The 57,671-nt window shown below is 74.9% G+C and carries 50 protein-coding genes and 4 tRNA genes; 23 read left to right on the top strand and 31 right to left on the bottom strand.

Annotated elements, in window-relative coordinates:
* Positions 1–194 precede the first annotated feature (194 nt).
* A complete protein-coding gene (locus tag HOY81_RS11130) occupies positions 195–701 on the top strand; it encodes a DinB family protein (protein WP_237320112.1) in 507 nt (168 codons plus the stop codon).
* A 65-nt stretch (positions 702–766) separates the two neighbouring features.
* Here the strand turns inward: HOY81_RS11130 and HOY81_RS11125 are convergent, their stop codons facing one another.
* The 13 genes from HOY81_RS11125 to HOY81_RS11065 form a co-directional block, all read right to left on the bottom strand.
* Positions 767–1,369: a hypothetical protein gene (locus tag HOY81_RS11125; protein ID WP_237320111.1), complete on the bottom strand. Its 603-nt coding sequence runs from the start codon at positions 1,367–1,369 to the stop codon at positions 767–769.
* A 125-nt stretch (positions 1,370–1,494) separates the two neighbouring features.
* A complete protein-coding gene (locus HOY81_RS11120; RefSeq protein ID WP_237320110.1) occupies positions 1,495–1,884 on the bottom strand; it encodes a gas vesicle protein K in 390 nt (129 codons plus the stop codon).
* Positions 1,885–1,907: 23 nt separating this feature from the next.
* Entirely contained in the window at positions 1,908–2,129 is a 222-nt protein-coding gene (locus HOY81_RS11115; RefSeq protein WP_308340974.1) for a gas vesicle protein, read from the bottom strand.
* Positions 2,119–3,039, bottom strand: coding sequence for a GvpL/GvpF family gas vesicle protein (locus HOY81_RS11110; protein ID WP_237320109.1), 921 nt, complete (start codon positions 3,037–3,039; stop codon positions 2,119–2,121). The genes HOY81_RS11115 and HOY81_RS11110 overlap by 11 nt, the downstream gene beginning before the upstream one ends.
* A gap of 5 nt (positions 3,040–3,044) precedes the next feature.
* Positions 3,045–3,524 (bottom strand): gas vesicle protein, encoded by a 480-nt coding sequence (locus tag HOY81_RS11105; RefSeq protein WP_237320138.1) that lies wholly within the window; start codon positions 3,522–3,524, stop codon positions 3,045–3,047.
* Positions 3,525–3,556: 32 nt separating this feature from the next.
* Positions 3,557–4,657 (bottom strand): SRPBCC family protein, encoded by a 1,101-nt coding sequence (locus tag HOY81_RS11100; RefSeq protein ID WP_237320108.1) that lies wholly within the window; start codon positions 4,655–4,657, stop codon positions 3,557–3,559.
* The gene (locus HOY81_RS11095; protein WP_237320107.1) at positions 4,650–5,348 is read right to left on the bottom strand and encodes a hypothetical protein; all 699 of its coding nucleotides are present in this window, start codon (positions 5,346–5,348) and stop codon (positions 4,650–4,652) included. Before HOY81_RS11095 ends, HOY81_RS11100 begins: the two co-directional genes overlap by 8 nt.
* A gap of 87 nt (positions 5,349–5,435) precedes the next feature.
* Entirely contained in the window at positions 5,436–5,696 is a 261-nt protein-coding gene (locus HOY81_RS11090) for a gas vesicle protein GvpG (protein ID WP_237320106.1), read from the bottom strand.
* 32 nt (positions 5,697–5,728) lie between these two features.
* Entirely contained in the window at positions 5,729–6,442 is a 714-nt protein-coding gene (locus HOY81_RS11085; RefSeq protein ID WP_237320105.1) for a GvpL/GvpF family gas vesicle protein, read from the bottom strand.
* A 2-nt stretch (positions 6,443–6,444) separates the two neighbouring features.
* On the bottom strand, positions 6,445–6,927 hold the full coding sequence (locus tag HOY81_RS11080; protein WP_237320104.1) for a gas vesicle structural protein GvpA: 483 nt from the start codon (positions 6,925–6,927) through the stop codon (positions 6,445–6,447).
* Positions 6,928–6,987: 60 nt separating this feature from the next.
* Positions 6,988–7,290: a gas vesicle protein GvpO gene (gene gvpO, locus HOY81_RS11075; RefSeq protein ID WP_237320103.1), complete on the bottom strand. Its 303-nt coding sequence runs from the start codon at positions 7,288–7,290 to the stop codon at positions 6,988–6,990.
* A gap of 256 nt (positions 7,291–7,546) precedes the next feature.
* Positions 7,547–9,109 carry an MFS transporter gene (locus HOY81_RS11070; protein WP_237320102.1) on the bottom strand — a complete coding sequence of 521 codons (1,563 nt, stop codon included), beginning with the start codon at positions 9,107–9,109 and terminating at the stop codon, positions 7,547–7,549.
* 113 nt (positions 9,110–9,222) lie between these two features.
* A complete protein-coding gene (locus tag HOY81_RS11065) occupies positions 9,223–10,269 on the bottom strand; it encodes an ABC transporter permease (RefSeq protein ID WP_237320137.1) in 1,047 nt (348 codons plus the stop codon).
* A 402-nt stretch (positions 10,270–10,671) separates the two neighbouring features.
* Here HOY81_RS11065 and hrpA point away from each other — a divergent pair, with 402 nt between their 5' ends.
* The 3 genes from hrpA (at position 10,672) to HOY81_RS11050 (ending at position 15,801) form a co-directional block, all read left to right on the top strand.
* Positions 10,672–14,955, top strand: a complete 4,284-nt coding sequence (hrpA, locus tag HOY81_RS11060) for an ATP-dependent RNA helicase HrpA (RefSeq protein ID WP_237320101.1) — start codon at positions 10,672–10,674, stop codon at positions 14,953–14,955.
* Positions 14,956–15,148: 193 nt separating this feature from the next.
* Positions 15,149–15,223: transfer RNA gene (locus tag HOY81_RS11055), tRNA-Asp, on the top strand.
* Positions 15,224–15,336: 113 nt separating this feature from the next.
* Complete coding sequence (locus HOY81_RS11050; protein ID WP_237320100.1) at positions 15,337–15,801, top strand: DUF6274 family protein; 465 nt, start codon at positions 15,337–15,339, stop codon at positions 15,799–15,801.
* Between the two features lie 593 nt (positions 15,802–16,394).
* Here the strand turns inward: HOY81_RS11050 and bldC are convergent.
* Positions 16,395–16,601, bottom strand: coding sequence for a developmental transcriptional regulator BldC (gene bldC, locus HOY81_RS11045; protein WP_003949541.1), 207 nt, complete (start codon positions 16,599–16,601; stop codon positions 16,395–16,397).
* Positions 16,602–17,088: 487 nt separating this feature from the next.
* The gene (locus tag HOY81_RS11040) at positions 17,089–17,964 is read right to left on the bottom strand and encodes a hypothetical protein (RefSeq protein ID WP_237320099.1); all 876 of its coding nucleotides are present in this window, start codon (positions 17,962–17,964) and stop codon (positions 17,089–17,091) included.
* Between the two features lie 169 nt (positions 17,965–18,133).
* Here HOY81_RS11040 and HOY81_RS11035 point away from each other — a divergent pair, with 169 nt between their 5' ends.
* Together HOY81_RS11035 and HOY81_RS11030 are read left to right on the top strand one after the other, a co-directional pair.
* Entirely contained in the window at positions 18,134–19,228 is a 1,095-nt protein-coding gene (locus HOY81_RS11035) for a Glu/Leu/Phe/Val dehydrogenase dimerization domain-containing protein (protein ID WP_237320098.1), read from the top strand.
* Between the two features lie 653 nt (positions 19,229–19,881).
* A complete protein-coding gene (locus HOY81_RS11030) occupies positions 19,882–20,136 on the top strand; it encodes a DUF3073 domain-containing protein (protein WP_237320097.1) in 255 nt (84 codons plus the stop codon).
* A 240-nt stretch (positions 20,137–20,376) separates the two neighbouring features.
* Here the strand turns inward: HOY81_RS11030 and purM are convergent, their stop codons facing one another.
* The 7 genes from purM to purS form a co-directional block, all read right to left on the bottom strand.
* Positions 20,377–21,474, bottom strand: a complete 1,098-nt coding sequence (gene purM / locus HOY81_RS11025; protein ID WP_237320096.1) for a phosphoribosylformylglycinamidine cyclo-ligase — start codon at positions 21,472–21,474, stop codon at positions 20,377–20,379.
* A gap of 128 nt (positions 21,475–21,602) precedes the next feature.
* Positions 21,603–23,183, bottom strand: coding sequence for an amidophosphoribosyltransferase (gene purF / locus HOY81_RS11020; protein ID WP_237320095.1), 1,581 nt, complete (start codon positions 23,181–23,183; stop codon positions 21,603–21,605).
* An 81-nt stretch (positions 23,184–23,264) separates the two neighbouring features.
* Positions 23,265–24,110: an META domain-containing protein gene (locus HOY81_RS11015; RefSeq protein WP_237320094.1), complete on the bottom strand. Its 846-nt coding sequence runs from the start codon at positions 24,108–24,110 to the stop codon at positions 23,265–23,267.
* A gap of 1,151 nt (positions 24,111–25,261) precedes the next feature.
* Positions 25,262–26,050 (bottom strand): maleylpyruvate isomerase family mycothiol-dependent enzyme, encoded by a 789-nt coding sequence (locus HOY81_RS11010; RefSeq protein ID WP_237320093.1) that lies wholly within the window; start codon positions 26,048–26,050, stop codon positions 25,262–25,264.
* A 292-nt stretch (positions 26,051–26,342) separates the two neighbouring features.
* Positions 26,343–28,634, bottom strand: coding sequence for a phosphoribosylformylglycinamidine synthase subunit PurL (gene purL, locus HOY81_RS11005; RefSeq protein WP_237320092.1), 2,292 nt, complete (start codon positions 28,632–28,634; stop codon positions 26,343–26,345).
* Positions 28,631–29,359: a phosphoribosylformylglycinamidine synthase subunit PurQ gene (gene purQ, locus HOY81_RS11000; protein WP_308340973.1), complete on the bottom strand. Its 729-nt coding sequence runs from the start codon at positions 29,357–29,359 to the stop codon at positions 28,631–28,633. Before purQ ends, purL begins: the two co-directional genes overlap by 4 nt.
* On the bottom strand, positions 29,356–29,631 hold the full coding sequence (purS, locus tag HOY81_RS10995; RefSeq protein WP_237320091.1) for a phosphoribosylformylglycinamidine synthase subunit PurS: 276 nt from the start codon (positions 29,629–29,631) through the stop codon (positions 29,356–29,358). The genes purQ and purS overlap by 4 nt, the downstream gene beginning before the upstream one ends.
* 344 nt (positions 29,632–29,975) lie before the next feature.
* Between purS and HOY81_RS10990 the strand changes: the two genes are divergently transcribed.
* From HOY81_RS10990 to HOY81_RS10930, 13 genes are all read left to right on the top strand, one after another.
* Positions 29,976–30,293 (top strand): Lsr2 family protein, encoded by a 318-nt coding sequence (locus tag HOY81_RS10990; protein ID WP_237320090.1) that lies wholly within the window; start codon positions 29,976–29,978, stop codon positions 30,291–30,293.
* A gap of 186 nt (positions 30,294–30,479) precedes the next feature.
* Positions 30,480–30,551: transfer RNA gene (locus HOY81_RS10985), tRNA-Gly, on the top strand.
* Positions 30,552–30,629: 78 nt separating this feature from the next.
* Positions 30,630–30,702, top strand: a tRNA-Gly gene (locus HOY81_RS10980).
* A gap of 192 nt (positions 30,703–30,894) precedes the next feature.
* Positions 30,895–31,887: an ABC transporter ATP-binding protein gene (locus HOY81_RS10975; protein ID WP_237320089.1), complete on the top strand. Its 993-nt coding sequence runs from the start codon at positions 30,895–30,897 to the stop codon at positions 31,885–31,887.
* Positions 31,884–32,732, top strand: a complete 849-nt coding sequence (locus tag HOY81_RS10970; protein WP_237320088.1) for an ABC transporter permease — start codon at positions 31,884–31,886, stop codon at positions 32,730–32,732. Before HOY81_RS10975 ends, HOY81_RS10970 begins: the two co-directional genes overlap by 4 nt.
* A gap of 142 nt (positions 32,733–32,874) precedes the next feature.
* On the top strand, positions 32,875–34,398 hold the full coding sequence (locus tag HOY81_RS10965; RefSeq protein WP_237320135.1) for a sensor histidine kinase: 1,524 nt from the start codon (positions 32,875–32,877) through the stop codon (positions 34,396–34,398).
* A gap of 254 nt (positions 34,399–34,652) precedes the next feature.
* Positions 34,653–35,249 (top strand): response regulator transcription factor, encoded by a 597-nt coding sequence (locus tag HOY81_RS10960; protein WP_237320134.1) that lies wholly within the window; start codon positions 34,653–34,655, stop codon positions 35,247–35,249.
* A 158-nt stretch (positions 35,250–35,407) separates the two neighbouring features.
* Positions 35,408–35,480, top strand: a tRNA-Gly gene (locus HOY81_RS10955).
* Between the two features lie 121 nt (positions 35,481–35,601).
* A complete protein-coding gene (gene purD, locus HOY81_RS10950) occupies positions 35,602–36,903 on the top strand; it encodes a phosphoribosylamine--glycine ligase (protein WP_237320087.1) in 1,302 nt (433 codons plus the stop codon).
* 935 nt (positions 36,904–37,838) lie between these two features.
* Positions 37,839–39,935, top strand: a complete 2,097-nt coding sequence (locus HOY81_RS10945) for a hypothetical protein (protein ID WP_237320086.1) — start codon at positions 37,839–37,841, stop codon at positions 39,933–39,935.
* A 229-nt stretch (positions 39,936–40,164) separates the two neighbouring features.
* Positions 40,165–41,664, top strand: coding sequence for a N,N-dimethylformamidase beta subunit family domain-containing protein (locus tag HOY81_RS10940; protein WP_237320085.1), 1,500 nt, complete (start codon positions 40,165–40,167; stop codon positions 41,662–41,664).
* Positions 41,665–41,929: 265 nt separating this feature from the next.
* The gene (locus tag HOY81_RS10935; protein WP_237320084.1) at positions 41,930–42,832 is read left to right on the top strand and encodes a phosphoribosylaminoimidazolesuccinocarboxamide synthase; all 903 of its coding nucleotides are present in this window, start codon (positions 41,930–41,932) and stop codon (positions 42,830–42,832) included.
* Between the two features lie 317 nt (positions 42,833–43,149).
* Entirely contained in the window at positions 43,150–43,893 is a 744-nt protein-coding gene (locus tag HOY81_RS10930) for an SLATT domain-containing protein (RefSeq protein WP_237320083.1), read from the top strand.
* A gap of 57 nt (positions 43,894–43,950) precedes the next feature.
* Here HOY81_RS10930 and HOY81_RS10925 read toward each other — a convergent pair whose 3' ends face one another.
* The 4 genes from HOY81_RS10925 to HOY81_RS10910 all read right to left on the bottom strand — a co-directional run bounded on the left by HOY81_RS10925 (position 43,951) and on the right by HOY81_RS10910 (position 47,415).
* Positions 43,951–44,604, bottom strand: coding sequence for a hypothetical protein (locus tag HOY81_RS10925; RefSeq protein ID WP_237320082.1), 654 nt, complete (start codon positions 44,602–44,604; stop codon positions 43,951–43,953).
* Between the two features lie 149 nt (positions 44,605–44,753).
* Positions 44,754–45,425 carry a GntR family transcriptional regulator gene (locus HOY81_RS10920; protein ID WP_237320081.1) on the bottom strand — a complete coding sequence of 224 codons (672 nt, stop codon included), beginning with the start codon at positions 45,423–45,425 and terminating at the stop codon, positions 44,754–44,756.
* 13 nt (positions 45,426–45,438) lie between these two features.
* Positions 45,439–46,983, bottom strand: coding sequence for an aspartate aminotransferase family protein (locus HOY81_RS10915; RefSeq protein WP_237320080.1), 1,545 nt, complete (start codon positions 46,981–46,983; stop codon positions 45,439–45,441).
* A 249-nt stretch (positions 46,984–47,232) separates the two neighbouring features.
* Entirely contained in the window at positions 47,233–47,415 is a 183-nt protein-coding gene (locus HOY81_RS10910; RefSeq protein WP_237320079.1) for a hypothetical protein, read from the bottom strand.
* A 337-nt stretch (positions 47,416–47,752) separates the two neighbouring features.
* Here HOY81_RS10910 and HOY81_RS10905 point away from each other — a divergent pair, with 337 nt between their 5' ends.
* From HOY81_RS10905 to HOY81_RS10895, 3 genes are all read left to right on the top strand, one after another.
* Positions 47,753–48,400, top strand: coding sequence for a DJ-1/PfpI family protein (locus HOY81_RS10905; protein WP_237320078.1), 648 nt, complete (start codon positions 47,753–47,755; stop codon positions 48,398–48,400).
* Between the two features lie 170 nt (positions 48,401–48,570).
* Positions 48,571–48,993, top strand: a complete 423-nt coding sequence (locus HOY81_RS10900) for a MarR family winged helix-turn-helix transcriptional regulator (RefSeq protein WP_237320133.1) — start codon at positions 48,571–48,573, stop codon at positions 48,991–48,993.
* A gap of 360 nt (positions 48,994–49,353) precedes the next feature.
* Complete coding sequence (locus HOY81_RS10895) at positions 49,354–51,177, top strand: DUF4328 domain-containing protein (RefSeq protein ID WP_237320077.1); 1,824 nt, start codon at positions 49,354–49,356, stop codon at positions 51,175–51,177.
* 30 nt (positions 51,178–51,207) lie between these two features.
* Here the strand turns inward: HOY81_RS10895 and HOY81_RS10890 are convergent, their stop codons facing one another.
* From HOY81_RS10890 to HOY81_RS10870, 5 genes are all read right to left on the bottom strand, one after another.
* A complete protein-coding gene (locus HOY81_RS10890) occupies positions 51,208–51,747 on the bottom strand; it encodes a GNAT family N-acetyltransferase (protein WP_237320076.1) in 540 nt (179 codons plus the stop codon).
* A 299-nt stretch (positions 51,748–52,046) separates the two neighbouring features.
* Positions 52,047–52,673: a class F sortase gene (locus HOY81_RS10885; RefSeq protein WP_237320075.1), complete on the bottom strand. Its 627-nt coding sequence runs from the start codon at positions 52,671–52,673 to the stop codon at positions 52,047–52,049.
* Positions 52,670–53,422, bottom strand: a complete 753-nt coding sequence (locus tag HOY81_RS10880) for a hypothetical protein (protein ID WP_237320074.1) — start codon at positions 53,420–53,422, stop codon at positions 52,670–52,672. The genes HOY81_RS10885 and HOY81_RS10880 overlap by 4 nt, the downstream gene beginning before the upstream one ends.
* 387 nt (positions 53,423–53,809) lie before the next feature.
* The gene (locus HOY81_RS10875) at positions 53,810–55,471 is read right to left on the bottom strand and encodes an ABC transporter permease (protein ID WP_237320073.1); all 1,662 of its coding nucleotides are present in this window, start codon (positions 55,469–55,471) and stop codon (positions 53,810–53,812) included.
* Positions 55,468–56,514 (bottom strand): ABC transporter ATP-binding protein, encoded by a 1,047-nt coding sequence (locus HOY81_RS10870; RefSeq protein ID WP_237320072.1) that lies wholly within the window; start codon positions 56,512–56,514, stop codon positions 55,468–55,470. Before HOY81_RS10870 ends, HOY81_RS10875 begins: the two co-directional genes overlap by 4 nt.
* Positions 56,515–56,923: 409 nt before the next feature.
* On the opposite strand from HOY81_RS10870, the gene HOY81_RS10865 reads away from it, so the two are divergent.
* Positions 56,924–57,367, top strand: a complete 444-nt coding sequence (locus HOY81_RS10865; RefSeq protein WP_237320132.1) for a GbsR/MarR family transcriptional regulator — start codon at positions 56,924–56,926, stop codon at positions 57,365–57,367.
* Positions 57,368–57,671: the final 304 nt, after the last annotated feature.

Genomic DNA, 57,671 nt, shown 5'->3' with positions numbered 1-57,671 from the left:
GTCGTGTGCTGCATGCGGCCAGCGAACCGCGGGCCGCGACGGCCGCACATGAGCGCCGGTACTCAGAGCACGCCCCGGACGTACTCACCGGGCCCCCGGTGTCCCGCTGCCGCACCCGGGCAAACGGGTCGCGTCCCCGGGCGGGGACAGGAAGAGTGGACGGCCCGTCCGTCCGCCGTACGAGAGGACCCGCCGTGACCGCCGAGCGCGTCGACCCGCCGCCGATCGCCGACGAGCGCACCATGCTGCGCGCCTACCTGGACTTCCACCGGGCGACGCTGGCCCGCAAGTGCGCCGGCCTGACCGACGAGGAGCTGCGGCGGTGTGCCGTGCCGACGTCGGGGCTCTCGCTGCTGGGGCTGGTGCGGCACCTGGCGGAGGTGGAACGCGCCTGGTTCCGGCGGACGATCGACGGGGAGGACGTCCCGCTGGTGTGGTCCGCCGAGGGCGACTTCCAGGTGGCGTACGACGCGCGTGACGCGGACCGGGCGGAAGCCTTCGCGGCCTGGGAGGCGGAGGTGGCGCACGCCCGGCGGATCGAACGGGAGGCACCGGCACTGGACGTGACGGGCCGCCGGGGCGGCACCGGCGAGGAGGTGTCGCTGCGGATGGTGCTGCTGCACCTGATCCACGAGTACGCCCGGCACAACGGCCACGCCGACCTCCTCCGGGAGGCCGTCGACGGTTCGGTGGGCGTCTGACGACCCGTCCGGCGGAGTCTCCTGCCGGCCCGGCCCGGGGCCCGTGCACACCCGGCGGTCGCGCCTTACGGCCCGCCGCCGGGGAGCTGTTCGGCGCACTCCGCCTCGCAGACCAGCTCCCTGGTCGACTCGGTGGCGGAATCCTCGACGAGCTGCCGGTGTTCGGGGTCGACCGTGGGCTCGGTCTCCGGGCGCGGCTGCTCGGTGTGGAGCGTGTCGTGGAGCCGGGAGGCCATCGACCGGGAGGGCTGGGAGTCCTGGGAGGGCGCTCCGGGCCCGGCGCCGCCGTCGTCCCGCCGTACACCGGCCGCACCGGGTGCGGAGGCGTCCTCCGAGCGCGCCGCGGCGGCCAGGTCGGCCGCTGCCGCACGCGCCGCCTCGCGGGCGGACGCCCGGCTCTCGTCGAGGAGCTGCCGTCGTGCGGCGTTCCGCGCATGGTCCGCCTGGGCCCGCAGTGAGGCCACGGTGTCGCCGCCGGTGCTCAGGGAGGGGACGGCGGTGTCCTCGGACACCTCGCGCGCCCCGGTCGTTCCGGCGCCGGGGCCGTCACCGGCCGAGCAGGCCGGCAGCAGGGCGGCTCCGGCGGCGAGCAACAGCCCGCAGGCGGCAGCGGTCGCCCTCCGGGACCGCGCACCGGTCACCCGGGGGTCGCGAGACGGCATGCGCACGCGGCTGCTCCTCTCCTGAGCTGCGGCCCGCGCGGGCGTCCGCGGGCGGCTGGTGCCGAGTCACCCTAGAGCACGACCTGACTGGTCACGACCCCGCCCCGGGGCGGGGTGCGAGCCGGACGGGGTCAGGAGCGGGGCAGCAGGGAGCCGAGCGGGCCGAGGTCGAGGTTGAGGTCGTCGGGGTCGAGGCCGTGGCGGGCGCAGAGTTCTCCCATCCGGTCCTGGAGAGCCATCAGGGTCAGGCCGATGCGCTCCTCCTGCTCCTCGGTGAGGTCGCCCCGGTCGACACGGTGCAGGGCCGCGCGCTCCATCAGTTGCCGCAGCAGTTCCACCAGGGTGAGCACCAGCCGGGCGAGGTCGCGTTCCACGGTCTCCGGGTCGGTGTGCAGCCGCCGGGCGGCACCGCCCTCGCCGCGCGGTCCGGACCGTTCCTCGGGCAGCAGGTCGAAGGCGCGGGCCGCCGCCTGGGCGATGTCGTCCAGGTGGGTGGCGGCGGGTGGGGTCGGTCGGGGCATCGGGGGTCTCCTCGCGCGGGTGGCTACCAGGGCGGGGGCCGGTCCGGGCTGACGGAATGGACGACGGCCTGCAGGTTGATGCGGACCAGGTCGACGTCGGCGATGGAGAGGACGACGTCCCCGGTGAGGACCGCGCCTCCGGTGAGCAGCCTGTCGAGCAGGTCGATCAGGGCGACCTGGCGGTCGGCGGCGGCCCGCCCGCCGGCGGAGTCGCCGAAGCCGTGCACGGTGACGTCAGACGGCACGGCCGCCCCCCGGGTCCGGTACGGACGGCGGCGCGGGCTCGGCGAAGGAGTACGGGGCCCAGGGGCCGGTGATCTCGACCCGCACCCCGGGCACGGCGCGGACGCTCTCCTCGGCCTCCGCCCGGAACCGGTCGGCGCGGTCCCGGGGCAGGAGACAGGAGACGTTGCTGACGTTCTCCCCCTCCCCGGTGGCGAGTTCGCCGCTCTGCGGGCGGTGCGGCACGAGGTGCGCGGTGTGGGAGTGAGCCAGGGCGGCGATGCGGTCCGCCGCGTCGGCGGCGGCCTGGAAGGCGTCCTGCCGCCGGGTACGCCGGGCCCGCCGCTGCTGGAGGTAGGCCCGGCCGGGGCTGGTGGCGGCCGCGGTTCCGGTGTCCGGGGCGGCGAGGGCCGAAGCGGCGGTTCCCGGGCCGGGCGTCCCCGCGGCGCCGGCGGACCGGTGCGGCGCGGGCGCCGCACCGTCCGCCGCGCCGGGGCAGGCGTAGACCTTGACGCCCCACTCGGCGCACCCTTCGACGCGGTCCAGCGACCGCGCGAAGGCGTCCCGGGACTCCTCCAGCATGCGGGCCACCCCCGCGTCGTCGCGGTAGACCGTGGCGAGCCGCAGCGGCAGCACGGTCGCCCGGGACGCGAGGAAGTCCACCACCGTGTGATGGGCGCGGGCGACCGCCTCCAGCCGCGCCAGGTCCTCCAACTGGGCCCGGAAGCCCTCCTCGTCGAACTCGGCCGCGGGAACGCCGGACACCACTGCCGCGTACGCCCCGCCGGCGACCGCCCGCAGCGGGCCGCCGGCCACGCCGTTCGGGCTGCCGGGAAGGTGGTCCGCCAGGGCGTCGCTGCGGCCGATGGCGTAGACGTAGCTCAGCATGGGGGCACCGGACGTCACCGGGCCGTGCTGCGCCGGGTGGGGCATCGCGATCAGCTCCTCTGTGCCGGGTCGCCGGGATCGGCCGGCCGGTCGCCGGGCTCGGAGGCGGGCGCGGCGGCGGGCTCGGCAGCACCGGACGCGGCGGCGGGCGGCGCGGCGGCGGGCTCGGTGCCGGACGCACCCGCGGCCTCGAGCCGGGCGAGCCGCGCGCGCAGCCGCTCGTTCTCCTCGGCGAGCGCGTCCCGGCCTCCCCCGCGGACCTCCCGGTCCGCCGGGCGGCCGCGGGCGCCGGAGGAGAGCGACGGATCGTGCTCCCACCAGTCGATGCCCATCTCCTTGGCCTTGTCGACGGAGGCGACCAGCAGCCGCAGCTTGATGGTCAGCAGCTCGATGTCCAGCAGGTTGATCTGGATGTCGCCCGCGATGACCACGCCCTTGTCCAGCACGCGCTCCAGGATGTCCGCGAGGTCGGCCGGAGGGCGGGACGGGGCGGCGTGCTGCTGGGCACCGCGGTACGGGGAGGCGCCCATGCGGGCGGCTACCGGTTCGGACATGGCGGTCGTCAGCCTCCCGTCCGGGCGGGCTCGCGCTCGTCGGCGCCCGCCTCGTCCTCGTCGGGCTCTTCCTCGTCGAGTGCGTCCTCGTCGGGCTGGTCCTCGTCGAGCTCTTCCTCCTCGAGCCCGTCGCCCTCGGGTTCGCCGTCCTCCAGCGCGTCCCCCCGGGGCTCGCCGTCCTCCTCAGGGTCCCGGCGCGCGTCCGCCGGCCCGGCCGGCTCCTCCTCGTACCCTTCCGCCGGCTCCGCGTCCTCGTACGGCCCGGCGCCGGCGCGTTCCTCGTCCTCCACGGCGGTCTCGTGGTCCCTGACGACCTCGCCGTCCCGGATCTCCCCGCGCCAGCCGTCCGTGGCCTCGCCGCGCATCATCAGGAACGTGCGGTAGAGCTTCAGGTCGAGACGGGCCCGGCGGCCCTGGGCGCGCCAGAGGTTGCCGGTCTTCTCGAGGAAGCCGCCGGGGAAGTACTCCAGGACCAGCAGCACGCGGGTCAGGTTCTCGCCCAGCGGGTGGAAGGTCACCACGCCCTTCACGCTGCCCTTGGCGCCCTCCGTGGTCCAGGAGATCCGCTCGTCCGGGATCTGCTCGGTGACGTTCGCCCGCAGGCTGCGGGTGGACTTGGCGACCTTGACCTTCCAGTCGCTGCCGGTGTCGTCGCTCCGCTCGACGCTCACCACGCCCTTGGCGAAGGTGCTGAACTCCTGGTACTGGGTCCACTGGTCGTACGCCTCGCGCACCGGCACGCCGACGTCGATGTCCTCGACGACGACCACCCGTTTCGACTTCCCGCCGCCGCTCCTGCCGCGACCGCCGCCGACGACCCCCTTGACCTTCTCCTTCACCGCCTCCTTGCCGGCGGCGAGGACCGCCTTCGCCGGGGACCCGCCCGCGGCCGGCGCCTCGCCACCGCGGGCGAGGCCGCCCGCCGGGCCGCCGGAGCCGACGTCCCCCGGCTCGCCGAGCCGCGCGAGTGACGCGCCGAGCTTCTGCCCGAGGCCGGAGACGGCGTGCCGGGCACGTGCCTCCAGATACGCCTGGAGTTCCTCCTTGAGGCGGTCGGCGGCGGGGCTGTGCCGTACCTCGTCCTGCACCCTGGTCAGCGTGTCACGCACGGTCGGCCCCCTTGGTCGCGGACGGCTCGGCGGCGGGCGCCCCGGAGCCGGCGGCCGGGGCGGTGCGGCGGGCACGTCCGCCGGCGGCACGGGCGGACCGACCGGCCTTCCCGCCCGGTTTCCGGGCGGACCCGGCCCCGGACTTCGCGGCGGGCGCGGCGGCCGTACGGGCGGCGGGGCGCCCGGCACCCGGGCGGCCGCGGGAGGGCCCGGCGGTACCACGCGGCTGCCGCCGCTTCCGTCCCGCGGGCTCCCCGTCCGCGCCGTCCTCCGCCTCGGCCCCCGTCACCTGCTCCGTCTCGTCCGCGCGGTCCGCCGGGTCGTCGTCTGCGTCGTTCCCCGGGGGCTCCTCCGCCTCGCGTGCGCCCTCCGGCCTGTCGTCCGGGGACGCGTCCGGCTGCTCCAGCCGCCGGGTGCGCTCCCGGAGGGAGTCGGCGAGGCTGCCGGCCCGGGCGGTCACGGCCTGGGTGGCGGCGTCCCGGGTGGCGTCGACGAGCTGATCGCGCGCCTGGTCCCGCAGCCCGCCGAGCGCGGGCGACTTCGCGAGGGCGGCCGCGACCTCCCGGAGGTCCGGGTTCAGCTTCCTCCCGGCGAGGAACATGCCGAGGCCGAGGGCGAGTTTCGCCTTCTTCGTACGTCCCAGGAGATAGCCCCCGACGAGGGCGGCTCCGGTCTTCGCGCTGGGTTTCATCTCGTACTCCTCCGGACGCGCCCCTGCCGGGACACGTGGTTCTCCACGGTGGTGTGGTGCGCGAGCGCCCGGTGACGGGCGGGCCGGTCACAGGTGCCGGTGTCCGGCCTCGGTGCTGCGGGCCTGCCGCCGCTCCAGTTCGTCGAGCAGCTCGTCCTCGCGGCGGTCGAACTCGTCCTCGTCGATGTGGCCGTCGAGCAGCTCCTGTTCCAGTGCGCGCAGTCCGGCCAGCACCGGCTCGGGGTCGTCGTGCTCGCGCTCGGCGGCGAGCACGACCTGGTCCAGCACCCAGCCCACGCCCCGCACGGGGGCGAGCGGGAAGGTGAGGATCTGGCTGATCAGTCCCATGACAGTCCCGGGGCGGCGGTCCGCCGGGGTCGTCAGACGAAGCTGTACGGCGGCAGCGGCCCGTGCAGGGTGAACTGCGCGCCGGTGCCGGAGCGGTCGGCGAAGTCCTGCACGGCCCGGGAGAAGTCCCGCTCCCGGTCGCGCCGGACGAGGAAGGACAGCGCCACCAGGTGCTCCTGCGTCGGCTGCCCCAGGACGTGCCGTTCGGAGGTGCCGGCCAGCGCGTCCACGACCTCGCCCGCCGTGTTCTCCCGGCGCCGCTCGATCTCGGCGCTGACGAGCTCGCCGAGGGCGACTCTGCCGGCGTGCGCGTCCGGGTCCGCGCGGGTCCGGTCGTTGAGCCGCCGCACCTCCTCGTTCTCCGCCACGATCTCCCGCAGCAGTTCGTCCTGGTCGCGGGCGACCTTCAGGTGGTACTCGGTGCAGCCGTCGACGTCCCGGAGCGCCTGGGTGTACATGTCGGTGTGCTGGTCGAGGGCGTCGCGGACCTCGTCGTCGGTGCCCGCGAGCAGGCCGAAGCGCATCGGCAGCACGGCGCCGTCCTCGAGCAGGCGCTCCTGGACGGTCTCGTGGGCGAGCAGGTCGCGGCGTTTGGCCCGCAGTTCCCCTGACGTGTCGCTCACCACGGCCTTCAGCGAGGACGCGGCCAGGGAGCGCGGCGCGGCGGCGGGGTCGCCGACGCCGGTGAGGCCGTCGAGGCGGTGCGGGTGGTCGGCCGAGGTCACGGCGTAGAGGTAGACCGGCATCGCTACTCCTCGGTCGTCTTGCGCCGGGTGGTGCGACGGCCGGCGGTCCCGGAAGACGACGCGGACGGCGGCGGGGACGCCCCGGTCCGGGTGCGCCGCCCCTCGCGTTCCTCCTCCTCGTCGTCCCGTCCCTTCTGGAGGGATTCGCTGAAGGCTTCGACGGCCCCGCTCAGGGCTCCCTTGGACTTCCCCTTCGCGCCGCCCTCGGTGAGTTCGCCGGCCAGGCCGGTGAGGGTGGACGGAGCCTTGTTGCCGGCTTCCAGATCGAGCCGGTTGCAGGCTTCGGCGAACCGCAGATAGGTGTCGACGCTGGCCACCACGACCCGCACGTCGATCTTGAGTATCTCGATCCCGACCAGCGAGACGCGCACGAAGGCGTCGATCACGAGGCCACGGTCGAGAATGAGCTCCAGTACGTCGTACAGGCTGCCGCCGCGTGAGCCCTCTGCCCGTGCGGCCGGCGCGGTCTGCTGCATCACGGTCATGCGCGACACTTCCTCGATGTCGTGAACGGCCGCTGCTCGCGGCCGGTTTCGTGGGCCCGGTCAGCGCCCGTCGGTCCGGCCCCGCACATAGCGGTGCGTCCGCTCGTATCCGACGAGGTCGCCCCGGGCGTCCAGCTCGACGCGGTAGGTGGCCATCACACTGGTGGTGTCCGGCACTCTCTCGACCTCGACCACCTCGACCTTCGCGAGCCAGCCGTCCCCGCGCGGTTCCACCGCGGAGACCGTGTCGGGCGCGATGCCCAGGAGTTCGGCGAGCTGGTCCGCCGCTTTCCGCATGGCGACGACGACCGGTGCGCGACCGCTCTCGCGCTCCCGCCCGTTCTCCTGTGCGCTGGTCGCCATTGGCTCTTCCTTCGCTTCCGGAATCCCGCGGGACGTACCGCGGGGCGCGTGTTCTCGCGACGTGGGCCTCGGGGTGCCCGCCGTTCCGGGCCTTACTCCTCCTCCGGCACAACGGCCGCGAAATCCGGCCGAACCGAGGGGAGTTGGCCGGAAACGGGGAAAGGAGACGGTGTGCAGTCCCGGGTGACGAAGTGCGGAGAGTGTGCCGGAGGCGTGACGGCGGGCGCCGGGCGCACGGCCCGCCCGGGCGCGCCCTTCAGCGGTTCTCGCGCGCCTCCCCGCGCTCCTCGCCGCCGGGTCCGGGCGGCGGACGCAGCGGGGTGCCAGCCAGGGGGCACTCGTACGGGCAGGGCTCCTCCGCGGTGACGCCTGCTCGCGGGGGCGGCTCCTCCGGGGCGGCGGCCGCCCGTTCGAGCACGTCGCTGCGGATCGTCGCGAGGGCGAGCAGCCCGCCGGCGGCGGCGAGGCCCGCGGTGATGAGCATCGCGGTGTGGAAGCCGTCGGTGAGGGCGCCGGGGTCGGTGAAGTCGCCGCCGGCGATGCCGGCGAGCGGCGGGAGCGCGGCGACGGCCGCGAGCTGGGCGACGCGGGAGACGGCGTTGTTGATGCCGGAGGCGACTCCGGAGTGCCGGGCCGGTGCGGCGGCCAGCGCGGTTGCGGTGACGGGCGCGACGGTGGTGGCCAGGCCGAGGCCGAAGACGAGGACGGCGGGCAGCACCCCGGCGACGTAACCGCTGCCCGGCGAGATGCGCAGCATCAGCAGCATGCCGCAGGAGAGCAGAAGCGGTCCCACCGTGAGCGGGACCCGCGGTCCGATCCGCTGGGCCAGCCCGCCGGCCCGGGAGGAGAGCAGCAGCATCAGCAGGGTGACCGGCAGGGACGCGGCCCCGGCCGTCAGGGGCGCATAACCGAGCGACGTCTGCAGGAACACGACCAGCAGGAAGAACACGCCGCCCAGGGCCGCGTAGACCACGACCGTGACGGCGTTGGCGGCCAGGAACTGCCGCGAGGAGAACACCCCGAAGGGCAGCATCGGGGCCGCGGAACGGCGCTCGGTCACGGCGAAGGCCGCCAGGGCGCCGAGCCCGAGCAGCAGCACGGCGACGATCGTCCAGGCCGGGATGTGCCCGCGCGGGCCCTCGATCAGGGCGTAGGTGAGGGCCCCCAGGCCGAGAGTGGCGAGCAGCCCGCCGCGCAGGTCGAGGCGGCCGGTGACGGAGGGATCCCGGCTCTCCGGGACGTGCCGGGCGGCGACGGCCAGCACGGCGAGGCCGATGGGGACGTTGATCAGGAAGATCCAGCGCCAGGACAGGGTGTCGATCAGGTAGCCGCCGATGAGTGGCCCCAGGGCCGCCGCGACCCCGGACAGCGCCGACCAGGCGCCGATCGCGCGGGAGCGGTCGGCGGGCCGGAAGGCGGCCTGGATGATCGCGAGACTGCCCGGCGTCAGCAGCGCGGCGCCGACCCCCTGCAGGCCGCGGGCGACGATGAGGGTGACCGGGTCCGGGGCGACGGCGCACAGCACCGACGGCAGGGTGAAGCAGACGACCCCGGCGGAGAACACCCGGCGCCGTCCGTAGCGGTCGGCGAGCGACCCGCCGAGCAGGATCAGCGCGGAGAGGGTGAGCAGGTAGCCGTCCAGCACCCACTGGAGTTCGGCGACGCCGGCCCCCAGATCCCGGCCGATCGCGGGCAGCGCGACGTTGACCACGGTCGCGTCCAGGAAGCCCATGGCGGAGCCCAGCACGGTCGCGACCAGGATCCACCGGCCGGTGGCGGACCCGTAGGCGACGGTGCCGGGCGCGGCGGAGTCGCTCACGGGCTGACGAGTGGCCGCTCGGGGCGCCCCGAAACGGCGCCCCGGCCGCCCGCCGCAAGACCACCGGCCCTGGAGGCGCACGGGCACCGGGTCGGACGGCGCACGGCACCGCGTCAGGAGGCGTCTGCGCGGCCGCCCGGGTGTCGGTGCCGCCAGATCCAGAAGACCGTGCAGGAGAGCACGGACCAGCCGGCCAGCGTCAGATACGGCTGCACCTGCGGGTGCCCGGGGAAGTAGACCGCGGTGTGCTGGGCGTTGACCGAGGCACCCGGGGGCAGCCAGCGCCCGATGACGCCCAGCGGCGAGGGCAGCAGCGGCCAGGAGACCGCGCCGCCCGAGGAGGGGTTGCCCAGCAGCACCATCAGCCCCCAGGTGGGGAGCATCGCCCAGCGCCCGATGAGGGTGTTGAACATCGTGAACACCATCCCGGACGTGAACATGGTGAACGCCAGGATCATCCAGGAGTGCACGAAGGGCAGGTCGACCGAGCCCAGCACCCAGTCCACGACCGCGGTGATGGCGAAGCCGCCGAGCAGCGCGTACGCCGCGGTGACGCCCATGCGCTCCAGCGGGTCGAGACCGCGGGCGTGCACGCTGAGCTGGATGGCGCCGATGAAGCCGGTGATCACCGCGGCGAGGGAGATGTAGAAGAGGGCGAGGCCGCGCGGGTCGCCGCGGTCCAGCGGCTTGAGGTCCCGCACCGTGACGTCCACCCCGACGGACCGTCCGACCCGGGGTGCCGTCTCCCGCAGCAACCGGGCGACGGAGGAGCCGGCGGCGCTCGCCACGTACAGCTCGACGCCGCGGGCGCGGGTGAGCCGCAGGATCGCGAACACCTCCTGCGCCTCCAGGGCCTCCTTCGCCGCGGCGTACGAGTCGTAGCGGCGCTGGTCGAGCGAGGAGCCGAGCCGCTGCTCCAGGGCGGTGACGAACTCCCGGCGCTCCTCCCGGCCGGCGCGCGGGCCGTCCGCGACGACGGCGGTGGGGATGTGGTGCGGGGAGGGGTCGGCCATGGCGAAGACGTAGGAGCCGGCGAAGAGGGCGGCGGCGACGGCGAGGATGAGGGTGATCACGGTCGCCGGGAAGTAGGGGGAGGCGCGGAACGCGTCCAGCGTGCGCCGGGCGGCACCGGGGGCGGGCGCGGGCGGGCCGGCGTCCACGCCGGGGCCGCGTCCCTCCTCCCGGTCGGCGGCCCGGCCGGCCGCCCAGCCGGTACCGCGGTCCGAGGCGGCGTCCGTCGCCCCCGTGGGCCCCGGCTCCGGTCCCCGTACGCCCGCGGGTTCCCGCTCCTCCGGGCCGCCGGGCTCCTCCCAGTCCTCCGGTTCCCCGGGGTCGCCGGGCCCGCCCGGGCCGCCGGGCTGTTCCGGGTCGGGGGTGCCGGGCTGCCGGGGGTCGCTCACCTCAGCACGGTAACCGGCGCAAAGACAGACTTCCCGGACTTTCCGCGGCGTCGTCCCCCGGCCGGGCGCTCTCCCGGCCCCCCGTGCTCCCGGTCACACCCGCCCCGGCGGCCCCGAAAAGATTCGCCAGGCCGATCGCCGGGGTGCGATCCTGGGGTCCGTATGTCCACCTCGCCTGCCTCCCCGACGCCGACGCTGCCCGCCCTGCAGGAGCGCCTGCCGGAGCTGATGCTGCGCGACCAGCAGCGGCTCGGCCGCCGGCTGGACGGCGCCCGCCGCATCCGGAAGTCCGAGGCGCGGGCGGCCGTCCTCGCGGAGATCGCGGAGGCGATGGACGCCTCCGCGCTGCGTGTCGCCTCCCGCCGGGCGGCCGTGCCGAAGATCGACTATCCCGAGCAGCTCCCGGTCAGCCAGAAGAAGGACGAGATCCTGGCGGCGGTCCGTGACCACCAGGTGGTGATCGTCGCCGGTGAGACGGGGTCCGGGAAGACCACGCAGATCCCGAAGATCTGCCTGGAGCTGGGCCGCGGCGTCCGGGGCGTCATCGGCCACACCCAGCCGCGCCGGATCGCGGCCCGTACGGTGGCCGAGCGGGTCGCCGAGGAACTGCGCTCCCCGCTGGGCGAGACGGTGGGCTGGAAGGTCCGCTTCACCGACCAGGTGCAGGACCACACGCTGGTCAAGCTGATGACGGACGGCATCCTGCTGGCCGAGATCCAGAGCGACCGGGACCTGCGGGCGTACGACACCCTGATCATCGACGAGGCGCACGAGCGCAGCCTCAACATCGACTTCCTGCTCGGCTACCTCGCGCAGCTCCTGCCACGCCGCCCGGACCTCAAGGTGATCATCACCTCGGCGACGATCGACCCCGAGCGCTTCTCCCGGCACTTCGGGGCCTTCGCCACCGTCGGCACGGGCGACCCCGCCGCCGGGAGCGGCGAGACGGCGAACGCCGCGAACGGCGGAAACGCCGGGAGCGGCCGGAAGACGGCCGCCGCGAGCGGCGGAGACGGCGGCTCCGCGACCGGCGAGGACAGCGCCGCGCCCGGCGCCCCGATCGTCGAGGTCAGCGGCCGCACGTATCCCGTGGAGGTGCGGTACCGGCCGCTGCTGGAGGACGACTCCGACGCCCCGGACCGCGACCAGGTGACCGCGATCTGCGACGCCGTGGACGAGCTCCGTGCCGAGGGCCCCGGCGACATCCTGGTCTTCCTCTCCGGGGAACGGGAGATCCGGGACACCGCGGACGCGCTGAACAAGAAGCAGCTCCCGCAGACGGAGGTGCTGCCGCTCTACGCCCGGCTGTCCCACGCCGAGCAGCACCGGGTCTTCCAGAGACACACCGGGCGGCGCATCGTGCTCGCGACGAACGTCGCGGAGACCTCGCTGACCGTGCCGGGCATCAAGTACGTCGTCGACCCGGGCACCGCCCGCATCTCCCGCTACAGCCACCGCACCAAGGTGCAGCGCCTCCCCATCGAGCGGATCTCGCAGGCGAGCGCGAACCAGCGGAAGGGCCGCTGCGGCCGTACCTCCGACGGCATCTGCATCCGGCTCTACTCCGAGGAGGACTTCCTCTCCCGCCCGGAGTTCACGGACGCGGAGATCCTCCGGACCAATCTGGCCTCCGTCATCCTGCAGATGACCGCGGCCGGGCTGGGCGACATCGAGCGCTTCCCCTTCATCGACGCGCCGGACCACCGCAGCATCAAGGCGGGCGTGCAGCTCCTGGAGGAGCTGGGGGCGCTCGCCACCGGCGACCCGGGGCCGGGCTCGGGCCGGAGATCCGGCAAGGGACCCGGCAAGGGCGTCTCCCCGGAACAGGGAGAGGCCGGCGGCCGCCGCGGCCGTTCCCGGGGCGGCGAACGCCGCCTCACCGGGCTGGGCCGCAAACTGGCCCAGCTCCCGGTCGACCCGCGCCTGGCCCGCATGGTGCTGGAGGCGGACCGGAACGGCTGCGTCCGCGAGGTGATGGTGATCGCGGCGGCGCTCTCCATCCAGGACCCGCGCGAGCGGCCCGCGGAGAAGCAGCAGCAGGCGGATCAGCAGCACGCCCGTTTCCGTGACGAGACCAGCGACTTCCTGACTCTGCTCAACCTGTGGCGCCATGTGCGGGAGCAGCAGCGGGCGCTCTCCTCCTCCGCCTTCCGCCGGATGTGCCGCACCGAGTTCCTGAACTACCTGCGGATACGGGAGTGGCAGGACATCTACACCCAGCTCCGCCAGGTCGCCAAGTCCCTCGGGGTGCGGATCGGTGAGGAGCAGGCGGAGGTGGACGCCGACCGGGTGCACCAGTCGCTGCTCGCCGGGCTGCTCTCGCACGTCGGCCTCAAGGACACCGAGAAGAACGAGTACCTGGGCGCCCGCGGCGCCAAGTTCGCGGTCTTCCCCGGTTCCGCGCTGTTCAAGAAGCCGCCGCGCTGGCTGATGTCGGCGGAGCTGGTGGAGACGAGCCGGCTGTGGGCCCGGGTCAACGCGCGGATCGACCCGGAGTGGATCGAGCCGCTGGCCGGGCATCTGGTCAAGCGCACCTACAGCGAGCCGCACTGGGAGCAGAAGCAGGCCGCGGTGATGGCGTACGAGCGGGTGACGCTCTACGGGGTGCCGGTGGTCGCCCAGCGGAAGGTCAACTACGGCCGGATCGACCCGGAGACCTCCCGGGACCTGTTCATCCGGCACGCGCTGGTGGAGGGCGACTGGCGCACCCACCACCGGTTCTTCCAGGACAACCGGCGGCTGCTGGACGAGGTCGAGGAGCTGGAGCACCGGGCGCGGCGCCGGGACATCCTGGTCGACGACGACACGCTCTACGACTTCTACGACCAGCGGGTGCCCGAGGACGTCGTCTCCGGGGCGCACTTCGACTCCTGGTGGAAGAAGAAGCGGCGGGACGAGCCGGACCTGCTGAACTTCGAGAAGTCCATGCTCATCAACGAGCAGGCCGAGCAGGTCACCGCCGCCGACTACCCCGACGTGTGGCGCCAGGGCGAGCTGCGCTTCCCGGTGACGTACCAGTTCGAGCCCGGCACGGACGCGGACGGCGTCACCGTGCACCTGCCGTTGCAGGTGCTGAACCAGGTGGCGGACGAGGGCTTCGACTGGCAGATCCCGGGCCTGCGCCAGGAGCGGGTCACCGAGCTGATCCGCTCGCTGCCCAAGCCGATCCGGCGGAACTGCGTGCCGGCACCGGACTTCGCCCGCCGCTTCCTCTCGGCGTACGAGGGGCCGGAGGCCGCCGGGCCGCCGCTGCGGGAGCCGCTGACCGCGGTGCTGGCGCGCGACTTGCAGCGCATGACGGGCGTACGGATCACCGCGGAGGACTTCGACACCGGCAAGGTGCCGGACCACCTCACCATCACCTTCCGGGTGACCGACGAGCGGCGGCGGAAGCTGGCCGAGGACACCGACCTGGAGGCGCTGCGGCTGCGGCTCAGGTCCCGCACCCGGGAGGCGCTCTCCCAGGCGTTCGACGCGCAGGCGCGCGGGGGGCGGTCCGGGCGTCCGGGGAAGCCGGGCAGGGACGGCGGCGGCGCGGGCGGCGACGAGGCCGGCCCGGAGCCGGCGCAGCGCGCCGGGCTGACCGAGTGGACCGTCGGCGAGCTGCCGCGGACCTTCTCCACCCGGCGGTCGGGCCAGCCCGTGAAGGCCTATCCGGCGCTGGTGGACGACGGGGACTCGGTCTCCGTGCAGCTCTTCGACAGCGAGCCGGAGCAGCAGCGGGAGATGTGGCGGGGCGTGCGCCGGCTGATCCTGCTGAACCTGCCCTCGGACCCGGGCCGCCACGCCCGCTCGCAGCTCGGCAACCAGGAGAAGCTGGCGCTCTCCCGCTCCCCGCACGGCAGCGTGGAGGCGCTCTTCGAGGACTGCGTCACGGCGTCCGCGGACCGGCTGATCGCGGCCCACGGCGGGCCGGCCTGGGACCGGGAGTCCTTCGTCAAGCTGTTCGACGCGGTCCGCGCCGACCTGGCCGACACGACGCTGCGCACCGTCCGGCAGGTGCAGGAGGTGCTGGCCGCCTGGCACTCCTGCGAGCAGCGGCTGCGGGCGACGAAGAGCCCGGTGCTGCTGCCCTCGCTGACGGACGTGCGGGAGCAGCTCGCCGCGCTGATCCACCCGGGGTTCGTCACCGCGCACGGCGTCGCGCGCCTGCCCGACCTGCTGCGCTATCTCGTCGCGGCCGACCGGCGGCTCCAGCAGCTCCCGCACCACGCGGAGCGGGACCGCACCCGGATGGCCAAGGTGCACGAGATGCAGGACGAGTACCTGTGGCTGCTGGAGCAGTTCCCGGCCGGGCGGCCGGTGCCGAAGGCGGCGCGGGAGGTGCGCTGGATGATCGAGGAGCTACGGGTCAGCTACTTCGCGCACGCCCTCGGTACGGCGTATCCGGTCTCCGACAAACGGATCAGGAAGGCCGTGGACGCGGCGGCCCCTCCGGGACGCTGATCCGGGACCGGCCGGGGCAGCCGGGGGACCGCCGGGACCCGCGGAAGAACGTCTTCCGGGGCCGTCCGGCCGCCGGCGACGGCGCCGGGCGCCCCCCGGACGGGGGCCTCCCCCGAACGGATTCGCGCCGGGCGGCTGACCTGCTGTAGAGTCTCGTCTCGCGCCACGGGCTCCGGCCCGCAGAGCGCAGCGAGGTCCTGTGGAGCAGTTTGGAGTGCTCGCCACCCTGTCAAGGTGGAGGCCGCGGGTTCAAATCCCGTCAGGACCGCCCTCCGACACGGCCCGTGACCGGTTCTCCCCGGTGCACGGGCCGTTCGCGTTCCGCCGTCTTGACGGCCGCGGGGGTGCCCGGTACCTCTGGGCAGGAAGGGAGGCGGCCTCATGGCGACAGCTCCGATCAGCCCCCGGCGGCACGAGACAGCGGCCCTGCTGCGCGCGCATCTGGCGGCCGCCGCACGCTACCGGCACACCACCCGGCACTGCCCGATCTGCCACCGGCTGCTGCGGCTCGCCCTGGAGTCCCCCGCCGACGCGGACGTGCCGGCCCTGGCGCCGGCCTCGCAGTCCGGCGTACCGTCCCGGCCGCCCGCGGCCTCCCGTACCGGATCCTCCCCCGCGCCGCACGTGGGTCACCCGGGGGACCGGACGCCCCCGGCTCCCCTGGCGCCCGCTGCGCGCCCCGCGGACCCCGCCCGGGCGCCGGAGGCCACGGACGGGCCTGAGACGCCCGGGGAGCCCGCCGGGGCCGCCGAGGGCGGCACGGCGGCCGTGCGGGCCGCGCAGCGGCCACAGCGGGCCGGGACGGCGGACGCGGGACGCCCCGTGGGCGCGAGACGCCCGGGCTGAGCGCCCCTCCACTCCGGGTACGGGCCTCCGGTCACTTCGCCCGTCCCGGCACGGACACGCCGGCAGGCGAAGTGAGCAAAGCGCCCCCACGGGGGGCCGCGTGGTGCCACTCTGGACCGGGAGGCCGCGGGACCGCGGACAGCACGGCGGGACGCCACGGCACCCCACGCACGCACCACCGGCACCCTTCATGATCGACCGGCTCCACTATCGCGGCGACGACTCCCCCTTCAAGAGGCGGACGGTGTGACGGGAGTCACCGAATTGCTGCACAGATGAGGGGAACTGACCCCCCTTTCCCGGACCGGCAATTTAATATGTGCAATTGCACCGGCCGTTCGGTCCCTCCCGGGAGCACGCTCCCACGGGCCCGGCGGCAGGCCCTCCGGCTCCCCACCGGCCCCCGCCGGCAGGCCCGTTCGGGCGCCGGCGACGCCCGTACGGGCACCGCTCGGCACCCGGTGGACGCAAACGGAATCGCGCTGGACCCGGCGGAGTCCAGCGCGATCACGTCGTGCTGCCCAGCGCCTTGCGGGAGAGGGGCCCGGAAGACGCCCGATTATGCGGTTATTTCGCTGTACGTCCTGACGACCTCAGGCCTCGCTGCGCTGCTGCGGGATACCCGCGAGAAGCGCGCGCACCTCCGCCTCGCGGTAGCGGCGGTGCCCTCCGAGCGTGCGGATCGACGTGAGCTTGCCAGCCTTGGCCCAGCGCGTGACCGTCTTCGGGTCCACGCGGAACATCGTGGCGACCTCAGCGGGGGTCAGCAGCGGCTCGGCATCAGGGGTGCGAGCGGTCATGAGCGGCCTCCTCGGGAGAACCGAACCATCACGGTTCTTTCCTCTAAATTCTGCACCTTGACCCGCGTTGCCCGAAATGGCGCACGCGAGCCGAGTCGGTTATAGGACGAACGGCTTGTCCTCGGCACTACAACTACACCATCTGTCCAGCCACGACGGCCAAACCGATGGAATTGCGCTCTCAGGGGTTCAACCTCGGCGGATGCCGATGGACCGTGCCATAGCGGACAGTCACGCGACGATGACGAGCAGTCACAAGCGGGCCAGGTGGCATGAGACCTACCAAGGAGTGCAATGCCGAGCTATCCACCCTTAGTCGGACGGAAGGAGCCCCTCCGGGCTCCTTGTCCTATTTTGACACGAGGAGTAGGTCTGAGGGCAAGACCCCTATAAGTGCTTTCCATCACGCTTGCACGGAAAGCCCGGTTCGGGACGTTGGTCCCGGCGGCCGCCCACGGCGCCCCGCCCTCCCCGCCACCCGCGGCGGTCAGTTGGCGAACTGGAGCTCGCGCACCGCACGCCAGCGGTCCGTCAACCGCTCGTACGCCTCGCCGGCCCGCTCCGCGTCGCCCTCCCGCAGCGCCGCGATCCCCTCCGCGACATCGGCCGCGGAGTGGTCCCCGGCGAGCTGCTCCTCGGAGAGCACGTGCACGAGACCGCCGTAGTCCAGTTCGACGAGGGACCGCGGGTGGAACTCCTCCAGCCACCGCCCCACATCTACCAGGCCGTCGACGAGCGGCCCCTCCTCCAGCTCCTCACGGAGCACCTTCAGCCCCCGGGCCAGGCGGCGGCGCGCCTCCACCATGGGCGTCCGGTATCGAAGGACGAACTGCTGATCGCTCTCCTCACCCGTTTCCGGCTTCGCAAACTCTCTTTCCGCATCCGTGAAGAGCGCGAACCACCGCACCGGCACATGCCACAGGGCCGTGCGGATCCACGGCCGGGCGTCCGGGTTGCGCTCCCGCCAGTGCTCGTAGTCCGCGACCGCCTGGCGGCGCACCACCGGCGGCAGGGCCGCGTCCAGCACCGGACCCGGCATGTCCAGCTCCTGGCTCCCCGCGGCGGAGCTCAGCGCGGCCAACGCCTGCCAGCCCCGCAGCCGGGTGCGCCAGGGGCAGACACACGTCACCCCGTCCACCTCGGCCACGAAGGCGTCCGCGCTCTCCCGCACCGGCACCACCACCGGCGGCACCGGCAGCAGGTCCGCCAGCGCACGGCGCAGCTCGTCCTGGGCCGTCGGACGGTGCCTGCGCCGCGCGTACCGGACCCAGTGCGTGCGCTCGGGCTCCGGAAACGCGGCCAGCGGTTCGTACACCCGCAGATACGCCGCGTACGGAACCACTGCAGCGGGGCTCTGCCGCACGCTGACTCCTCCCTCGTTCTCCACCCGCGTGTCGCGGGCCGGACGGTCACTACCCAGATCGTGGCACTGAGACCATGCCCGTGGGGCCCCGGTGGGTCGTAGGCTGCTGCCACCAGGCCCTCCCCCACCCCTCGGAGGGCGTCCTCCGCGACCTACAGGAGTCACCACCGTGACTGACGTACGTCCCCACGCCGCCGACGACGCCGGCGTGCTGCACACCCTCTTCCGCACCGAGCAGGGCGGCCACGAGCAGATCGTGCTCTGCCAGGACCGGGAGAGCGGCCTGAAGGCCGTCATCGCGATCCACTCCACCGCGCTGGGCCCCGCGCTGGGCGGCACCCGCTTCCACGCGTACGACAGCGACGAGGAGGCCGTCGAGGACGCGCTGAACCTCGCCCGCGGCATGTCCTACAAGAACGCCCTGGCCGGGCTGGAGCACGGCGGCGGCAAGGCGGTGATCATCGGTGACCCGGACGAGCTCAAGTCCGAACGGCTGCTCGAAGCGTACGGGCGGTTCGTCGCCTCGCTCGGCGGCCGCTACGTCACCGCCTGTGACGTCGGCACCTATGTGCAGGACATGGACGTGGTCGCCCGTACCTGCAAGTGGACCACCGGCCGCTCCCCGGAACACGGCGGCGCCGGCGACTCCTCCGTGCTCACCGCCTTCGGCGTCTTCCAGGGCATGCGGGCCAGCGCCCAGCACCTGTGGGGCGCGCCCACCCTCAAGGGCCGCACCGTGGGCATCGCCGGCGTCGGCAAGGTCGGGCACCACCTGGTGGAACACCTGCTCGAGGACGGGGCGCAGGTCCTGATCACCGACGTCCGGGAGGCCTCGGTGGAGCGGGTGCGCGCCGCCCACCCGGAGGTGACGGTGGCCGCCGACACCGACGCGCTGATCCGCACCGCCGGGCTGGACGTCTACGCCCCCTGCGCGCTCGGCGGCGCCCTCAACGACGACACCGTGCCGGCGCTCACCGCCAAGGTGGTCTGCGGCGCCGCCAACAACCAGCTCGCCCACCCCGGGATCGAGAAGGACCTCGCCGACCGCGGCGTCCTCTACGCCCCGGACTACGTGGTCAACTCCGGTGGGGTGATCCAGGTGGCGGACGAGCTCCACGGATTCGACTTCGCGCGGGCGAAGGAGCAGGCGACGAAGATCTACGACACCACCGTGGCCATCTTCGACCGTGCCCGGGCCGACGGGGTGCCGCCGGCCGTGGCCGCCGACCGCCTCGCCGAGCAGCGCATGGCGCGGGGCGCCTGAGCGGCCCCCGCGCGGGCGCCGGGACAGGAAGCGGTACGGGCGCAGGCCCGGAGCCGCAACGACACGGGCCACGCGGAGCGGCCCGAGCCGTACCCGGCCGCACGATTCCGGGGCCGGCGCGGCGCCCGCGCGGGACCGGGGACGGGCCGGCTCGCGTGGCTCGCGTCCGGGCCGGGCCCGAGGGCAGGGGCGCGGGTCCGCCCGGACCACCGCTTCCCCGCTTCCCGCGCACGGCGCGGACGTCTCCCGTCCACGGCGCGGACCCGGCGCGCCGCGGGACCGCGCCCCGCGAGGGGCCGGTCCCGCACCGGCGCCCGCAGCCGCCACGACGGGGCGTGATGTGCCAAAGCAATCACGTACGCCCGGTGACCCGGAACCCCCGCACCTCGCATCGAGAGACGCGTCACGCCCCCCTGCGCGGCCCGCCCCCGGCGTGGAAGGTAAAATCGCGAATGACCAGCGGGAAACGGGTCACGGGAGACGGCGGCGACCTGCCGCGCCGTGCGGGCGACGTACCGTCCGGCGGCGGAAGCAGGTACCGTTGAAGCCCTACGGACCGGTCTCTCCCTTGAGGGGCCGCACGTCCGCTCTGAATGATGAACGCGTGTCAAGACTCTGGGGCCGTCGAGCCCCGTCGTTGAGGGGGTCGAGCCATGGGGCGCGGCCGGGCCAAGGCCAAGCAGACGAAGGTCGCCCGCCAGCTGAAGTACAACAGCGGCGGGACGGACCTAACACGCCTGGCCGAGGAGCTGGGCGCATCGACGTCGAGCCAGCCGCCGAACGGCGAGCGGTTCGAGGACGATGAGCTGGACGACGACCCGTACGCACAGTACGCGGAGCGATACAACGACGAGGACGAGGGCGACGAGGAGCCGTCCGAGTCGTCGTCGCAGCGGCGCGGCGCCTGACGCGTCCGCGGCGCTCGGCCACATGAGCCCGGTCCGGTAGCCGTCGGGCCGGGTTCTGCGCTGCCCAGGCACGACCACCCACCGCCGCGGACCGGGCACTCACCGCCCGGCCGCCGAGCGGGCCCCCCGAGAGCCCCGCTGCTGCCCCCGACCGCCCGGGCGTCCCCGGCCCTCCCGGTGTACGGCCCGCACCCGGCACCCCCGGTCCACGCGCTGCTCCGCACCGTGCCGCCCCCGGGCTCAGCCCGCATACTCGCCCGTCAGGGTGACGGCGGCGTCCGCGTCCCCACGCTCGGTGATCTCCCCGGCGACCCAGGCGTCCACGCCCCGCTCGGCGAGCGTGGCCAGCGCCGCGTCCACGGACCCGGGCGGCACCACGGCGGCCATGCCGACGCCCATGTTCAGCGTCTTCTCCAGCTCCGCCGGTTCCACCCGGCCCACCTCGCCGACCAGCCCGAAGACGGGGCCCGGCGTCCAGGTGGAGCGGTCGATACGGGCGTGCAGCCCGTCCGGCACGACGCGGGCCAGGTTGTTCGCCAGCCCGCCGCCGGTGATGTGCGAGAAGGCGTGCACCGAGGTGGTGCGGGTGAGCGCCAGGCAGTCCAGCGAGTAGATCCTGGTGGGCTCCAGCAACTCCTCCCCCAGGGTGCGCCCGAACTCCTCCACCCGGCGTTCCAGCGTCCACCCCGCCCGTTCCAGCAGGACATGCCGCACCAGGGAGTACCCGTTCGAGTGAAGCCCGGAGGAGGCCATGCCGAGCACCACGTCCCCGGCGCGCAGCCGGTCGGCGCCCAGCAGCGCATCCGCCTCCACGACGCCCGTACCGGCCCCGGCGACGTCGTACTCGTCCTCGCCGAGCAGCCCCGGGTGCTCCGCCGTCTCCCCGCCGACCAGCGCACAGCCGGCGAGCACGCAGCCCTCGGCGATGCCCTTGACGATCTGCGCGACCCGCTCGGGCACCACCTTGCCGACGCAGATGTAGTCGGTCATGAAGAGCGGCTCGGCACCGCACACCACCAGGTCGTCCACGACCATGGCGACCAGGTCGTGCCCGATCGAGTCGTGGATGTCCATCTTCTGGGCGACGGCCACCTTGGTGCCGACGCCGTCGGTGGCGGACGCCAGCAGCGGACGCTCGTAGCGCTTCAGCACGGAGGCGTCGAAGAGGCCCGCGAAGCCGCCCAGGCCGCCCAGCGACTCGGGACGCTGCGCCTTCCGCACCCACTCCTTCATCAGGCCGACGGCGCGGTCCCCCGCCTCGATGTCGACGCCGGCGGCGGCGTAGCTGGCGCCGGCGGGCTCGGCACGGGTCTCGCCGGTGGGCTCGGGCTCGGTCATGGCTGGGAATCTCTCGTGTCGTGGGCGTCTGGTGCAGGACCTGCGGGCGGCGGGGGTGGCGGGGCCCGCCCGCGGAGGGGCGGGCACGGGCCGTACGCCGCGGGGGCGGCGGGCCCGGGGCCGCCCGGCTACGGGCGGCGCAGGGCGTCGGCGCCGCCGACGCCGGCGGTCATGGTCGGCACCCCGTCCACGTCCGTCTGCGCCCCGGCCTGCTCCCCCTCGGAACCCGGCTCCAGCAGGTGCTTGCCCAGCAGCTCCGAGTCCGGCAGCTCCATCGGGTACTCCCCGTCGAAGCAGGCGCGGCAGAGGTTCGGCTTGGCGATCGTGGTCGCCTCGATCATGCCGTCGGTGGAGATGTACGCCAGCGAGTCGGCGCCCAGGGACTTGCCGATCTCCTCGACCGAGAGGCCGTTGGCGATCAGCTCGGCCCGGTTGGCGAAGTCGATACCGAAGAAGCAGGGCCACTTGATCGGCGGGCTGCTGATCCGTACGTGCACCTCGGTGGCGCCGGCCTCCCGCAGCATCCGCACCAGCGCCCGCTGCGTGTTGCCGCGGACGATCGAGTCGTCGACCACGACCAGCCGCTTGCCGCGGATCACCTCGCGCAGCGGGTTCAGCTTGAGCCGGATGCCGAGCTGCCGGATGGTCTGGGACGGCTGGATGAAGGTGCGGCCGACGTAGGAGTTCTTGACCAGCCCGCTGCCGTACGGGATGCCGCTGGCCTCGGCGTACCCGATGGCGGCCGGGGTGCCGGACTCGGGCGTCGCTATCACCAGGTCGGCCTCCGCCGGGGCCTCGGCGGCGAGCTTGCGGCCCATCTCCACCCGGGAGAGGTAGACGTTGCGGCCGGCGATGTCGGTGTCCGGGCGGGCCAGGTAGACGTACTCGAAGACGCAGCCCTTCGGCTTCGCGGGCGCGAAGCGGCTGGAGCGGAGCCCGTCCTCGTCTATCGCGACCATCTCACCGGGCTCGATCTCCCGCACGAACGAGGCACCGCAGATGTCCAGCGCGGCCGTCTCGGAGGCCACCACCCAGCCGCGCTCCAGCCGGCCGAGCACCAGCGGGCGTATGCCCTGCGGGTCGCGGGCGGCGTAGAGGGTGTGCTCGTCCATGAAGACGAGGGAGAACGCCCCCTGCACCCGCGGCAGCACCAGCGGCGCCGCCTCCTCCACGGTGAGCGGGCGGCCCTGCTCGTCGGTCTGGCCGGCGAGCAGCGCGGTGACCAGGTCGGTGTCGTTGGTGGCGGCGACCTGGGTGGCGCGCGAGGTGCGCGCGCCGCCCTCGGGGGCGAGCGCGGCCACCATGCCGGCCAGCTCGTGGGTGTTCACCAGGTTGCCGTTGTGGCCGAGCGCGATGGAGCCGTGCGCCGTCGCCCGGAAGGTGGGCTGGGCGTTCTCCCACACCGAGGCGCCGGTCGTCGAGTAGCGGGCGTGACCGACGGCGATGTGGCCGTGCAGCGAACCCAGGGAGGTCTCGTCGAAGACCTGCGAGACCAGGCCCATGTCCTTGAAGACGAGGATCTGCGAGCCGTTGCTCACGGCGATGCCCGCGGACTCCTGCCCGCGGTGCTGCAGCGCGTACAGCCCGAAATAGGAGAGCTTGGCGACCTCTTCGCCCGGGGCCCAGACACCGAAGACGCCGCAGGCGTCCTGGGGACCCTTCTCGCCGGGGAGGAGGTCGTGGTTGAGTCGTCCGTCACCACGTGGCACGTGGCCGAGTCTAGGCCAGTGGGCGCGCTGCTCCGAATCCGGTTCGGGCGTGACGCCCCTCACCGCCGGTGTCCGGCCTGGTCACCGCTGCTCCCCGGAGGGCGGCACCGCGGTGAAGCCGGTGCCGTCGCCGGCCACCACCCGGAGCGTGTGGTCCTGGATCCCGTACCGGACCGTGTGATCGTCGAGGACCTTCCGCAGGGACTTCTCCACCTCGCCGCCGGGGCCCGTGCAGGCCATCTCGGTGGTGGTCAGCGGGCCGAAGTCGATACGGCCCTCGCCGTCCCGGCCGTCCTCGCCGGTCTCGACGCGCGCCGTCCCGGAGAAGCTGTTGCAGCCCAGGTCGCCGCGCACGGCGTTCCCCTTCTCCGCGAAGCGCAGGTGCGGAGGCTCCTCCAGCCCGTCCGGGAGCGAGGTCGCCGTCTCGCCGTCGAGCAGCGTCTGCACCTCCCACCGGGTGCCCTCCAGGGGGGCCGGGCGCCGGGCGGTGAGCGTGACCCGGTCGCCGTCCGGGTTGGTCAGCCGCAGCCGGTCGCCGCTCACCTCCACGTCGAGCCTGCCGTCCAGGGCGCCGTAGAACGTCTTCACCCACTCCCGGATGTCGTCCGTGCAGGCGATCATCGTGGTCCGCTTCGGCTCCACGGTGAGTGTGCCGTCGTCGAGGCTAGTCGCGGTCTCGATGTGGTTGCAGCCGTCGTGGCCGCCGGACCGGCCGTCGGCGTCGAAGGTGAGATAGGCGCCGCCCGGGGCCTCGTGCCGCTTCCCGTCCACGGTGACGCTCTGCACCTCCCACCGGACGCCGGTCACGGAGTCCTCCGTACGGACGGAACGACCGGGGTCGGCGCCGGAGCCCTCCCCGGACTCCGACCCGCAGGCGGCGACCCCCACGAGCAGCGGTGCGATCAGGAGCGTACGGATGGTCTTCATGCCCCTGTGACGGCCCGGCCCGGGCACGGGTTCCGAGGGCTGCGCCGACCGGGGGACGCGGGTGTGGGTGAGCGGGGTGTGGGTGGGTGCGGCGTCGCGGCCGGGGTGGCTGGGCGATCGTGGCCGGGTGCGGGCTGGTCGGTCGTTGCGGTCACTGCTTGGCGGGCTACGGGGGGAGGGGTGCCTTGCTGAGGCGCGCTCATGCTGCGGGCGCGGGTGGCGTGGTGGGCCGGGTTCACCCGTCTGTGACGGGGCCGGGCGGCGGGGCGGTCGGTAGCCGGTGACGGGGGTGCCCTGGCGGGCTGCTGCCGCGCTGTGCCTGAGCTTTCGTCTTCTCGCTCCGCTCGTGTCACGCCGGTGGCACTGCGCGGTCTGTCTGCGGGCCGTTCCGGAGTGGGGGTACGCTACGATCTTGCACTGGTCCACGCTTTTGACAGATTTCGGGCGATTTTTGTCAAAAGCGTGGACCAGTACAAGATCCACTCGCGGAATGCCACATATGTCTGGCTTGCTCGGGCAGAGCTGCCCTGTTGCGGGCGGGGGTAAGGGGCCTCAGTGGGCGGCGCCTATGACGATCTTGTACTGGTCCACGAAAAGCCCAAAATCCGGCTCGGATATGGGATTTACGTGGACCAGTACAAGATCGTCCGGGCGCTTCCCGGGGGCAGGCCCCCGCAGGCCGCGCGCCGGATGCCCAGCGCCGCCAAACCGCAGTCCGAGCACCCGGCCCCGGCCTTCACCGGCTGCGGGCCGCCCGCACCCCCCGCTCCGGAACGGCCCGCAGACGAACGCCGCAGTGCCACCGGCGTGCAACGAGCGGAGCGAGAAGACGATGCCTCAGGCACAGCGCGGCAACAGCCAGCCAGGGCACCCCCGTCACCGGCTACCGACCGCCCCACCGCCCGGCCCCGTCACAGGCGGGTGAACCCCAACCCACCACGCCACCCGCGCCCGCAGCATGAACGAACCCGCCACCCACCACCCCTCCCCCGTAGCCCGCCAAGCAGTGACCGCAACGACCGACCAGCCCGCACCCGGCCACGATCGCCCAGCCACCACCCCCGCCGCGTAGGCGCCAAGAAACCCGGTGCAGGCGCTCCCGCCCGGTCTCCAGCCTGACCTGCACCATGCTCGGCTCTCTCCCCGGTCGCTCAGCCCAGCACCGGGAGGTGGGCGGAGAGGTCGGCGCGGTCGCCGCTGGCGGTGAGGACGCGGCGCTTGCGGGCGTCGGCCCAGGTGGTGCGGCCGGTGGCGAGGCGCAGCCAGGTGAGCGGGTCGGTCTCCACGACGTTCGGCGGTGTGCCGCGGGTGTGCCGGGGCCCGGCGACGCACTGGGTGACCGCGAACGGCGGGATGCGCAGCTCCACCGAGCGCCCGGGCGCCTTGGCCGCGACGGCGTCCGCGAGCAGCCGTACGGTCGCCGCGAGGGCCGTACGGTCCAGCGGCACCGCGGCACGGGTGGCGCGGTTGAGGTCGTCGGTGTGGACGACGAGCTCCACCAGCCGGGTCACGGTGAAATCCAGCGCGCGCATGGCGCCGAAGGGGTGCGGGAGCAGCAGGTCCGGCCGGACGGCCGACTCCAGCACCGGTTCGAGCTGTTCCACCGCCTCGTCGATGCGGGCGGCGGCGTCCGGCGTACGGGCAGCCTCGGTGCGGGTGTCCTCGTCGAGCTTCTCGGCGCGGGTGACGGTGGAGCGGGCCCAGGTGGAGAGGTCCACCTCCGCCTTGGTGGCGGCCGGTTCGGGGCGGGCGAGCAGTCGCGGCACCGCGTCGATCTGGAGGGCGATGTGCACGAGCAGATGGTGTACGTCCCAGCCCGGCAGCCCGGAGGGCAGCGCACGCTGCTCCGCGCCGATCGTGTGGGCGGCGCCGGCCAACGCCTCCACCTGGGCGGTGAGCGCCTTGCGGACCTTGGCGGGGTCGTAAGTGCGGGACGGCATGGTGGTGAGCTTACGGTGTGCGATGTGACCGGGGTGACCCCTGCGACACGGGCCCGGCGCCCGGGTGACGGCGGGAACTGCTGCCCGGGTGCCCGGCACCGGCCGGGCCCGGACCGGGCGGACGCGGGGCTCGCCCCCCGGGGACGGCGGAGGGCGCCCCGTCCCGGGGACGAGGCGCCCGCACGCGGACCCGAGCGAAGGTGCAGGTCGTGCGGCCGGCACGGACGGGCCGGCCGTGCCGCGTGCAGGTCGTGCGGACCGCGCGGGTGTGCGGAGCGCACGGTGCCCGGCGTCAGCCGAAGAGCTCCGGCAACGTCCGCTCGTGCGCGGCACGCAGCTCGGCCAGCGGCAGCCGGAAGCACCCCTGCACCTCGATCGCCGCGCCGTCCGCCGCGTCACCGGTCCCGGCGCCGGCCGCCTCGTCGCCGTCGACCACGCCGATCCGCGCGGCCGGCAGGTCGCGCGCCCGGCACATGTCGGTGAAGCGGACCTCCTCGCTGCGCGGCACCGCGACCACCGCGCGCCCCTGCGACTCGGAGAAGAGGAAGACGAACGGGTCCAGGCCGTCCGGCACGACCAGCCGGGCGCCCTTCCCGCCGCGCAGGCAGGACTCCGTGACGGCCTGGATCAGCCCGCCGTCGGAGAGGTCGTGGGCGGCGTCCACCATGCCGTCCCGGGAGGCGGAGACCAGGATCTCCGCGAGCAGCCGCTCCCGCTCCAGGTCGACGGCCGGGGGCCGGCCGCCGAGGTGGCCGTGGACCACCTGGGACCAGGCGGAGCCGCCGAACTCCTCGCGGGTGTCGCCCAGCAGGTAGAGGAGCTGCCCCTCCTCGCGGAACGCCATCGGGGTGCGGCGGGCCACGTCGTCGATCACGCCGAGCACGCCGACCACCGGGGTCGGGTGGATGGCGAGGTCGCCGGTCTGGTTGTAGAGCGAGACGTTGCCGCCGGTGACCGGGGTGCCGAGGGTCCGGCAGGCGTCGGCCAGGCCCCGGCAGGCCTCGGCGAACTGCCACATGGCGGCCGGGTCCTCCGGGGAGCCGAAGTTGAGGCAGTCGGTGACGGCGAGCGGGCGGGCGCCGGTGGCGGCGACGTTCCGGTAGGACTCGGCGAGGGCGAGCTGCGCACCGGCGTACGGGTCCAGCTTGGCGTAGCGGCCGTTGCCGTCGGTGGCGAGGGCGACGCCGAGGCCGCTCTCCTCGTCGATGCGGATCATGCCGCCGTCCTCCGGCTGGGCCAGCACCGTGTCGCCGAGGACGTAGCGGTCGTACTGGTCGGTGACCCAGGACTTGGACGCCTGGTTCGGGTGGCCGGCCACCCGCAGCACCTGCTCCCGCAGGGCGTCGCCGTCCGCGGGGCGGGCGAGCGCGGCCGGGTCGTCGGCCTGCAGCGCGTCCAGCCAGCCGGGTCGGGCGTACGGGCGCTGGTAGACCGGGCCCTCGTGGGCGACGGTGCGCGGCGGGACGTCGACGATCTGCTCGCCGTGCCAGTAGATCTCCAGCCGCTCGCCGTCCGTCACCTCGCCGATGACGGTGGCGATGACGTCCCACTTCTCGCAGATCTCCAGGAAGCGGTCGACCTTCTCCGGCTCCGCCACCGCGCACATCCGCTCCTGCGACTCGCTCATCAGGATCTCCTCGGGGGAGAGCGAGGAGTCGCGCAGCGGTACGGTGTCCAGCTCGACGCGCATGCCGCCGGAGCCGTTGGAGGCCAGCTCGCTGGTGGCGCAGGAGAGACCGGCCGCACCCAGGTCCTGGATGCCGGTGACCAGGCCCTCCCGGAACAGCTCCAGGGTGCACTCGATGAGCAGCTTCTCCTGGAAGGGGTCGCCGACCTGGACGGCGGGGCGCTTGCTGGGCTTGCTCGTGTCGAAGGTCTCGGAGGCGAGCAGCGAGGCGCCGCCGATGCCGTCGCCGCCGGTGCGGGCGCCGTAGAGGATGACCTTGTTGCCCGCGCCCGCGGCCTTGGCGAGGTGGATGTCCTCGTGCTTCATCACGCCCACGCAGAGCGCGTTGACCAGCGGGTTGCCCTGGTAGCAGGCGTCGAAGACGACCTCGCCGCCGATGTTGGGCAGGCCCAGGCAGTTGCCGTAGCCGCCGATGCCGGCGACGACGCCGGGCAGCACCCGCTTGGTGTCCGGGTGGTCGGGGGCGCCCAGGCGCAGCGGGTCCAGCACGGCGACCGGGCGGGCGCCCATGGCGATGATGTCCCGGACGATGCCGCCGATGCCGGTGGCCGCGCCCTGGTAGGGCTCGACGTACGACGGGTGGTTGTGCGACTCGATCTTGAAGGTGACGGCGTAGCCCTGCCCGACGTCCACCACGCCGGCCTGCTCGCCGATGCCGACGAGCAGCGCGTCGGACTCCGGGGCCTTCTCACCGAACTGCTTCAGGTGCACCTTGCTCGACTTGTAGGAGCAGTGCTCCGACCACATCACCGAGTACATGGCCAGTTCGGCGCCGGTGGGGCGGCGGCCGAGGATCTCCCGGACGCGGGCGTACTCGTCCTCCTTGAGGCCGAGTTCGGCCCAGGGCAGCTCGGCGTCGGGGGTCTGCTCGGCGTGCTTGGTGGTGTCCAGAGTCATGCGGTGACCAGCTTCTTCAGGACCGAGGTGAAGAACCCGAGGCCGTCGGTGGTCGGCCCGGTCAGCTCCTCGACGGCGTGCTCGGGGTGTGGCATGAGGCCGACGACGTTGCCGGCCTCGTTGGTGATGCCGGCGATGTCGCGGCGCGACCCGTTGGGGTTGAGGCCGGTGTAGCGGAAGACGACGCGGCCCTCCGCCTCCAGCATGTCCAGGGTGCGTTCGTCGGCGACGAACTGACCGTCGTTGTTCTTCAGCGGAACGGTGATCTCCTGGCCGCGGGTGTAGTCGCCGGTCCAGGCGGTGCCGGCGTTCTCGACGCGCAGCCGCTGGTCGCGGCAGACGAAATGCAGGTGGTCGTTGCGGAGCATGGCGCCGGGCAGCAGATGGGTCTCGGTGAGCACCTGGAAGCCGTTGCAGATGCCCAGCACCGGCATTCCCCCGCGGGCGGCGTCGATGACGGACTCCATCACCGGGGAGAAACGGGAGATCGCGCCGGCCCGCAGATAGTCGCCGTAGGAGAATCCCCCGGGCAGCACCACCGCGTCGACCCCGTGCAGCTCCGTGTCCCGGTGCCACAGGGCGACCGGCTCGCCGCCGGCCAGCCGTACGGCGCGCTGCGCGTCCCGGTCGTCGAGCGAGCCGGGGAAGGTGACGACGCCGATGCGGCCGGTGGAGCCGGGGGCGCCCGCGCCGGTCGCTGTGCTGGTGGGGGCCGTGCCGGTCACGCCGCGGCCTCCGCGGAGCCGGCGGCGGGCTCCTCGACGCGGACGGTGAAGTCCTCGATCACGGTGTTGGCCAGGAAGGTCTCGGCCATCTCACGGACGCGGGCGAGGGCCGCCTCGTCGACGGGCCCCTCCACTTCGAGCTCGAAGCGCTTGCCCTGGCGGACATCGGCGATGCCCTCGAAGCCGAGCCGGGGCAGGGCACGGTGGACGGCCTGCCCCTGCGGGTCGAGGATCTCCGGCTTCAGCATGACGTCGACTACGACGCGGGCCACGGGTACTCCCGGTGAGGTGGGGTGCTGCTGGGGAAGCGTGCTGCTCCGGTACGCCAGCCTACCCGCCCCCGGAATCTACGCGAGTAGATATCTCACATTCGCGCATCTCCGGCACTGGACACTGGGAAAACGACGTGGGAATAAGTAGGGTCGCTATTGCGGCAGGATGTGCGTCCCGCACAATCCCGGCGCACATTGCATTGCCTGCCCCGTACAAAAGAAAAGGCCCTGCGTGCCGGAGAACGGACGCGGCCGGGGCACGCCTCCATTTCCGCACGTCAGCTCTTCGAACGGCGCGGCTGGAGCGCGAGCGCAGGGCGATCCCGATGGAAGGACCGATATCCGTGGCGCAGCGCGTAGTGGTTTCGCTCTCCGACGACATCGACGGCGGGGAAGCGTCGGAGACGGTCGCATTCGGCCTCGACGGCAAGTCGTACGAGATCGATCTCAACGACGACAATGCGAAGAAGCTGCGGGGGGCCCTGGCACCCTATGTGGAAGCCGGCCGGAAGCGGGCGAAGTCGGGCAAGGCCTACCGGCACACCTCCGTCGCGCCGGACCCGCGCGCGGTGCGCGCGTGGGCGGAGTCGAACGGCTTCAAGGTGCCGCCGCGCGGACGCATCCCGAAGAAGGTGTACGAGGCGTTCCACGCCTCCCGCTGAGCGGCGCACCCTCCACCGGGGGGCGTACGGCAGGGCCGCGGCGCGGCCACACGTACGGGCCACCGCCGCGCCGGTGCGCACCGAACGACCCGCGCCCGGAGCCGACTTGCGGCGACCCCCCGGTGATCGGCTAGAGTCGTGCACACGCCGCGAGGCCGCCCCGGAAGGGGAGACCTCGGGAAGCGCGCGGGTGTAGCTCAGTAGTAGAGCGCCCTCTTTCCAAGAGGGAGGCGCAGTGTGCGATTCCTGTCACCCGCTCCGACCGACTTCTCTCCCGGTCCCGTGGATCGGGTAGAGTGACTGTCGCGCCGTCCGGTGAGAGCCGGGCGGAGGCATGCGGACGTAGCTCAGTTGGTAGAGCGCAACCTTGCCAAGGTTGAGGTCGCGAGTTCGAGCCTCGTCGTCCGCTCGGGTGGAGGGCCCGGCCGTTCCGACGGCCGGGCCCTCTCACGTTTCCGGCTCCCCGGCCACCCGGCTCCGTGCCCCCGCGCCCCTCCCCTGTGCGCCCGCCCCGCTCTCCGGGGCCCGGATGACAAACGTCATCCGGGCCGATGACAGCCCGCACTGCACCGCCCCCACCCGGGACGGGACCCTGTAAGGCATGGATGTCATCGAGGTCGACAGGCTGGAACGCCGCTACGCGAAGGACTTCGCGGCCGTGCGCGGCATCTCCTTCACCGTGGCCGCCGGGGAGGTGTTCGCCCTGCTCGGCACCAACGGCGCGGGCAAGACCTCCACGGTGGAGGTGCTCGAGGGCCTGGCCCGCCCGAGCGGCGGCCGGGTCCGGGTGCTCGGCCACGACCCGTACGCCGAACGGGCGAAGGTGCGCCCGCGTACCGGCGTCATGCTCCAGGAGGGCGGCTTCCCCGCGGAGCTGACGGTGGGCGAGACCGCCCGCATGTGGGCCGGGTGCACCAGCGGCGCGCGGCCGGTGACCGAGGCCCTGGGCATGGTCGGGCTGGCGGGCCGGCGCGAGGACGTGCGGGTCAAGCAGCTCTCCGGCGGCGAGCGGCGCCGCCTCGATCTGGCGCTGGCCCTGGTCGGGCGGCCCGAGGTGCTCTTCCTGGACGAGCCCACCACCGGGCTGGACCCCGAGGGCCGCCGGGACACCTGGGACCTCGTACGGGAACTGCGGGACGGCGGCACGACCGTGCTGCTGACCACGCACTACCTGGAGGAGGCCGAGTACCTCGCCGACCGGCTGGCGATCATGCGCACCGGCCGGATCGTCGCCGCCGGCACCCCCGAGGAGGTGACCGCCACCCGCCCCTCCCGCATCCGCTTCACCCTGCCGGAGGACGTGCCGGCGTCCCGGCTGCCGCTCTCGGTCCCGGCGGCCGCGGACGGACGCCGGATCGAGGTGCGGGCCGAGCGGATGCAGGAGACCCTCACCGAGCTGCTGCTCTGGGCCCGCGAGCAGGACGTGGAGCTGGCCGGGCTGGACGCGCGGTCGCCCTCGCTGGAGGACGTCTTCCTGGAGATCGCCGGCGACACGGCCGGCCCGGAGGACCCCGACGTCCCGGACGCGTCCGGAAGCGGGCATACGGACGGCCCCACCGGCGGCACCCGCGACAGGAAGGAGGTCGCTGCATGAGCACGACGACCCTGCGCCGCGACGACGGCCCCGGCGACACCCCCGGACCCGAGGGCCCCGGGGGCGGCGCCGTCGCCCCCCGCACCACCGTCACCGGCCGGCTGCGCGCCCTGGGCCGCGCCGAGCTGACCCTGCTGGTGCGGAACCGGACCGCGCTCTTCTCCGCGCTGGTCATCCCGATCGCGCTCACCTTCGCCGTACGGTCCGTCGTCGCCGACATGGACCTGTCCGGCACCGGCCTCTCCACCGGCACGGTCCTGCTGCCCGGCGCGATCGGCTTTGTGCTGCTCTTCGCGGTCTACGCCAACCTCGTCGGCACCTACGTCGTCCGCCGCGAGGAGCTGGTCCTCAAGCGGCTGCGCACCGGCGAACCCGGCGACGCGGAGATCCTCGCCGGCGCGGCACTGCCCGCCGTCGTCATCGCCCTGGCGCAGTGCGTGCTGCTGGTCGTGGGCGGTGCCGCGCTGCTCGACCTGGCGGCCCCGGAGTCCCCGGAACTGCTGGTGCTCGGGCTGCTGCTCGGGCTCGCCTTCACCGCGATCGCGGCGGCGGCCACGGCGGCGTTCACCGGCTCCGCGGAGGGCGCGCAGCTCACGCCGATGCCGTTGATGATGGTGTCCTTCATCCTGTGCGGCGTCTTCGTGCCGCTGGATCTCCTCCCCGACGGGGTGGCCGCGGTCGCCGAGTGGCTGCCCGTCACCCCGGTCATGGAGCTGCTGCGCGGCGGCTGGACCGGCGGCACCGACGGCGGCGAGGCGCTGCAGGCACTCGGCGTGGCGGTGGCCTGGACGGCGCTGGCCGGGTGGGTCGTACGGAAGCGCTTCCGGTGGGAGCCTCGTCGTTGACATCCTCGTCGACGGCACGCCCGCCCGCGGCGGCAGCGCCGCGGGCGGCGGAGTGCCGGGCGGGGCGCCGGACGGCGGAGTGCCGGACGGCGCGGCGCCGGCCGGGGAGGCGGGACGCCGGAACGGAACGCGGAGCGTGAACATGATCGGTTGGGCACGGGCCAGGCGGCGGGCCTGGCGGGCCCGTTCCCGGCACGCACAGGTCGAGGCGTCCACCCGGTGGACCCTGCTGGCGGTGCCGTGGATCATGGCCTGCGCCGGGCTCCCGCAGGCCCTCTTCACGGCCCTGGACGGACCGGTGCCGCTGGCGCTCACCGCCGCGGCCGCCGCCTGCGCCGCGGCCATGTGCGCCGTCAGCACCCTGGCGCTCGCCCGCGGGCTGCGCAGCTACCTGGGCGACGGGCCGGTCCCCCGTACGGAGCTGATCACGCTGGCCGTGCTGCTGACGGCCCTCACCGCCGTCTCCGGCGCCCTGGTGGTCTCGACCGGCGCCGACGACCGGGTGGCGGCCTCGGCCCTGCTCTTCACCGGCGCCACCGCCTTCCTCTGCCCGTTCACCCTGGTGGCGCCACTGGTACGGGTGTGGCAGGTGCTGGGCGCCCTGCTGGCGGTGGTGGCGCTCACCCTCGGCCTGGCCGGGATGGGCTGGCAGGAGCTGCTGGGCGTGGGCACGCTGCTCGTCATCGGCGCGGCCGCGGTGGTGCTGACCGCACGCTGCTCCGGCTGGTACCTCGCAGTGCTGCGGGAACTCGACGTCGCCCGGGACGCCCAGGCCCGGCTGGCGGTCGCCGAGGAGCGGCTGCGGTTCGGGCGCGACATGCACGACGTGGTGGGGCGGAACCTGTCGGTCATCGCACTCAAGAGCGAGCTGGCGGTGCAGCTCGTGCGGCGCGGCTCGGAGGCGGCGGTGGACCAGATGGTGGAGGTGCAGCGGCTCGCCCGCGACTCGCAGCGCGAGGTGCGGGACGTCGTCCGCGGCTACCGCGAGGCCGACCTGCGCACCGAGCTGGCCGGCGCCCGCGGGGTCCTGGAGGCGGCCGGCATCTCCTGCCGTACGCACGGCACGGGGGACGGCCGGCCCGGAGAGGACTCCACAGCGGGCGGACGCCGGGACGCGGCGGAGGAGCTGCCGGACGCGGTGCGAGCGGCGCTGGGCTGGGTGGTCCGCGAGGGCACCACCAACGTGCTGCGGCACGCCGACGCCACCCACTGCACGGTGACCCTGCGGGCCGGCCCGCCCGCGGTGCTCACCATGGAGAACGACGGCGTACGGGCCGGCGCCCCCGGCGACGACACGCCCCGCGGCTCCGGCCTCGACGGCCTCCGCGAACGGCTCTCCGTCCTCGGCGGCACCCTGCACACCGGCCACCTCGCCGGCGACCGCTTCCGCCTCACCGCCGAGATCCCCCTCCCGGACGGCACAGCACGCGGGGCGCGCACCGTGGGCGCCGCGGCCGGGACGGCCGGGTCGGTACGCGCGACGGCCACCGGACAGGCCGCGGGGCCCGGGGAGCCCGCAGCGACGGGCGAGCCCGGGGCCGCCACGGTGCGGCCCGGTACCGGAGCACGACCGGGAGGCGGTCCGGACGACGGCACGGGAGGCGGTCCCGCAGCCGAGGACGGCGTGGACGAGGAGCCCGGCGCCGCACGGGGAGGCGCCCGGTGAGCGGCACCACCTCTGCGTGGGGCGAGCAGGGCCGGCCGGGACACCAGCGGCGGCCTCGCCCGACCGGCGGCGGAGCGGGGACGACGCCCGCGGCCCCCGCTCCCGGGGGACCGCCCGGCACCCGGCCGAGCACCGCGGGACCCGCGGCCACCGCAGACCCGGCGGGCCCGGCCCCGGCCACGACCGGGCCGGCGGACCCGGCGGCCTCCACCGGACCGGCGGCCCCCGCCGACCCCGCGCCCGGCCGCGTCCGGGTGCTGCTCGCCGACGACGAGCACCTGATCCGCGGCGCGCTCGCCGCCCTGCTCGCCCTCGAGGACGACCTGACCGTGGTCGCCGAGGCCGCCTCCGGCCCGGAGGCCCTGGCCATGGCCCGTGCCCACCGGCCCGAGGTGGCGGTGCTCGACCTCCAGATGCCGGGTGCGGACGGCGTCGCCGTGGCGGAGTCCCTCCGTACGGAGCTCCCGGGCTGCGCCACCATGATCGTGACCGGGCACGGCCGCCCCGGCCATCTCAAGCGGGCCCTCTCCGCCGGGGTGCGCGGCTTTGTCCCCAAGACGGTCTCCGCCCAGCACCTCGCCGAGATCATCCGTACGGTGCGTGCCGGCGGCCGCTACATCGACCCGGAGCTGGCCGCCGACGCGATCAGCACCGGCGACTCGCCGCTGACCGCCCGCGAGGCCGAGCTGCTGGAACTCGCGGCGGACGGGGCGCCCGTCGCGGAGATCGCCGAGCGCGCCTCCCTCGCTCCGGGGACCGTACGGAACTACCTCTCGGCGGCGGCCGCCAAGCTCGGCGCGGAGAACCGCCACGCGGCGGTCCGCCTGGCCCGCGAACGCGGCTGGCTCTGACCGCCGGGCCGGCCGGGCGGACCGGCGCCCCGGGGGGCGGCCGGCTGTGCGGGCGCGCGCCGGCCCGGTTGCGTGAGCGCGGTCACGTACGGGGGTGGCACGGGCCGCCCCGGAGCGTGGCTATACTGGACGCCGCACCGAGGGGTTCCCCGGTGCCTGCGGACGTAGCTCAGTTGGTAGAGCGCAACCTTGCCAAGGTTGAGGTCGCGAGTTCGAGCCTCGTCGTCCGCTCCGGAGCAGGGCCCCGTCCACGCGGACGGGGCCCTGTCGCGTACCGGTCCGGGCACCGGCCGCGTACCGGCCCGCGGACACCCGGCACGGCACTCCCGGGGCGCCGACTACCCTGCATCCCGTGAAGGTCCTCGTCATCGGCGGCGGCGCCCGCGAACACGCCCTGTGCCACGCCCTCTCCCTCGACCCCGACGTCACCGCGCTGCACTGCGCGCCCGGCAACGCCGGCATCGCGGAGGTGGCCACCCTGCACGCCGTCGACGCCCAGGACGGCGCGGCCGTCGCCGCACTGGCGACCGGGCTGGGCGCCGGGCTGGTGGTCGTCGGCCCGGAGGCGCCGCTGGTCGCCGGCGTCGCGGACGCCGTACGGGAGGCCGGCATCCCGGTCTTCGGGCCGTCCGCCGAGGCCGCGCGGCTGGAGGGCTCCAAGGCGTTCGCCAAGGAGGTCATGGCCTCCGCCGGGGTCCCCACGGCCCGCTCGTACGTCTGCACGACCGCCGAGGAGATCGACGCGGCGCTGGACGCCTTCGGACCTCCGTACGTCGTCAAGGACGACGGGCTCGCCGCAGGGAAGGGCGTCGTCGTCACCCCGGACGCCGAGGCGGCGCGGGAGCACGCGCGGACGTGCGGACGCGTGGTGATCGAGGAGTTCCTGGACGGGCCCGAGGTGTCGCTGTTCGCGGTCACCGACGGCCGGCACGTGGTGCCGCTCCAGCCCGCGCAGGACTTCAAGCGCGCGTACGACGGGGACGAGGGCCCCAACACCGGCGGCATGGGCGCGTACTCGCCGCTGCCCTGGGCCGACCCGAAGCTGGTCGAGGAGATCGAGCAGACCGTCCTGCGGCCCACCGTGGACGAGCTGCGCCGCCGCGGCACGCCCTTCTCCGGTCTGCTCTACGCGGGGCTCGCCCTCACCTCGCGCGGCGTGCGGGTGATCGAGTTCAACGCGCGCTTCGGCGACCCGGAGACCCAGGCCGTACTGGCCCGGCTCCGTACGCCCCTGAGCGGCCTGCTCCACGCGGCGGCGACCGGGCGGCTGGCGGAGTTCCCGCCGCTGCGGTGGGCGGACGGCGCGGCCGTCACCGTGGTCGTCGCCGCGCACGGCTACCCCGCCGCGCCGCGCACCGGCGACCCCGTCGAAGGGCTGGACGCGGTGGCGGCGCAGGACGCCCCGCACGCGTACGTGCTGCACGCGGGCACCAAGCGGGATGCGGACGGGCGCATCGTCAGCGCGGGCGGCCGGGTGCTGTCCGTCACCGCGACCGGCGACGACCTGACGACCGCCCGGGAGCGGGCGTACGAGGCCGTCGGCCGCCTCCACCTGGAGGGCTCCCACCACCGCCGCGACATCGCCGCCCGCGCGGCGCTCGACGCGGCCGCCTCCGAAGGCCGCGCCGACACCTCCGCCGACGAGGCGGTGTAGGACCGCCGACCACCGGGGGTGAGGCGGGGCTGCCGACCACCGGGGGGCGGTCGGCCACGTCACGCGGCGGGTGGGCCGGAAAGGGAAGCGGCTCGGGGCGTGCGGTCGTGGCCGGGTGCGGGCTGTCCCTGGCCGAGGTCACTGCTTGGCGGGCTACGAGGGGAGGAGTGCCTTGCTGGGGCGCGCTCATGCTGCGGGCGCGGGTGGCCTGGTCGGCCGGGGTTCACCCGTCTGTGACGGGGCCGGGCGGCGGGGCGGTCGGCAGCCGGTGACGGGGGTGCCCTGGCGGGCTGCTGCCGCGCTGTGCTTGCGGTTTCGTCTTCTCGCTCCGCTCGTGTCACGCCGGTGGCAGTGCGGGGTTCGTCTGCGGGCCGTTCCGGAGTGGGGGTGCGTGCGGCCCGGGTCGTGCCGGAGGTCCGGTGGGGCGGGTCGAGCCGGGCGGGGGTGCGGGCGGTTGCAGGAGGGGGCGCATCCGCGCGCCCCGCACCCGGCAACACACCCGCCACCACCCCGGCCGCGACCCCGCGCCCACCTCCACATGACGCGCGTGCGGACACCCGGCACCGGGCCGCCCCGCGCGCGGCCCCGACGCCCGGCACCCGACATCCGGCACCAGGACGGCAGGCCACCCGGCGCACCCATGGAACAGGGACGGCGCGCGGCCGTCGTCATGCGCCGGGCATAAGGGGACACCCGTATCACCACCCCCCGACGCAACAGCTCTCCCCAAAGCCATTCCATCGAGTGACCGGCCCGCTGAGCGACTGACGGGCCCGACAAGCCCAACTAGGGTTCCGCGCAAGCCGTATCCAGCCTGTACCAACTGCTCCGTCGACTGGCCCAGCGCACATTGCAGGGTCAGTACGCGGTGTCACAGTGGGGGAGTACGACGCGGGCCTCCGCGCCGGTCCCAGTCGCCCGGGGGTGATCAGCACGTGCCGAGTCCACAGAAGGCCGCCGCCCAAGGGGCGCCCTCCGCACGCGCGCATGCCCTCGCGGTGCTGCGGATACGCGGGGCGGCGCTGGCCGTCGCGCTGCTGCCGGCAGCCGTGGCGGTCGTCCTGTTCGCCGCCGAGGCCACGGGGCGCACGGGGAGCGCGTGGGACGGCGTCCGCTGGGGCGTGACGGGGCTCGCGGTGCTGACACTGGCGATCGCGGGACTGGTCGCCCGGGTGATCGCGCGGGCCCGCCCCGCCGTGACCCCGACCGTACCGCTCGAGCGCGCGGACGCCCCCGATCTCTACACCCTGGTCCGGGACCTGGCCGACCGGCTGGACGTGCCCGTGCCCTCGGCGATAGCCCTCACCCCGGACTGCGACAGCTGGCTGGAGGACCGTACGCATCCCGCGCAGGGCGCGGGCGGCGCCGGGGCCGACGGTCGGGGCGGAACTCCCGGAACTCCCGGAACGCCCGGCGCAGCCGGCGTGCGGCCGCCCGACCAGCGCGGCTCCGCGCGCCCCGGCGCCGGTGCCCGGAGCGGGCGCGCCGCCCCGTCCGGCCGTCAGCGGGCGGACGAGGCTCCGGTACTGGTCATAGGATCGCCCTTTCTCTGGTGGATGCGCATAGCCGAGCTGCGGGCCCTGCTGGCGCCCGTGGTGGCGGGCACCGGGCCGTCGGCCCACCCGGACATAGCGGCGGCCCGTCGCTTCGTGCGCGGCCTGGACGCGACGGTGGCGGTGGCCGAGCGCGCCCGGGTGCCGGGCACCCGCGCCTCCCGCGGCCGGGGCCGGCGAGCCGTGCTCCTCTTCTCCGGCCGGCTCGCCCGGTTGATGCTCCGGAACTGCGGGCCGCACGCCGTCGAGATGGAGCGCGGGGTCGCCGCCGCCGCGGCGGACCGCGCCCAGCACGTGGACCGCGGCCTGCGGACGGCCGCGCAGGAGCAGGTCGGCCTGGCGTACGCGGGCTGGGACCGGCTGCTGACCAGGGTGGCGCTGCCCGCGTGGCGCACGGGCCGCTGGCCGTCCCGGCTGGACGCCGGGGTCGTCGCCGCGCTGACCGAACTCTCCCGGCGGGACCGGCTGGCCGAGGGCTTCGCATCCCGGCTCGGCGAACGCCCCGCCTGCGACCTGCTGGAGGAGCCCGGCAAGGTCGACGCCTCGGTCTCGTTGCTCGCCGCCCGCCTCTTCCACGGCGATCCGCACGAGCGCGGCGCCGAGTGGGCCCCGGTGGACTGGACGGCGTACCCGGAGGAGGTCGTCGACCGGATCTGGCGTACGGAGGCGGCACGGCTCTTCGAGGCGCTGGACACGCTGGACGCGTCCACCTCGCCCGTGCTCGCGGCGCCGGTCCCGGAGGGCGGGGGCGGTCGCGGCACCCCGGACGGGCACCGCCCGGACGACGGGGGCGTCCCGCACGGCATGAGTGACCCGAACGACCCGAACGGCCCGGGCGGCCCCGGCGAGCGCGCGGAGCACGGTGCCGGCCACGGCAGCCGCCTCCACCCCGATCCCGGCGATCACGGAGCCGCCCCCGGCAGCGACTCCGGCGGCGACTCCGGTGTCGGTCCCGGCCCCACCGGCCGCGACGGCGGCGCGGAGGCCCGCCCGGCGCAGCGGCGGCGTTCCGAGGAGACCTTCGGCGGGGCGACGCTCGGGCGGGTGCTGGAGCGGCTGGCCGGTGACGGGCACGACGGCGAGACCGTCGCGGCCCGCATCGGTGCGGCGGTGGCCCGCGAGGACGCCGAGCGGGACACGGCCTCGGCCGCGCTCGCCGCGGGCGGCGGGGAGTCGCCGGCGCCGGCGACCGGTGGGGTGCCGTCGCCGATGGGCCTGCCGCTGCGGCCGCCCCGGACCGGACGCGAGTTGATGGCCGATCACGTGACGGCCGCGGTCTGCTGTGCCGCGGTGGACACCGCGGGTGCCACCCCGGGGCTGGACTGGCTGGACGGGCCGGCGCTGCTGGTCGACGGTGAGCGGGTCGCGGACCTGGCCGGGCCGGTGCTCGAGCTGGTCGAGGGCGCCGACCCGGAGCCGCTGCGCGACTGGCTCACCACTCGCGGGATCCGCGCGGACAAGCCGATCCGTCTGGTGTAGGCGCCCGTACCGACGATGGCCGGGCGTGCCCCGGCGCACGGTGCCGCCACCGAGCGCCGCGTCGTGGGGCGCCCGCCCCGGGGCGGAGGGGGCGGCCACGGAGGGCGCACGCGGCGCGCGTGTCGGCGACTCCTGGCCATTTTCACGACGAACAGTGACAACCCGCTCGCTTTATGTGATGTGCTGGGTTCATGACCCCGGGCCGACGTACGGGAGGGGTGCCGGAGACATGGTGACCGAGCAGATCCAGCGCTGGGAGTCCGGCGCTCTCGCCCATGCGGTGACGGACCCCTTCGGGCAGGGCCCGCTCCCCTGGCTGCGGGGCAGTGAGAACTACTTCGAGAACGGCCGCGTCGTTCCCTGGTACGTCGAGTCCGCCCCGGGGCAGGCGGAGCCCGCGCCGGGCCTGCTGGCCCGCCCGCGCCGCCCCGGCGGTTCCGGTCCGCGCACCGCGGACGACGTGCACCGCCAGATCAAGGGGTTCGCGGCGGACGGCGGCAGCGCCGCCCCCGGCGAGTCGATCGACTTCCGCATCACCGTCAACCCCCCGCAGCCCTTCGGCGTGGACGTCTACCGCATCGGGCACTACGCCGGCGAGGGCGCCACCAAGATCACCACCAGTCCCCGGCTCTCCGGCATCGTGCAGCCCGAGCCGCTCACCGCCGAACGCACCGTCTCCTGTCACCACTGGTGGCTCTCCTGGCGCCTGCAGATCCCCGACTACTGGTCCACGGGCGCCCATGTCGCCGTGCTGACCACGGCGGACGGGCACCGCTCGCACATCCCCTTCACGGTCCGCGACCGCGACCCGGCCGACCTGCTGCTCGTCCTGCCGGACGTCACCTGGCAGGCGTACAACCTCTTCCCGGAGGACGGCCGCACCGGCGCCAGCCTCTACCACGCCTGGGACGGCCAGGGCCGGCTGCTGGGCGAGGAGGACGCCGCCACGTCGGTCTCCTTCGACCGCCCGTACGCGGGCGCGGGCCTGCCGCTGCACGTCGGGCACGCCTACGACTTCATCCGCTGGGCGGAGCGGTACGGATACGACCTGGCCTACGCCGACGCCCGCGACCTGCACTCGGGCCGGGTGGACCCGACGTGCTACCGCGGCCTGGTCTTCCCCGGGCACGACGAGTACTGGTCCCCGGCGATGCGCCGGGCCGTGGAGAAGGCGCAGGCGTCCGGCACCGCGCTGGTCTTCCTCTCCGCCAACTCGGTCTACTGGCGGGTCGAGCTGCGCCCGCTGCCCGGCGGGGCCTCCGATCTGCTGCTGACCTGCCGAAAACGCAGGGGCGGCGGACGCGCCGCCCTCTGGCGGGAGCAGGGCGAGCCGGAGCAGCAGCTCCTCGGGGTGCAGTACGCGGGCCAGGTGCCCGAACCGCATCCGCTGGTGGTGCGCAACGCCGGCCACTGGCTCTGGGAGTCCACCGGCGCCGGGGAGGGCGACGAGCTGCCGGGCCTGGTCGCCGGCGAGGCCGACCGCTACTTCCCCCGTACGCCGCTCCCCCCGCACACCGAACGCATCCTCCTGGCCCACTCCCCCTACGAGGACGGCGGCGGCGCCCGGCGCCACCAGGAGACCTCGCTCTACCGCGCGCCCAGCGGCGCGCTCGTCTTCGCCTCCGGGACCTTCGCCTGGTCTCCCGCGCTGGACCGGCCCGGGCACATCGACCCGCGGGTCCAGCGTGCGACGGCCAACCTTCTCGACCGCATCTGCAAGGACGGCTGACGGCACCGTCCCCGCCGCGCCCCGCACCGCCCCGCACCGACGGCCGCCATCCCCGCCTCCGCGCCGTTCCCTTTCCGCCTCCGCGCCGGTCTCCGCGCGTCCCATGGCCGCCCCCACGACGGTCTCCGCGCGCGTCTCCGGGTGCCTGGCCGCGCTGCCGCTCCCGTCGGCCGCCGCCGGGTCGCCGCGCCCCGCGCGACCCCGGCGGGCCGCCCCCGCGCGGGTGCAGGAGAATCGGGAGACACCGCCGACCACAGGAGTGAGCGTGTCCGGATTCGTCGAGAAGCCCGAGCCGGTGCAGGTGCCGGGGCTGGTGCACCTGCACACCGGCAAGGTGCGCGATCTCTACCAGAACGAGGCCGGTGACCTGGTCATGGTCGCAAGCGACCGGATCTCCGCATACGACTGGGTGCTGCCGACCGGGATCCCGGACAAGGGCCGCATTCTCACCCGGCTCTCCCTCTGGTGGTTCGACCAGCTCGCCGACCTGGTGCCGAACCATGTGCTCTCCGCCGAGCCGCCGGCCGGCGCGCCCGCGGACTGGGCGGGCCGCACCCTGGTGTGCCGCTCGCTGCGCATGGTGCCGGTGGAGTGCGTGGCGCGCGGCTATCTGACGGGCTCCGGGCTGGTGGAGTACGAGCAGTCCCGTACGGTCTGCGGGCTGGCCCTGCCGGAAGGACTGGAGGACGGCTCCGAGCTGCCCGCGCCGATCTTCACTCCGGCCACCAAGGCGGAGGTCGGCGAGCACGACGAGAACGTCAGCTACGAGGAGGTCGCCCGCCGGGTCGGTGCGGAGACCGCCGCCCAGCTCCGGCAGGCGACACTGGCGATCTACCACCGGGCCCGGGACGTCGCCCGGGAGCGCGGCATCGTGCTGGCCGACACCAAGTTCGAGTTCGGTTTCGACGCGGAGGAGCGCCTGGTCCTCGCCGACGAGGTGCTGACGCCGGACTCCTCGCGGTTCTGGCCCGCCGACGCGTGGCGGCCGGGCCGCCCGCAGCCGTCCTTCGACAAGCAGTACGTCCGGGACTGGCTCTCCGGACCGGAGTCCGGCTGGGACCGGCGCGGCGAGGAGCCGCCGCCCGAGCTGCCCGCCGAGGTCGTGGAGCGGACCCGGGAGAAGTACGCGGAGGCGTACCGGCTGCTGACGGGCACCGCCTTCGACTGAGCTTCCCCGGCGGCCCCCGTGCCCGCCGGGCGGCCCCCGAGCGGCCCGGGCCTTCCCAGGGCGTCCCCGAGCGGCCCCCGGCCGTCGCAGGGCGCTCAGGGCGTCCCCGAGCGGCACCCCCGGGCACCCCGGCCACGCCCGCCCGCGGCACTCGTTCGGGTGAGCCGGCGCGTCGTCCACACCGTGCCCGCCACCCCTCGTACGAGCGCTCTTGCCGACCCCGGGCCGCGGCACTCCCCCGCCTGGCGGTATGAAGGGGACCTCACGGATGTCCGTGGCCGTCATGTCCGCCTGTCGCAGCGTAGGGAGTGGGAAGGGTGAGCCAGCCGGAGATGCGGCCGGAGGAGGCCTCGAAGAACGGGCCTCCGGGCAGCGGTCCCCGTGGGGACCTGCTGGGCCGCGGCTTTCCGCTCGGGGACTGGGGCGAGCCCGCGGCGCGTCTGGACGAGCTCTACCGCTGGGTGGAGCAGGGGGCGTTGCAGGTGATCGCCTGGTACTTCGCCGACCGGAAGGGCAAGCGGCGCGCCGCGCGGGCGCTGCGTGCCGGCACGGCCGCGGGGGTGGCGACGGGCGCGGTGCTGCCGCTGCTGGACCTGACGGGCGCGTTCGGCGCCTCGCTGACGCCCTGGGGCTTCGTGGGGCTGCTGGGCGCGGTGCTCTGCGCGGGCTGCGACCGCTGGTTCGGGCTGACGTCGGGCTGGATGCGCGACGTCGCCACCGCGCAGGCCGTGCAGCGCCGGCTGGAGGCCCTGCAGTACGACTGGGCCGCCGAGTCCGTGCGGGAGATCCTCGGCCCGGCGGAGGGCACCGCCAGCGAGGCCGCCGAGCGGTGCCTGGGGGTGCTGCGGCGCTTCTCCGAGGACGTCACCGAGCTGGTCCGGGCGGAGACCACCGACTGGATGGTGGAGTTCCGTTCCTCCCCGGCGCCGCTGCGGGTGCAGACCAACGGCGCGGCGGGCAGCGCACGGGGCGAGGGGCTGCCGGCGGCGTTCCGTACGCCGTTCGCGCCGGGCGCCCGCCCCAGCATGCCGCGCCAGCGGCCGCCGGAGGGCCCGCGCTGAGGTTTCCCGGGCGTTCCCGGGCCCCCGCCGGCAGCGGCGCGGGCCCGGCGGGCGCCGTCAGCTGAACACGATCATCGAGCCCTGGGCGAGGCTGCGGGTCGCGGCCGCGTGCAGGCCGAGCCAGACGTGGCGTTCCCGCGCGTAGGGGCCGTCGCCGTGGTCGACCGGCGTGGTCGCGGGCTCCTCCAGTTCGGTGGGGCCGGGCGGCGGGGCCGGGGCGGGCGGCGGGTTGCCGGGGTCGATGCCGAGCACCGGCGCGACCGCCTCGAGTTCCCGGAGCAGGCCGTGGCTGGAGCCCAGCGGGCCGCCGCCCTCGAGGAGTTCTTCGTCGGCCAGCGGCACGGCGAAGTCCACCGGCACATAGGCGCCCGCGTGGTCGTAGTGCCAGACGAGGTGCGATTCCTGCGCCGTCGACTCGAACATCTCCAGCAGTTGTTCGTAGTCGCCGCCCAGGCCCTCCGCGGGTGTCACCTCCAGGCCGCACCGCTGGAGCAGGTACGCGCGACGCAGCAGGTGGAGGGCGTCGTAGTCGAAGCCGGCGGCGGGCGCGACGTCGCCGGAGAGGCCGGGCACGTAGCCGTAGACCGGGACGGTGGGCAGCCCGGCCCCGGTCAGCGCCCGGTCGTACGTCGCGAGCTCTTCGGCGAAGGGGTTGTCGGGGCTGTGGCACAACACGTCGACCAGCGGGACCAGCCAGAGGTCACAGGCCAAGAGGGTGCTCCAATGCGGGGGACGGTCCGGTTCGGCCAGCGTAGCGGCGGCCCCCGGGAGCCCGCCTCCCCGCGCCGCCGCGCGTGCCACCCCGGCACCGCGCCCGCGCGCGTACGCCCGCTCGTCCGTCCCGCACGCCGGGCGCGGGGTCACTCCGGGCCCGAGGCGAGCTTCCCCACCAGGGAGAGGGCGTGGTCGTTGTAGCCCGCGACGATCCGTTCCGCGGTGCGCACGTCGCGGCGCTCCACGGCGTCCACCAGTTCCCGGTGCCCGGACCACAGCTCGCCCGCCAGGCTCTCCGCCCGGCGGAGATACGGCACCGCGAAGGCCCAGCTCTGCACGCGCACCCGGTCCAGGAAGTCGCGGACGTACGCGTTGCGGATGACCTCGCCCAACTCCCGCCAGTACCGCAGGTCGTAGCCGATCAGCACGTCCAGGTCCCCGGCGAGCGCGGCTCCCGCCGAGGCGTCGGCGCGGCGGCGCACGGAGGCCAGCGCGGCCGGATCGGGGGCGTGGACCAGCCCGTTCCCCGGCGTCACGCGGCGGAAGACGCCCTCCATCAGCAGGGAGCGCACCTCGATCATGGCCCGGAAGTCGTCCATGGTGAACTCGTGCACCCGGAAGCCGCGGTGCTGTTCCACGTCCAGCAGCCCCTGGGCCGCGAGGTCGACGAGCGCCTCGCGCACGGGCGTGGCGGAGACGCCGTACTGCTCGGCGATCTCCTTGACCGTGAAGTCGCGTCCGGTCGGCAGCCGTCCGGCCAGGATCTCGTCCCGGAGCGCCGCGGCGATCTGGGCGCGCAGCGTGCTGCGCCGTATCACGGGCCGCGTCCCGTCAGCGTCCGCGGCCGGGGCCCGCGGCCCCGGAGGTGCCGGAGCCCCGGGAGCTCCCGGAGACGGTGTGGGCGTCGGCGACCGTGAGGGCCGCGTCGAGGGCGGCCAGGCCCTCCTTCGCCTCGGCCTCGGTGAGGGTGCACGGCGGCACCACATGGGTGCGGTTCATGTTGACGAAGGGCCACAGGCCGCGCTCCTTGCAGGCGGCCGCGAACTCGGCCATGGGCCGGTTCTCGTCCCCGGAGGCGTTGTACGGCACCAGCGGCTCCCGCGTCTCCCGGTCCCGTACGAGGTCCAGCGCCCAGAAGACGCCCACCCCGCGGACCTCGCCGACCGAGGGGTGACGGGCGGCGAGTTCGCGCAGGCCGGGGCCGAGCACGGTGTCGCCGAGCCGGGCGGCGTGCTCCACGATGCCCTCCTCGGCCATGGCCTCCAGCGTGGCGACGGCCGAGGCGCAGGCAAGCGGGTGCCCGGAGTAGGTGAGGCCGCCGGGGTAGGGGCGCCGCTCGAAGGTCTCGGCGACGGCCCCGGATATGGCGACGCCGCCCAGCGGCACATAGCCGGAGTTGACGCCCTTGGCGAAGGTCAGCAGGTCGGGCGTGACGTCGTAGAGGTCGCAGGCGAACCAGGTGCCGGTGCGCCCGAAGCCGGACATCACCTCGTCGAGCACCAGGAGGATGCCGTACCGGTCGCAGATCTCCCGGACGCCCGGCAGGTAGCCGGGCGGCGGCAGGAGCACGCCCGCGGTGCCGACGACGGTCTCCAGGACGATCGCGGCGAGGGTCTCCGGGCCCTCGAAGCGGATCGTCTCCTCCAGGTGTGCCAGCGCCCGCTCGCACTCCTCGGCCTCGGTGGCGGCGTGGAAGTGGGAGCGGTAGAGGTGCGGCCCGAAGAAGCGGACCACTCCGGCGGAGCCGGTGTCGGAGGCCCAGCGGCGGGGGTCGCCGGTGAGGTTGATCGCGGCGGCGGTGGCGCCGTGGTAGGAGCGGTAGGCGGAGAGGACCTTGGGGCGGCCGGTGTGGACGCGGGCCATGCGCACCGCGTTCTCCACGGCCTCGGCACCGCCGTTGGTGAAGAAGATCTTGTCGAGGTCGCCGGGGGTGCGGGCGGCGATCAGCCGGGCGGCCTCGGCGCGCACGTCGACGGCGAAGCCGGGCGCCAGGGTGCAGAGCCGGCCGGCCTGCTCCTGGATCGCGGCGACGACCTTGGGGTGCTGGTGGCCGATGTTGGTGTTGACGAGCTGGGAGGCGAAGTCGAGATAGCGGTTGCCGTCGTGGTCCCAGAAGTGGGAGCCCTCGGCGCCGGCGACCGGCAGCGGGTCGATCAGGCCCTGCGCGGACCAGGAGTGGAAGACGTGGGCCCGGTCCGCGGCCTTCAGGGCGTCGCGGGCGGCCGGGTCGCCCGGCCCGGCGCCCAGCGGGACGGCCGGCAGCGAAGCGGGGGCGCTCCCGGGGGCGGCCGACGGGTCCCCGGAGGGGGCACTCGCGGGGGCGCTCGCGGGCGTCGCAGGCGCGGTGGCGGGGCGGCTGTCGTCGTGGCGGGTCATCCGTGTCTCACCTCTCGGTCGGACCGATCGCCTCCACCTCCCCGGTAGGCGTCGGGCATCCCCACAGCCTAGGGACCGGGAGCGGCGGCGTCCTCCGTGCGGCCCGGGTTGTGGCATGTGCCATCGGGGGCTCCGTCCCGTACGGGCCCGTCTGTGACCGAGCCGCCACGGAGGGTCCGGCGGGGGAGGTCGACGGGCGACGGGCGAGGGTGCGTCGGCCCGGGCACCGTGTCGTGCGCGGTGGCGCGTTCAGTCGTTGACCACGTGGGAGAAGGAGGCGTGCTCCAGCACGTCCTCCAGGGGGTCGTCGATCTGACCGGTGTGGATGAGGGCGACGCGCGGGGCGTTGTGCGAACCGCGGTGGGTCTCGTCGGCGTACGCCGGGGCCGCGCCGCCGGCCGCCGCGGCCGGCACGACCGCCGCGAGCACCACGAGGGCCGCCCGCCACCCGGTCGCGGCCCTCCGGCTCCCGGCTCCCGGCCGTCCGGCCTTCCGGCTCCTGGTCTTCCGTCCGCTGCCGTCCACGTGCGTCCCTCTCGTGCCGTGCCGTGCGTGCCACGTACGCGGCACCGCTCCTCAGCGTGATCATCGACTGGTCGGGCCATCGGGTCACGGCCCGCTGCCAGATGATCATTCATCGGGACCGGTATTCCTCCCCGCGGGCGACGCCGGAAGGCGTCGCATGGACACTTTTGACAGCACACTTGACAGCACGCTGTCTTATGGACAGCATATTGTCATACTGCTTCATGGGCGAGAGGAGCCCGTCATGACCGTGCATCTGGCGCTCTACGACACCTTCGCGGACTACGAGTACGGCCACGTGGCGGCCCACCTGCCCGGCGGCGTGACCACCGTCGGGCCGACCCGCGAGCCCGTCACCAGCAAGGCCGGACTCCGCATCACCCCGGACCTGGCCCTGGCGGAGCTCCGGCCGGAGGACAGCGCGATGCTGATCCTCCCCGGCGCCGACCTCTGGTTCGGTGACGCGCTGGCCCCGTTCGCCCGCACGGCACGGGCGTTCCTGGCGGCGGGCGTGCCGGTCGCGGCGATCTGCGGGGCCACGTACGGCCTGGCCGCCGAGGGCCTGCTCGACGACCGCGACCACACCAGCGCGGCCCCGGAGTACCTGGCGATGTCCGGGTACGGCGGCGCCGCGCGCTACCGCGACGCGGACGCCGTCACCGACGGCGACCTCATCACCGCCGGGCCGACCGCCCCGATCGCCTTCGCCCGGGAGGTCTTCGCCCGGCTCGGGACCTTCCCGCCGGAGGTGCTGGACGCCTGGTACCGGCTGTTCCGGGACGCGGACCCGGAGGCGTACGCGGTCTTCGCCGCGGCACAGGAGGCCCCGCACGGCGGGGAGGAGCCGGCGGCGCAGCCCCCGGAGGCCGCCGAGAGGGCGGCACGGGCGTGACGGGCATGACGGGATCCGGGCAGCAGGGCACCGGTACCCACAGCGCGGCCCCGGGCGGGGACACCCGCAGCGGCGCCGGCGACCGCACGGGCGCCGAGCGGCCCCGTACGGGACCCGGCGCCGGGGAGCGGGCCGGCCGCCGGGCGCAGGAACTACTCAGCGGGTCCGCGCTGACCACCTTCCGGCTGAACGCGCAGTTCCTCTCCGTCGCCGAGACGCTGGCCCGCCCCGCCGGGCTGACCGCCGCCTGGTGGCAGGTGCTCGGCGCCGTGCTGCGCACGCCGCTGCCCGTCTCCGGCATCGCCCGCACCATGGGCATCACCCGGCAGAGCGTGCAGCGCATCGCCGACCTGCTGGTCGACCGCGGGCTGGCGGCGTACGAGCCGAACCCGGCGCACCGCCGTGCCAAGCTGCTCGCCCCCACCGAGGAGGGGCGCGCCGCGATCGCCCGTATCCACCCGCAGCACGCGGAGTTCGCCGCCCGGCTGGCGGAGGAGCTGGGCGGGGAGGAGGAGTTCGCCCGCGTGCTGGACGCGCTGGAACGCGTCTCGGGCGCCCTGGACGCCCTCGCCCCGGACCCGCCGGCCCGCTGACGGGCCGTGCCCCCGCCCGGACGTGCTCCGGGGCGCCGGGGCCCCTGGGCAGCCGCACGGGACCGCCTCACCGACCGCACTCCGGGCGCCCGGCCCCGGGCCGCCCGGGCCGCCCCCCGGCGGCAGGCACGCACGTCGCCCGGTCGCCGGGGCGTACCCCGCCGGGCCGGCCTGCCGCCCGTCTCCCCGCCAGGCGCACGGTGCTCCCCGGGTCCCTTCGCCGCGCAGCCGGCCCCCCTTCCGGGACGCCACGGGTAACGGAACCGACTCGGCCCCGGCGCCCGTCGCCACCGCGGGGCCGCGGCACCCGTATCCTCGTGGCGGTCGATGCACGGGGGCGCGTTCGGGGGAGGTCGGCAGATGGAGAGGCTGAGCAGCGAGGATCCCCGCTGGACAGGCGGTTACCGCCTGCTGGGCAGGCTGGGCGAGGGCGGCATGGGCCGCGTCTACCTCGCCCGCTCCGAGCGCGGCCGTACGGTCGCCGTCAAGGTCGTCAAGGGGGAGCTGGCCCGGCACCCCGACTTCCGCCGCCGCTTCACCCAGGAGATCGTCGCGGCCCGCCGGGTGGGCGGGGACTGGACGGCGCCCGTGCTGGACGCCGACACGCAGGCCGCCGAGCCCTGGGTCGCCACCGGGTACATCGCCGGCCCGTCCCTCGCCCAGGTCGTCGACGACGACTACGGCCCGCTGCCCGAGCACTCCGTACGGGCCCTCGCCACCGGCCTGGTCCGGGCGCTCTCCGCCATCCACGGCGCCGGGCTGATCCACCGCGACCTCAAACCGTCCAACATCCTGCTGACCTTCGACGGCCCCCGGGTCATCGACTTCGGCATCGCCCGCGCCGCGGACGCCGCGATGCAGTCCTCCGGCGGCCTCACCAGCACCGGAGCGGTCATCGGCTCCCCGGGCTTCATGTCGCCCGAACAGGTGCGCGGCGAGCCCGTCACCCCGGCCAGCGACGTCTTCTGCCTCGGCGCGGTGCTGGCGTACGCCGCCACCGGGCGGATGCCGTTCGGCACGGCGGACAGCGGGGTGCACGCGCTGATGTTCCGCGTCGCCGAGGAGGAGCCGGACCTCACCGGCCTCTCCGGACCCCTGTACGCACTCGTCTCGGCGTGCCTCGCGAAGCGCGCGGATCAGCGGCCCGACCTGCCCACGCTGACCGCACGCACCCACGGCGAGATCTCCGGCACCTGGCTGCCCGGCGAGGTGCTGGCGCAACTCGGTCGGCACGCCGTGCAGTTGCTGGACAGCGAGGACCCGGAGGCGCAGGCGGCGGCCTTCGGAGCACCGGGCACCGGAGCACCCTCCACCCCGCCGCCGGCGGTACCGCCCGGGCCTCCGTCCACCCCGCCGCCAGGCGGCCCCGGGGCACCGGCACACAGCACCCCGTACGGCTACCCGCAGTCGGCGACCGCCTGGCAGCCTGTGCCCGGCCCACCGGCCCCGCAGACCGGCTACCAGCCGCCCTCCGCGTACCACGCGCCGCTGCCCCACCCCGGCGGGCCGCCACCCCGGCCGCCCCGCACCGCACGGCCCGTCGCCACCGTCACCTGGGCGCTGCTGGCTGCCGTGCTGGCCCTGCTGACCATCGACCTGATCTTCAGCATCAGCGCGTACGAGGCCCTGGACGACAGCTCCGCGCACTTCTCCCCGCGCTTCGACGCGGACTACGGCGACCTGCGCTCCACCTCGGAGGCCCTGCGCAGCCTCGGCACCCTGCTGGGGCTGGGCACCATCGCCGCCTGGGTGGCGTGGTTCTGGCGGGTGCGGACGAACGCCGAGGCGTTCGCACCCGGCCGGGTACGGCACGCGCCGGGCATGGCCGTCGGCGCCTGGTTCATCCCGGTCGCCGCGCTCTTCCTGCCCAAGCAGATCGCCAACGACGTCTGGCAGGCCAGCGCCCCCGGCTCCGCCACCGGCGGCTGGTACGGGCCGCGCCCTCCCGGCGCCCGGCGCGGGCTGCTCAACGGCTGGTGGACCACGCTGCTCTGCTTCGGCGGGCTGCTGAGCATGCTGCTCACGGAGACCTGGTACGAGTCGGGCAGCATCGACGACGCCCAGGGCTGGCTGGCGCTCTCCGTCTTCTGCGACCTCCTCGGCATCCCGGCCGCCATCCTCGCCATCGTCATCGTCCTCCGCCTCACCCGCTGGCAGGACGACCGCCTCGCCGGCCGCCTCTGACCGCCCCCGCGGACCCGGCGCGCGCCGGGATCACGCGGAGGGGCGGAGCTCCATCTCGTACTCGTCGCCGACGACCCGGGTGCGGCGGAAGCCGGCCTTGCGGTAGAAGCCCTGGGCGCGGGCGTTGTCCTCGTGGACGAACAGCCGTACCCGGCTCACGCCCTCCCTGGCCCGGGCCCACCCGACGGCGGCCCGGAACAGCTCCGGCGCCACCCGGCCGCCCCGGTACCCCTCGCGCACGAAGACGCCGACGAGGTGGGCCTGGCGCTGCGCCACGCGCTCCCCGAGGAAGTCCTCCGTGCCGGGCTCCTCCACCAGCACGGTCACCGAGCCCGCCCAGTCGCCCCGGGGTCCCTCGGCCACGAACTGCCGGTTGAGCCCCCCTTCGGCGCACCGCGCGGCGCGGTCCTTCCAGAAGTCGTCGGGGTGGGTCTCGGCCTGCTCGTAGGTCTCCAGGAAGGCGAGGGGAGCCACCGGGTCCTGCAGCGCCGCCAGGCGGAGTTCCTTCACGGCAGGCCAGTCGTCCACCCGCACCGGACGGATCACATACGCGTCGCTCATCCCGCTCATCATTCGGTGACGCCCGGCGTTCCGGCAACCGGATTGCGCTGCGCGAGGCGTTCGCTCGGGAGAGAGCGCGCCGCTCCGGCCGGACCGGTCACGGATGCGTCCCCGCGGCTTCCGGGGCGCAGCCCTCCGTGCCGGCGCAGGACGTGCCGTCCCGTCCTCCGCCGGTAGTGCGTCAGACCCCGCCCCTGCCGCCACGACGACCGCCCCCGACACGACCACCGGAATGCCGCGGAGACGCCCACCACGAGCAGGCGGTAACCGGCGGAACCACGGTCCGGTGCGGTGGAAGCGGCGCGGGGTCAGGTGCCGGTGGTGGCGGCCAGGTGGGCGAAGACCACGATGTTCTGGCCGTCGCCGCGGGCCACCAGGCGCAACGTGGGCTGCGCCGTGTCGCGGTAGATCAGCCGCTCGATGGACGGGGTCGACTCGGCGAACTGCTGCACCGCGTCGATCGCGAACCGCGCCGTGACCCCGTCCTCGCGTACGACGGACACCAGCGCGCCGGGCCGTACCCCGCCGAGCCCGGCGAACGCCGAGGGCCCGGCCCCCGACTCCAGATGCCCGCCGAGGACCGCGGGCCCCGCCTCACCGGGCGCGGGGCCGGCGCGGTCCCAGGCGATCTGCATGACCCGGCCGCGCGGCGGGGCCGGCGGGCTGCCGTCGGGCCTGCGCATGGCCTCGACGATGCCGGCGTCGATCCCCGTGCCGGCGATCCGCAGGCGGGCCGGGGCCGAACGGGGCAGGGGCTCGGCGCGGCCCGCGGCACCGCCGGGGCGGTCGTCCTCGGCGGCGGCGCTCGCGGTGGCGTCTGCGGTGCCGTCCGGGACGAGCTGGCTGAGGAGGACGGCGAGCAGCGTCGCGCACACCACCCAGCCTGCCTCCAGCCGGCGGCCGTAGAAGGAGAGACGCTGGTGACGGGTGGTCATCGCCGCACCGCCCGGCGGGCCCGCGCGGTCAGCAGGTAGCCGGCGAGGGCCGCGGTGGCCAGGCCGCCGCTGAAGGCGAGCGCGACGTTGCCGGCGCTGCTGCCCCGGGGGGCCGCCGCCTCGTGCCGCGACTGCGGGGGCGCGTGGCCGGAACTGCCGTCCGTACGGCCGCCGCCGTCCGCCTCGGGGGCGACGTCGGCGCGGCGGCCCGGGCGGTCGCCGGGAGCACCGGCCTCGCCCGGGCGGCCCTCCGTGTGCTGCCCGGGGTGGACGAAGCTGGAGGTCAGCGACTCACCGGCGCTGCAGTTGGCGGTGACGACATAGCGCCGCCCGGGCCGGAGTCCCGGCTTGACGGTGGCCCGGGCGACGGCGGCGTCCCCGGCCGGGCGGAGCTTCACCACGGAGGCGAAGGCCGGCGAGGCCACGGTGCCGTCACCCGCCGTCTCGCAGTCCGCGCGGATGCCGACGGTGACCCCGGCCGCCCCGGCCTTGGGGGTGAGCGCGATGCCGTCACCGGGCCGGTCGCCGTCGTCCGGCGGGGCCTCGGCGGCACCGGCTGCGGGAGTGGCCGGGGCTCCGGGCGGTACGGCCTTCGGCGGCACGGCCTCCCGCGGGGCGGCGGCCACCGCGGTGCCGGGCGCGGTGACGCCGGGAGCCACGCCCGCGGCGCAGCCCAGCGCGAGCACCGCGGCGGCTCCCGCGGCGAGCCGACGGACACGGAGGGGAGCCGTGTGCGTACGCGAGGTCATGTCCCCATGCGAGCAGCGTCGCGGGGTGGGCGCACTTCCGGCGCCTCCGCCCGGGTGGGGCCCTCCGCCGTCCGGGGCACGATCCGCCCGCCCCACGCGCGGGGTACGCCCGCCCGCACGGGAGGCTGACGCCGTTCCGCCCGTCCTGCGGGCGGAACGCGGGTACGGCCTCGCGGGGTGGCGCCCCGCGCGGCAGCAGGCCCCGAGCCCCGCGAGGGCACACGGTGAGACCCGGGGGGCCGTGCGGGGCCGGGAGGCGGAAGCCGTACCCGGCCGGCCCGTCGTCCGGCGCTCCGCAGGCCACGGGCCGCACACCGCGCACCGCAGGCCCGTGCCCCGTGCCACCGTGTCCGGCGGCACGGGACCGGTTTCCGGTGCGTTACGGGACTACTTGGTCTCCAGGTCGCGCCGGCGGAAGCCCGCGAGCCCGAGGGCGACCAGGCCCGCCGCCACAGCGGTGAGCAGCAGCAGCGGCGTCCAGCGCAGGTCCTCGGCCGGGAGCTGCGGCACGTGCCCGAAGGGCGAGAGGTTGCTCATCCAGCCCGGGAAGCTGAGGAGCTGCCCCAGATAGCCGACCACGAACGCGTACACCGGCAGCAGCCAGGCCGCCGGGGCGGCCCGCGGCACCCAGCCGTAGAGCGCCACCGCGGCGCCCGCGGTCACCCAGAGGGCGGGCGCGTAGACGAGGGCGCCGACGAGCAGGTCGGGAAGGAACCCTTCGTCGCCGGTCGCGGAGGCGCCCAGCACTCCGAAGCCCAGGCCGGCCGCGGCCAGCACCAGCACCCCGCCGGCCGTCGCGACGACCAGGTGGCTGCCGACCCAGCGCGCCCGGGAGAGGGCCGTGGAGAGCAGCGGCTCCGCCCGTCCGGCGGACTCCTCGGCGCGCGGCCGCAGCGTGGCCAGCACGACGTGCACGGAGGCGACGACGGCCAGCACGATCATCACCGTGGAGGCGAAGGACTCGGCGATGGTGGCGCCGCCGAGCTGCTGCACGGCCTCCCGGAGCTCCGCGATGTCCTCGATCATGTCTTCGACGTCGCCGAGGATCGACCCGTACATCGCCCCCATCACGAACAGCCCGGCGCAGAAGCCGAAGAGCATGCCACGGTGCAGCCGCAGCGCGAAGCCGAGCGGCTGGAGCAGGCTGTTCGTCGCGGTGGCGCGCCCCTGCCGGGTGGCACGGAGCCCCGCGCCGACGTCGCGGCGGGTGCTCAGCACGTACGCCGTCGCCGTCAGCGCGGCCGCGAAGGCGAGGGCGAGCAGCAGCGGCCACCAGCGGTCGTCCACGTAGACGTAGGTGCGCTGCGCCCAGCCGATCGGGGAGAGCCAGGAGAGCACGCCGCTGCCCACGTCGCCTGCCGCGCGCAGTGCGTAGGCGACGCCGATGACGGCGAGGGCCATGCCGGAGGCGCCGCGCGAGTGGCCCGTGATCTGCACGGTGACGGCGGCGACGGCGGCGAAGACCAGGCCGGTCACGGTGTGCGCGGCGCCGTAGAGCAGCGAGCCGCTCCAGGTGATGCCGGAGCCGCCGGCGCCGCCGAGCCCGAGGGCGAGCAGCAGCCCGAGCAGGACGTTGGTCAGGGCGGCGGTGGCGAGGGCGGCGGTGAGGTGCGCGTGCCGCCCGACGACCGCGGCGCGGACCAGCTCGGCCCGCCCGGTCTCCTCCTCGGCCCGGGTGTGCCGGGCGATCATGAGCACGCTCATCAGGCCCACCAGCACGACGACGAAGCCGAGCATCTGGTGGCCCATCATCGAGCCGTAGTTGTAGTCGTCGAGGTAGCGGCCGGGGCCGCTCATGGCGAGCCCGGCGGGACTGTCGAGGGTCTCGGCGGTGGAGGCGCGGTCCTCGGCGTCCGGGTAGCTCTGCTTGAGGCTGGACAGCGTGGAGAGGGTGCCGAGGAAGAGCGCGAGCACCCAGACGGGGATGCGGATGCGGTCCCGCCGCAGGTTGAAGCGGAGCAGGGTGCCGGTACCGGCCAGTGCGTCGCCGCCGCGCGGGCGCGCGGCGGCCGCCGGGCGGGTGGTGGGGGGTGTGGCGGTCGTCGTCATGACACCCCTCCGCCGGAGGTGCCGGAGGTGCCGGAGTCTCCCGGGGCGCCGGTCGCGGTCCGCGCCGGCGCCGCGCCGCCGGGCACGGGGATTCCCGCGGGTGTGTCGCCGGCACCGGCGCCGGAGGCGCCGTTGGGCCCGATGACGTCGCCGTAGTGACGGAGCATCAGCTCCTCCAGCGTCGGCGGGTGGCTGGTCAGACCGCGGATACCGAAGCCGGTCAGGGTCCGCACGGCCGCGTCCAGGTGGGCGCCGTCCACGGCGAACCGCACCCGGCCGTCCTCGTGCCGCACGTCGTGCACGCCGGTCAGCTCGTCCAGGCCGGTGACCGGGCGCTCGGTCTCGGCCTCGATGGTCGTACGGGTCAGGTGCCGCATCTCGCTGAGCGTGCCGGACTGCACGACCTCGCCGAGCCGGACGATGCTGACCCGGTCGCAGAGCTTCTCGACCTGGGCGAGGATGTGGCTGGAGAGCAGGACCGTCCGGCCGGCCTCCTTGGCCTGGACGATCACGTCCTGGAACACGACCTCCATCAGCGGGTCCAGACCGGCCGTCGGCTCGTCCAGGAGCAGCAGTTCGGCGTCGGAGGCGAGGGCGGCGACGATGGCGACCTTCTGCCGGTTGCCCTTGGAGTAGGTACGGCCCTTCTTGGTCGGATCGAGGTCGAAGCGCTCGATCAGCTCGTCGCGGCGCCGCTTGTCCACGCCGCCCGCGCCGCCGCGCAGCCGGGACAGCAGGTCGATCGCCTCGCCGCCGGTGAGGTTGGGCCAGAGCTCGACGTCCCCGGGGACGTAGGCGAGCCGCCGGTGCAGCTCGACGGCGTCGTGCCAGGGATCGCGGCCGAGGACGCGGGCGGTGCCGGCGTCGGCCCGGAGCAGGCCGAGGAGTACCCGGATGGTGGTGGACTTGCCGGCGCCGTTGGGCCCCAGGAAGCCGTGCACCTCCCCCGTCTCGACGTCGAGGTCGAGCCCGTCCAGTGCGCGTGTCCGGCCGAAGGTCTTGACGAGGCCGGAGACGGAGATGGCGTTGCTTGCCGTGGTCATGCTTCCGAAGGTACTTTAGTTTCAGAAATTTGTGAAGTTAAGGAAACGTCAGGATCATCGGAAGAGTGGGGCCGTCAGCGTGCGGGTCGCGAGCCGACGAGGCAGAGAGGGCAGAGATGGCGGGGACAGCAGCGATACGGGCCACGGGCCCGCAGGACGAGAGCGCGGCACCGCGGGAGTACGGAGCGGGGTGGATGTGACCGAGAGGAACGAGCGCGAGCAGGGCCACGGCACCGGGGCGGCCGGGGCCGCTGAGGCGGCTGAGGCGGCCGGAAGGGCCGGCGCCCCGGGGGCGGGCCCGGCTGCGGGCGCCCCTGGGGCGGACGAGACGCGCGCAGAGACCCCGGACACGGCGTCCCCGGGAGGCGGGGGTCCCGGGGACGCGTACGCGGCGCGGGTCTCCCCCTTCGTGGAGCGGTTCGCCGCGGACCTGACGGAGGGCGGCATGCAGCGCATGGCGTCCCGTGTCTTCGCCTGCCTGCTCGCCTCGGAGAGCGGCGCGCTGAGCTCCAAGGAACTCGCCGAGCGCCTCCAGGTCAGCCCCGCCGCGATCTCCGGCGCCGTGCGGTACCTCTCCCAGGTACGGATGGTCAGCCGGGAGCGCACGCCCGGCTCCCGGCGCGACCTGTACCGGGTACACCCGGACATCTGGTACGAGGCCTTCACCGACCGGGACCGGATGCTCGACCGCTGGGCGGACACCCTCGCGGCCGGGGCGGAGGCGCTGGGCACGGACACCCCGGCCGGCCGGCGGCTCGAGGAGACACGGGACTTCTTCCAGTTCATGCAGGGCGAGCTGGCGGAGCTGCTGGACCGCTGGCGCAAGCACCGCGCGGAACGCTACGGCGAGTGAGCCGCGGCACGGGGCGTGCGGGACGGCGTGCGTGGGCCGCACGTGCCCGACGCTCGTGCGAGCGGACGGCTCACACCCGGGGGCGGACGGGGGCGGCAGGGTCGCGCCTGTGGCGGGAGGCATCGCGCACGCAGGGGCCGGAGGCCCCCGTGAGCGCTCCGTTGCGGCAGGTGGGCGGCTGACGCGACCGCCTGGTTACGGTCACTGCTTGGCGGGCTACGAGGGGAGGGGTGCCTCGCTGGGGCGCGCTCATGCTGCGGGCGCGGGTGGCCTGGTCGGCCGGCGTTCACCCGCCTGTGACGGG

This window comes from Streptomyces sp. JJ36 (assembly GCF_021696945.1).
In the GTDB taxonomy this organism is placed as follows: Bacteria; Actinomycetota; Actinomycetes; order Streptomycetales; family Streptomycetaceae; genus Streptomyces.
This window is presented reverse-complemented; position numbering and strand designations above follow the sequence as displayed.

Excerpts from the sequence above, each read along its gene's own strand:
- HOY81_RS11080 (WP_237320104.1), bottom strand. The coding sequence starts at position 6,927 with ATGACCGTGATGCAGCAGACCGCGCCGGCCGCACGGGCAGAGGGCTCA.
- gvpO (WP_237320103.1), bottom strand. The coding sequence starts at position 7,290 with ATGGCGACCAGCGCACAGGAGAACGGGCGGGAGCGCGAGAGCGGTCGC.
- HOY81_RS10915 (WP_237320080.1), bottom strand. The coding sequence starts at position 46,983 with ATGACCCGCCACGACGACAGCCGCCCCGCCACCGCGCCTGCGACGCCC.
- HOY81_RS10885 (WP_237320075.1), bottom strand. The coding sequence starts at position 52,673 with ATGACCACCCGTCACCAGCGTCTCTCCTTCTACGGCCGCCGGCTGGAG.
- purM (WP_237320096.1), bottom strand. The coding sequence starts at position 21,474 with ATGACCGAGCCCGAGCCCACCGGCGAGACCCGTGCCGAGCCCGCCGGC.
- HOY81_RS10970 (WP_237320088.1), top strand. The coding sequence starts at position 31,884 with ATGAGCACGACGACCCTGCGCCGCGACGACGGCCCCGGCGACACCCCC.
- HOY81_RS10895 (WP_237320077.1), top strand. The coding sequence starts at position 49,354 with ATGGAGAGGCTGAGCAGCGAGGATCCCCGCTGGACAGGCGGTTACCGC.
- HOY81_RS10875 (WP_237320073.1), bottom strand. The coding sequence starts at position 55,471 with ATGACGACGACCGCCACACCCCCCACCACCCGCCCGGCGGCCGCCGCG.
- HOY81_RS10905 (WP_237320078.1), top strand. The coding sequence starts at position 47,753 with ATGACCGTGCATCTGGCGCTCTACGACACCTTCGCGGACTACGAGTAC.
- HOY81_RS10965 (WP_237320135.1), top strand. The coding sequence starts at position 32,875 with ATGATCGGTTGGGCACGGGCCAGGCGGCGGGCCTGGCGGGCCCGTTCC.
- HOY81_RS10870 (WP_237320072.1), bottom strand. The coding sequence starts at position 56,514 with ATGACCACGGCAAGCAACGCCATCTCCGTCTCCGGCCTCGTCAAGACC.
- HOY81_RS11085 (WP_237320105.1), bottom strand. The coding sequence starts at position 6,442 with ATGCCGGTCTACCTCTACGCCGTGACCTCGGCCGACCACCCGCACCGC.
- HOY81_RS11095 (WP_237320107.1), bottom strand. The coding sequence starts at position 5,348 with ATGAAACCCAGCGCGAAGACCGGAGCCGCCCTCGTCGGGGGCTATCTC.
- bldC (WP_003949541.1), bottom strand. The coding sequence starts at position 16,601 with ATGACCGCTCGCACCCCTGATGCCGAGCCGCTGCTGACCCCCGCTGAG.
- HOY81_RS11105 (WP_237320138.1), bottom strand. The coding sequence starts at position 3,524 with ATGGGCGCCTCCCCGTACCGCGGTGCCCAGCAGCACGCCGCCCCGTCC.
- HOY81_RS11050 (WP_237320100.1), top strand. The coding sequence starts at position 15,337 with ATGGCGACAGCTCCGATCAGCCCCCGGCGGCACGAGACAGCGGCCCTG.
- HOY81_RS10880 (WP_237320074.1), bottom strand. The coding sequence starts at position 53,422 with ATGACCTCGCGTACGCACACGGCTCCCCTCCGTGTCCGTCGGCTCGCC.
- HOY81_RS11090 (WP_237320106.1), bottom strand. The coding sequence starts at position 5,696 with ATGGGACTGATCAGCCAGATCCTCACCTTCCCGCTCGCCCCCGTGCGG.
- HOY81_RS11010 (WP_237320093.1), bottom strand. The coding sequence starts at position 26,050 with ATGCCGTCCCGCACTTACGACCCCGCCAAGGTCCGCAAGGCGCTCACC.
- HOY81_RS10890 (WP_237320076.1), bottom strand. The coding sequence starts at position 51,747 with ATGAGCGGGATGAGCGACGCGTATGTGATCCGTCCGGTGCGGGTGGAC.
- HOY81_RS11110 (WP_237320109.1), bottom strand. The coding sequence starts at position 3,039 with ATGCCCCACCCGGCGCAGCACGGCCCGGTGACGTCCGGTGCCCCCATG.
- HOY81_RS11120 (WP_237320110.1), bottom strand. The coding sequence starts at position 1,884 with ATGCCCCGACCGACCCCACCCGCCGCCACCCACCTGGACGACATCGCC.
- HOY81_RS11030 (WP_237320097.1), top strand. The coding sequence starts at position 19,882 with ATGGGGCGCGGCCGGGCCAAGGCCAAGCAGACGAAGGTCGCCCGCCAG.
- hrpA (WP_237320101.1), top strand. The coding sequence starts at position 10,672 with ATGTCCACCTCGCCTGCCTCCCCGACGCCGACGCTGCCCGCCCTGCAG.
- HOY81_RS10975 (WP_237320089.1), top strand. The coding sequence starts at position 30,895 with ATGGATGTCATCGAGGTCGACAGGCTGGAACGCCGCTACGCGAAGGAC.
- HOY81_RS11015 (WP_237320094.1), bottom strand. The coding sequence starts at position 24,110 with ATGAAGACCATCCGTACGCTCCTGATCGCACCGCTGCTCGTGGGGGTC.
- HOY81_RS10940 (WP_237320085.1), top strand. The coding sequence starts at position 40,165 with ATGGTGACCGAGCAGATCCAGCGCTGGGAGTCCGGCGCTCTCGCCCAT.
- purL (WP_237320092.1), bottom strand. The coding sequence starts at position 28,634 with ATGACTCTGGACACCACCAAGCACGCCGAGCAGACCCCCGACGCCGAG.